General features: G+C 66.8%; 56 protein-coding genes (1 of these 56 cut by a window edge). 38 read left to right on the top strand and 18 right to left on the bottom strand.

Annotated features, from left to right (window positions below):
* Nucleotides 1-76: the final stretch of a bifunctional Delta(1)-pyrroline-2-carboxylate/Delta(1)-piperideine-2-carboxylate reductase gene (gene lhpI / locus AC6RIC_RS22185; RefSeq protein WP_454658178.1), read on the top strand. The gene continues 872 nt to the left of window position 1, outside the view; the window shows 76 of its 948 coding nt (coding positions 873-948); the start codon falls outside the window, past its left edge; its stop codon occupies nt 74-76.
* 193 nt (nt 77-269) lie between these two features.
* Here lhpI and AC6RIC_RS22180 read toward each other — a convergent pair whose 3' ends face one another.
* Nucleotides 270-1,250, bottom strand: coding sequence for a tripartite tricarboxylate transporter substrate binding protein (locus AC6RIC_RS22180; RefSeq protein WP_499733940.1), 981 nt, complete (start codon nt 1,248-1,250; stop codon nt 270-272).
* A gap of 120 nt (nt 1,251-1,370) precedes the next feature.
* Between AC6RIC_RS22180 and mepA the strand changes: the two genes are divergently transcribed.
* Nucleotides 1,371-2,309: a penicillin-insensitive murein endopeptidase gene (mepA, locus tag AC6RIC_RS22175; protein WP_454658176.1), complete on the top strand. Its 939-nt coding sequence runs from the start codon at nt 1,371-1,373 to the stop codon at nt 2,307-2,309.
* A 39-nt stretch (nt 2,310-2,348) separates the two neighbouring features.
* Here the strand turns inward: mepA and AC6RIC_RS22170 are convergent, their stop codons facing one another.
* Together AC6RIC_RS22170 and AC6RIC_RS22165 are read right to left on the bottom strand one after the other, a co-directional pair.
* Complete coding sequence (locus AC6RIC_RS22170) at nt 2,349-3,494, bottom strand: extensin-like domain-containing protein (protein ID WP_499733939.1); 1,146 nt, start codon at nt 3,492-3,494, stop codon at nt 2,349-2,351.
* Nucleotides 3,495-4,084: 590 nt separating this feature from the next.
* On the bottom strand, nt 4,085-4,384 hold the full coding sequence (locus AC6RIC_RS22165) for a hypothetical protein (RefSeq protein ID WP_499733938.1): 300 nt from the start codon (nt 4,382-4,384) through the stop codon (nt 4,085-4,087).
* 193 nt (nt 4,385-4,577) lie between these two features.
* Between AC6RIC_RS22165 and AC6RIC_RS22160 the strand changes: the two genes are divergently transcribed.
* The 3 genes from AC6RIC_RS22160 to AC6RIC_RS22150 all read left to right on the top strand — a co-directional run bounded on the left by AC6RIC_RS22160 (nt 4,578) and on the right by AC6RIC_RS22150 (nt 7,165).
* Nucleotides 4,578-5,570, top strand: a complete 993-nt coding sequence (locus AC6RIC_RS22160; protein WP_454658173.1) for a Tim44 domain-containing protein — start codon at nt 4,578-4,580, stop codon at nt 5,568-5,570.
* A 162-nt stretch (nt 5,571-5,732) separates the two neighbouring features.
* A complete protein-coding gene (dapB, locus tag AC6RIC_RS22155) occupies nt 5,733-6,539 on the top strand; it encodes a 4-hydroxy-tetrahydrodipicolinate reductase (RefSeq protein ID WP_499736646.1) in 807 nt (268 codons plus the stop codon).
* A gap of 2 nt (nt 6,540-6,541) precedes the next feature.
* Nucleotides 6,542-7,165, top strand: a complete 624-nt coding sequence (locus AC6RIC_RS22150) for an alpha-ketoglutarate-dependent dioxygenase AlkB family protein (protein ID WP_499733937.1) — start codon at nt 6,542-6,544, stop codon at nt 7,163-7,165.
* Here the strand turns inward: AC6RIC_RS22150 and AC6RIC_RS22145 are convergent.
* The 3 genes from AC6RIC_RS22145 to AC6RIC_RS22135 form a co-directional block, all read right to left on the bottom strand.
* Entirely contained in the window at nt 7,162-7,782 is a 621-nt protein-coding gene (locus AC6RIC_RS22145) for a trimeric intracellular cation channel family protein (RefSeq protein ID WP_499733936.1), read from the bottom strand. The two genes, AC6RIC_RS22150 and AC6RIC_RS22145, sit on opposite strands and share 4 nt — an antisense overlap.
* A gap of 4 nt (nt 7,783-7,786) precedes the next feature.
* Entirely contained in the window at nt 7,787-8,389 is a 603-nt protein-coding gene (gene grpE, locus AC6RIC_RS22140) for a nucleotide exchange factor GrpE (protein ID WP_499733935.1), read from the bottom strand.
* 168 nt (nt 8,390-8,557) lie between these two features.
* Complete coding sequence (locus AC6RIC_RS22135) at nt 8,558-11,323, bottom strand: [protein-PII] uridylyltransferase (RefSeq protein WP_499736645.1); 2,766 nt, start codon at nt 11,321-11,323, stop codon at nt 8,558-8,560.
* A 310-nt stretch (nt 11,324-11,633) separates the two neighbouring features.
* Between AC6RIC_RS22135 and AC6RIC_RS22130 the strand changes: the two genes are divergently transcribed.
* From AC6RIC_RS22130 to AC6RIC_RS22110, 5 genes are all read left to right on the top strand, one after another.
* Nucleotides 11,634-12,596 carry an aliphatic sulfonate ABC transporter substrate-binding protein gene (locus AC6RIC_RS22130; protein WP_499733934.1) on the top strand — a complete coding sequence of 321 codons (963 nt, stop codon included), beginning with the start codon at nt 11,634-11,636 and terminating at the stop codon, nt 12,594-12,596.
* Between the two features lie 16 nt (nt 12,597-12,612).
* Entirely contained in the window at nt 12,613-13,443 is an 831-nt protein-coding gene (locus AC6RIC_RS22125; RefSeq protein WP_499733933.1) for an ABC transporter permease, read from the top strand.
* Nucleotides 13,444-13,454: 11 nt separating this feature from the next.
* Entirely contained in the window at nt 13,455-14,237 is a 783-nt protein-coding gene (locus AC6RIC_RS22120) for an ABC transporter ATP-binding protein (protein ID WP_499733932.1), read from the top strand.
* Nucleotides 14,238-14,396: 159 nt separating this feature from the next.
* On the top strand, nt 14,397-15,107 hold the full coding sequence (locus AC6RIC_RS22115; protein WP_499733931.1) for an ATP-binding cassette domain-containing protein: 711 nt from the start codon (nt 14,397-14,399) through the stop codon (nt 15,105-15,107).
* 132 nt (nt 15,108-15,239) lie between these two features.
* The gene (locus AC6RIC_RS22110; RefSeq protein WP_499733930.1) at nt 15,240-15,755 is read left to right on the top strand and encodes an OsmC family protein; all 516 of its coding nucleotides are present in this window, start codon (nt 15,240-15,242) and stop codon (nt 15,753-15,755) included.
* A gap of 46 nt (nt 15,756-15,801) precedes the next feature.
* Here AC6RIC_RS22110 and AC6RIC_RS22105 read toward each other — a convergent pair whose 3' ends face one another.
* Nucleotides 15,802-17,871 (bottom strand): HAMP domain-containing methyl-accepting chemotaxis protein, encoded by a 2,070-nt coding sequence (locus AC6RIC_RS22105; protein WP_499733929.1) that lies wholly within the window; start codon nt 17,869-17,871, stop codon nt 15,802-15,804.
* Nucleotides 17,872-18,166: 295 nt separating this feature from the next.
* Nucleotides 18,167-19,351, bottom strand: a complete 1,185-nt coding sequence (locus AC6RIC_RS22100) for a DNA recombination protein RmuC (protein ID WP_499733928.1) — start codon at nt 19,349-19,351, stop codon at nt 18,167-18,169.
* A gap of 114 nt (nt 19,352-19,465) precedes the next feature.
* Between AC6RIC_RS22100 and def the strand changes: the two genes are divergently transcribed.
* The 3 genes from def (at nt 19,466) to truA (ending at nt 21,991) form a co-directional block, all read left to right on the top strand.
* A complete protein-coding gene (def, locus tag AC6RIC_RS22095; RefSeq protein WP_499733927.1) occupies nt 19,466-20,005 on the top strand; it encodes a peptide deformylase in 540 nt (179 codons plus the stop codon).
* A gap of 150 nt (nt 20,006-20,155) precedes the next feature.
* Nucleotides 20,156-21,085 carry a methionyl-tRNA formyltransferase gene (gene fmt / locus AC6RIC_RS22090; protein ID WP_454658161.1) on the top strand — a complete coding sequence of 310 codons (930 nt, stop codon included), beginning with the start codon at nt 20,156-20,158 and terminating at the stop codon, nt 21,083-21,085.
* Between the two features lie 162 nt (nt 21,086-21,247).
* Complete coding sequence (gene truA, locus AC6RIC_RS22085) at nt 21,248-21,991, top strand: tRNA pseudouridine(38-40) synthase TruA (protein ID WP_454658160.1); 744 nt, start codon at nt 21,248-21,250, stop codon at nt 21,989-21,991.
* A gap of 12 nt (nt 21,992-22,003) precedes the next feature.
* Here truA and AC6RIC_RS22080 read toward each other — a convergent pair whose 3' ends face one another.
* The 3 genes from AC6RIC_RS22080 to AC6RIC_RS22070 all read right to left on the bottom strand — a co-directional run bounded on the left by AC6RIC_RS22080 (nt 22,004) and on the right by AC6RIC_RS22070 (nt 24,293).
* Nucleotides 22,004-22,588: a hypothetical protein gene (locus tag AC6RIC_RS22080; protein ID WP_499733926.1), complete on the bottom strand. Its 585-nt coding sequence runs from the start codon at nt 22,586-22,588 to the stop codon at nt 22,004-22,006.
* A gap of 68 nt (nt 22,589-22,656) precedes the next feature.
* Complete coding sequence (gene dapE / locus AC6RIC_RS22075) at nt 22,657-23,868, bottom strand: succinyl-diaminopimelate desuccinylase (RefSeq protein ID WP_499733925.1); 1,212 nt, start codon at nt 23,866-23,868, stop codon at nt 22,657-22,659.
* Nucleotides 23,865-24,293 (bottom strand): DUF805 domain-containing protein, encoded by a 429-nt coding sequence (locus tag AC6RIC_RS22070; RefSeq protein WP_499733924.1) that lies wholly within the window; start codon nt 24,291-24,293, stop codon nt 23,865-23,867. Before AC6RIC_RS22070 ends, dapE begins: the two co-directional genes overlap by 4 nt.
* Nucleotides 24,294-24,529: 236 nt before the next feature.
* On the opposite strand from AC6RIC_RS22070, the gene AC6RIC_RS22065 reads away from it, so the two are divergent.
* From AC6RIC_RS22065 to AC6RIC_RS22020, 10 genes are all read left to right on the top strand, one after another.
* Nucleotides 24,530-25,144: a ribonuclease D gene (locus AC6RIC_RS22065; RefSeq protein WP_499733923.1), complete on the top strand. Its 615-nt coding sequence runs from the start codon at nt 24,530-24,532 to the stop codon at nt 25,142-25,144.
* 158 nt (nt 25,145-25,302) lie between these two features.
* Nucleotides 25,303-26,079 carry an LPS export ABC transporter periplasmic protein LptC gene (gene lptC, locus AC6RIC_RS22060; protein ID WP_454658155.1) on the top strand — a complete coding sequence of 259 codons (777 nt, stop codon included), beginning with the start codon at nt 25,303-25,305 and terminating at the stop codon, nt 26,077-26,079.
* A 1-nt stretch (nt 26,080) separates the two neighbouring features.
* A complete protein-coding gene (locus tag AC6RIC_RS22055; protein WP_499733922.1) occupies nt 26,081-26,785 on the top strand; it encodes an LptA/OstA family protein in 705 nt (234 codons plus the stop codon).
* 38 nt (nt 26,786-26,823) lie between these two features.
* Nucleotides 26,824-27,678 (top strand): LPS export ABC transporter ATP-binding protein, encoded by an 855-nt coding sequence (lptB, locus tag AC6RIC_RS22050; protein WP_499733921.1) that lies wholly within the window; start codon nt 26,824-26,826, stop codon nt 27,676-27,678.
* A 160-nt stretch (nt 27,679-27,838) separates the two neighbouring features.
* A complete protein-coding gene (rpoN, locus tag AC6RIC_RS22045) occupies nt 27,839-29,368 on the top strand; it encodes an RNA polymerase factor sigma-54 (protein ID WP_499733920.1) in 1,530 nt (509 codons plus the stop codon).
* Nucleotides 29,369-29,497: 129 nt separating this feature from the next.
* Nucleotides 29,498-30,082, top strand: a complete 585-nt coding sequence (gene hpf / locus AC6RIC_RS22040) for a ribosome hibernation-promoting factor, HPF/YfiA family (RefSeq protein ID WP_454658151.1) — start codon at nt 29,498-29,500, stop codon at nt 30,080-30,082.
* Nucleotides 30,083-30,167: 85 nt separating this feature from the next.
* Entirely contained in the window at nt 30,168-30,629 is a 462-nt protein-coding gene (gene ptsN / locus AC6RIC_RS22035) for a PTS IIA-like nitrogen regulatory protein PtsN (RefSeq protein WP_454658150.1), read from the top strand.
* A 351-nt stretch (nt 30,630-30,980) separates the two neighbouring features.
* Nucleotides 30,981-32,597, top strand: coding sequence for a fumarate hydratase (locus AC6RIC_RS22030; RefSeq protein ID WP_499733919.1), 1,617 nt, complete (start codon nt 30,981-30,983; stop codon nt 32,595-32,597).
* Nucleotides 32,594-32,917 (top strand): hypothetical protein, encoded by a 324-nt coding sequence (locus AC6RIC_RS22025; RefSeq protein WP_499733918.1) that lies wholly within the window; start codon nt 32,594-32,596, stop codon nt 32,915-32,917. Before AC6RIC_RS22030 ends, AC6RIC_RS22025 begins: the two co-directional genes overlap by 4 nt.
* 43 nt (nt 32,918-32,960) lie before the next feature.
* Nucleotides 32,961-33,614 (top strand): MBL fold metallo-hydrolase, encoded by a 654-nt coding sequence (locus AC6RIC_RS22020; RefSeq protein ID WP_499733917.1) that lies wholly within the window; start codon nt 32,961-32,963, stop codon nt 33,612-33,614.
* A 296-nt stretch (nt 33,615-33,910) separates the two neighbouring features.
* Here AC6RIC_RS22020 and AC6RIC_RS22015 read toward each other — a convergent pair whose 3' ends face one another.
* From AC6RIC_RS22015 to efp, 3 genes are all read right to left on the bottom strand, one after another.
* Nucleotides 33,911-34,390, bottom strand: a complete 480-nt coding sequence (locus AC6RIC_RS22015) for a GNAT family N-acetyltransferase (protein WP_499733916.1) — start codon at nt 34,388-34,390, stop codon at nt 33,911-33,913.
* 15 nt (nt 34,391-34,405) lie between these two features.
* Nucleotides 34,406-34,924, bottom strand: coding sequence for a DUF1993 domain-containing protein (locus tag AC6RIC_RS22010; protein ID WP_499733915.1), 519 nt, complete (start codon nt 34,922-34,924; stop codon nt 34,406-34,408).
* Between the two features lie 90 nt (nt 34,925-35,014).
* A complete protein-coding gene (efp, locus tag AC6RIC_RS22005) occupies nt 35,015-35,584 on the bottom strand; it encodes an elongation factor P (RefSeq protein ID WP_454658144.1) in 570 nt (189 codons plus the stop codon).
* 117 nt (nt 35,585-35,701) lie between these two features.
* Here efp and epmA point away from each other — a divergent pair, with 117 nt between their 5' ends.
* The 3 genes from epmA to AC6RIC_RS21990 are packed head-to-tail and all read left to right on the top strand — an operon-like array spanning nt 35,702 to nt 38,510.
* Entirely contained in the window at nt 35,702-36,766 is a 1,065-nt protein-coding gene (epmA, locus tag AC6RIC_RS22000; RefSeq protein WP_499733914.1) for an EF-P lysine aminoacylase EpmA, read from the top strand.
* Nucleotides 36,763-37,830, top strand: a complete 1,068-nt coding sequence (locus AC6RIC_RS21995) for a lysine-2,3-aminomutase-like protein (RefSeq protein ID WP_499733913.1) — start codon at nt 36,763-36,765, stop codon at nt 37,828-37,830. The genes epmA and AC6RIC_RS21995 overlap by 4 nt, the downstream gene beginning before the upstream one ends.
* A gap of 17 nt (nt 37,831-37,847) precedes the next feature.
* Complete coding sequence (locus tag AC6RIC_RS21990; protein WP_499733912.1) at nt 37,848-38,510, top strand: DsbA family oxidoreductase; 663 nt, start codon at nt 37,848-37,850, stop codon at nt 38,508-38,510.
* A 12-nt stretch (nt 38,511-38,522) separates the two neighbouring features.
* On the opposite strand, the gene AC6RIC_RS21985 is transcribed toward AC6RIC_RS21990, so the two are convergent.
* The gene (locus AC6RIC_RS21985; RefSeq protein WP_499733911.1) at nt 38,523-39,293 is read right to left on the bottom strand and encodes a TSUP family transporter; all 771 of its coding nucleotides are present in this window, start codon (nt 39,291-39,293) and stop codon (nt 38,523-38,525) included.
* Between the two features lie 179 nt (nt 39,294-39,472).
* On the opposite strand from AC6RIC_RS21985, the gene pyrF reads away from it, so the two are divergent.
* The 3 genes from pyrF to AC6RIC_RS21970 are packed head-to-tail and all read left to right on the top strand — an operon-like array spanning nt 39,473 to nt 40,818.
* Nucleotides 39,473-40,177: an orotidine-5'-phosphate decarboxylase gene (gene pyrF, locus AC6RIC_RS21980; RefSeq protein WP_454658138.1), complete on the top strand. Its 705-nt coding sequence runs from the start codon at nt 39,473-39,475 to the stop codon at nt 40,175-40,177.
* A gap of 42 nt (nt 40,178-40,219) precedes the next feature.
* Nucleotides 40,220-40,507, top strand: a complete 288-nt coding sequence (locus tag AC6RIC_RS21975) for a DUF1330 domain-containing protein (RefSeq protein WP_499733910.1) — start codon at nt 40,220-40,222, stop codon at nt 40,505-40,507.
* Between the two features lie 2 nt (nt 40,508-40,509).
* The gene (locus AC6RIC_RS21970) at nt 40,510-40,818 is read left to right on the top strand and encodes a DUF1330 domain-containing protein (protein ID WP_061965366.1); all 309 of its coding nucleotides are present in this window, start codon (nt 40,510-40,512) and stop codon (nt 40,816-40,818) included.
* Between the two features lie 155 nt (nt 40,819-40,973).
* Here the strand turns inward: AC6RIC_RS21970 and AC6RIC_RS21965 are convergent, their stop codons facing one another.
* Both AC6RIC_RS21965 and AC6RIC_RS21960 read right to left on the bottom strand, forming a co-directional pair.
* Nucleotides 40,974-42,110, bottom strand: coding sequence for a helix-turn-helix transcriptional regulator (locus AC6RIC_RS21965; RefSeq protein ID WP_499733909.1), 1,137 nt, complete (start codon nt 42,108-42,110; stop codon nt 40,974-40,976).
* 120 nt (nt 42,111-42,230) lie between these two features.
* Nucleotides 42,231-43,172, bottom strand: a complete 942-nt coding sequence (locus AC6RIC_RS21960; RefSeq protein ID WP_454658135.1) for a ribokinase — start codon at nt 43,170-43,172, stop codon at nt 42,231-42,233.
* A gap of 61 nt (nt 43,173-43,233) precedes the next feature.
* Between AC6RIC_RS21960 and AC6RIC_RS21955 the strand changes: the two genes are divergently transcribed.
* The 9 genes from AC6RIC_RS21955 to AC6RIC_RS21915 all read left to right on the top strand — a co-directional run bounded on the left by AC6RIC_RS21955 (nt 43,234) and on the right by AC6RIC_RS21915 (nt 53,289).
* Nucleotides 43,234-44,013, top strand: coding sequence for a GntR family transcriptional regulator (locus tag AC6RIC_RS21955; RefSeq protein WP_499733908.1), 780 nt, complete (start codon nt 43,234-43,236; stop codon nt 44,011-44,013).
* Nucleotides 44,014-44,200: 187 nt separating this feature from the next.
* Nucleotides 44,201-44,809, top strand: coding sequence for a helix-turn-helix transcriptional regulator (locus AC6RIC_RS21950; RefSeq protein ID WP_454658133.1), 609 nt, complete (start codon nt 44,201-44,203; stop codon nt 44,807-44,809).
* A gap of 115 nt (nt 44,810-44,924) precedes the next feature.
* Nucleotides 44,925-45,719: a bestrophin-like domain gene (locus AC6RIC_RS21945; protein ID WP_454658132.1), complete on the top strand. Its 795-nt coding sequence runs from the start codon at nt 44,925-44,927 to the stop codon at nt 45,717-45,719.
* 135 nt (nt 45,720-45,854) lie between these two features.
* On the top strand, nt 45,855-47,411 hold the full coding sequence (locus AC6RIC_RS21940) for an ABC transporter substrate-binding protein (protein ID WP_499736644.1): 1,557 nt from the start codon (nt 45,855-45,857) through the stop codon (nt 47,409-47,411).
* A 161-nt stretch (nt 47,412-47,572) separates the two neighbouring features.
* A complete protein-coding gene (locus AC6RIC_RS21935) occupies nt 47,573-48,550 on the top strand; it encodes an ABC transporter permease (RefSeq protein WP_499733907.1) in 978 nt (325 codons plus the stop codon).
* Nucleotides 48,547-49,383, top strand: a complete 837-nt coding sequence (locus tag AC6RIC_RS21930) for an ABC transporter permease (RefSeq protein ID WP_454658130.1) — start codon at nt 48,547-48,549, stop codon at nt 49,381-49,383. Before AC6RIC_RS21935 ends, AC6RIC_RS21930 begins: the two co-directional genes overlap by 4 nt.
* Nucleotides 49,380-50,987, top strand: a complete 1,608-nt coding sequence (locus tag AC6RIC_RS21925; RefSeq protein ID WP_499733906.1) for an ABC transporter ATP-binding protein — start codon at nt 49,380-49,382, stop codon at nt 50,985-50,987. Before AC6RIC_RS21930 ends, AC6RIC_RS21925 begins: the two co-directional genes overlap by 4 nt.
* A 131-nt stretch (nt 50,988-51,118) precedes the next feature.
* Nucleotides 51,119-52,408, top strand: a complete 1,290-nt coding sequence (locus AC6RIC_RS21920) for an ArgE/DapE family deacylase (protein WP_499733905.1) — start codon at nt 51,119-51,121, stop codon at nt 52,406-52,408.
* On the top strand, nt 52,405-53,289 hold the full coding sequence (locus tag AC6RIC_RS21915; RefSeq protein WP_499733904.1) for a DMT family transporter: 885 nt from the start codon (nt 52,405-52,407) through the stop codon (nt 53,287-53,289). Before AC6RIC_RS21920 ends, AC6RIC_RS21915 begins: the two co-directional genes overlap by 4 nt.
* Nucleotides 53,290-53,295: 6 nt before the next feature.
* Here the strand turns inward: AC6RIC_RS21915 and AC6RIC_RS21910 are convergent, their stop codons facing one another.
* Nucleotides 53,296-54,153: a LysR family transcriptional regulator gene (locus AC6RIC_RS21910; RefSeq protein ID WP_499733903.1), complete on the bottom strand. Its 858-nt coding sequence runs from the start codon at nt 54,151-54,153 to the stop codon at nt 53,296-53,298.
* Nucleotides 54,154-54,193: the final 40 nt, after the last annotated feature.

Below are 54,193 nucleotides of genomic sequence, written 5' to 3'. Positions count from 1 at the left end.
CACGCTGTTCAAATCGGTCGGCGTCGCGCTCGAGGATCTGGCGGCCGCGGTGGCTGTCTGGGACAATCGTTCCTGATTTTCATGCCAATCGGGCCGAAGGAGAATCCGTCGACCTGACCTCGATGCCAGGCGGCCTCATGCAGTCTGACCGACGGTTCATTCGCTAAATCCAGAGTATTTTCACGCGAACCGGTGTCCACTTCGCGCGAAAAATGCTCTAGCGGGAAACGCTGGCCGCGAACCCTCGGTTCCGCAGCGTGAGCGCCGGGTCACTCCACCTTGAGGCCGACCTCCTTGATCAGGTCGCCCCAGCGCTTCATCTCCGCCTGCAGGAAGGCACCGAGTTCTTCGGAGCTGTTGCCCACCGGCTCGGCCGCCAGCGCATCCATCTTCGCGCGCACGGCCGGATCGGCGATCACCGCCTTGGTGTCGGCCTGGATCTTGGCGATGACGGCAGGCGGCGTCTTCGCCGGCGCGAACAGCGCGAACCAGGAGGAGACGTCGAAGCCCGGTACGGTATCCGCGATCGGCGCGAATTCCGGCGCCGTCGGCGAGCGTTTTGCGGTGGTGATGCCGAAGCCGCGGATCGAGCCGGCGCGCACATGCGGCAGCGCCTGCGGGATATTGTCGAAGATCAGGTCGATGCGCCCGCCGATCAGGTCCTGCGTCGCCTGCGCCGTGCCGCGATAGGGTACATGCACCATCTTCGTGCCGGTCAGCTTCTGGAACAGTTCGCCGCAGAGATGGACCGATGTGCCGATACCGGAGGAGCCGTAGGTGAGCTTGCCGGGATTGGCCTTCGCATAGGCGATCAGCTCGGCGACGTTGTTCGCCGGCACTGACTTGTTGACCACCAGCAGATTGGGGACCATCGCGACCATGGTGATCGGCGTCAGGTCCTTGGCGGGGTCGTAGGTCAGCTTCTGGTAGAGATACTGGTTGGTCGCCATGCCCACGGAGACGATCAGGAAGGTATCGCCTGTTGGCTCGGCCTTGGCGACCGCGTCGGTGCCGATATTGCCGCCGGCGCCCGGCCGGTTCTCGACCACGATATTGGTGCCCCAGCTCTGGCCGAGCTTGTCGGCGACGAGGCGGGCCAGAACGTCGGTCGCGCCGGCCGGCGGAAACGGCACTACGAGCTTGAGGAGGCGCCCCTGCGGCCAGGGCTGCTGACCGAAGCCAGCCGTTGGCGCTGCGAGAAGGGCGCCTGCGCCGGCCAGAATGCTGCGGCGGTCGATCCGGGTCGTCATCGATCATCTCCCTGAAGGGCGCGTCTCGCGTCGCCATCTCGCGCAAAGCTGCAATTCGCCGCGCGGCTTGTCCAGCCATCGCGCTTGACCACCATGGCGCGGCGCGGCGATTCTCCGGCCATGCGCAAGTTCTCCCGAATCGCGGCCGTCCTGGCGCCGCTCGCCCTTCTGCCGGTTGCCGGTCAGGCCCAGTCGACCGCGGATCAGGAGGCGAAGACCCGCGCCGCCAATATCGCCGCCTGGCCTGATGCCGCCCGCTCGCTCTTCGGCCAGAAGACCGAGCCGGCGAGCATGCAGGCCCGTGCCATCGGCTCCTATGCGCGCGGCTGCCTTGCTGGCGCCGAGGCGCTGCCGGTCGACGGGCCGAGCTGGCAGGTCATGCGGCTGAACCGCAACCGCAACTGGGGCCACCCCGCTCTGGTCGACTATCTCGAGAAGCTCGCCCGCGACGTGCCGCGCATCACGGGCTGGGCGGGTCTTCTCGTCGGCGACATGTCGCAGCCGCGCGGCGGGCCGATGCTGACCGGCCATGCCTCGCACCAGATCGGGCTCGATGCCGATGTCTGGCTGATGCCGATGCCGCGTGGGCGGCTCGACCGCGAGCAGCGCGAGAACATGTCGGCGGTCAACATGGCCCGCTCCGACTGGCGCGACGTCGACCCCCGCAACTGGACCCCGGCCCATACAAGGCTGATCCGCACCGTCGCGGCCGAGCCCGGGGTCGAGCGCATCTTCGTCAACCCGGCGCTCAAGGTCGCGCTCTGCCGCGAGGCCGGCGCCGATAAGGGCTGGCTGGAGAAGGTGCGGCCGATCTGGGGCCACAACTACCATTTCCATATCCGGCTGGCCTGCCCAGCCGGCATGGCGAGCTGCCAGGGGCAGGAGCCCCCGAATTTCGGCGATGGCTGCGGGGCGGAACTCAGCGGCTGGATCGAGCGCCAGCACAACGCGATCTTCAATCCGCCGAAGCCCAAGCCGGGTCCGAAACCCAAGCCGAAGCCGCCGATGTCGCTCGACGCCCTGCCGCCGGAATGCCGTCAGGTGCTGGTCTCGCGCTGAAAGCAAGGCCGTTTGCCGCCCGAGAGCGGCGAGCCTTGTTCAGCGCCGTGGCGGCACTCGCCCGGAGCTGTAGGCGAAGGGGTCGCGCTGCGGCGTGATCATCGGCTGGGCCTGATCCTCGCCTTCGATGTCGACGACACCGGTTCCACCTTCGTCGCCAAGAACGGCCTCCTCCGTCGGCGGCACGGCGCCCGGCAGGGTCAGCGGCCCGCGATTCTCGCTGGGGAGCGGTTGCGGCTGGAAATGCCCCTGCCGCTGGCGCGCGTCGTACTGCTCGAGGAAGCGCTGTTGCGAATCGAGGCTCCGGGGCTGACCCTGGGCATAGCTCGCGACGGGATAGCCGCCCTGAACCGCGCCGGGAGGCCGCAGCCCATCACCCGGCTGGCGGAGCAAGCCGCCGCCCGCGACCACGGTGCCGGCCGGCGGCGCCGCGCCGCGCGGCTGTGTCTGGGCCATCGAATAGGGCCGGGTCGGGTCCGGCGGCGGCAGGTTGTAGTTCGGCGTGTACTTGATCACCGGCTTGCAGATGCGCCGGCCCTTCGAATGCCGGGCCAGGTCGATATGGAAATGGTCGTAGTGGAAGGGGTCGGCACCCGGGCCGAGCACCGTCGAGAAATGCTCGCAGGCACCGACGAAGACCTCGCGCAGGAAGTTCTGCTCCTCGGACGAGCCGCGCCAGCCGTCCTTGACGGTGACGACGCGGTTGTCGTTGAGCCGGAAGGAGAAGACGTCGACGGCGTTGCCGAAGGCGTGCTCCGACGTGCGCGACGTGCCCGTGCCGTTGTTCATCGCCCGGCAGGAGTAGGAGCCGGCCCGCAGTTCGATGACCTGGGCGCCGAGCACGTTCATCGCGGCCGGCTGCACCACCTCGGCCAGCCATTTGTCGGTGGTCGCGACGATAGGGCAGGAGAGGGTGGCCGAACTGGTCAGCCCGATGCCGCCGCCCGAGAAGGCGGAGACCTTGAGCGGCTGCTGCATGCCGCAGGTCCCCGGCCCGTCGATCGCTTTGCCGCGCAGGCTGACATAGGACGAGATCTGCACCTCGCGCGAGGCCATGCAGGCGGCCTCCGCCTGGTCGCGCCAGGCGGCGCGCTGGGGCTTCTGGAACTTGCCGCAGCCCGCAAGGCCGGTTGCGCCGACGATGCCGAGTGCGATGAGGGCGAGATGAGCGCGTCGCATGACCATTCAAATGCGAAGCGCCTGGTGAACGGTTTCTCAACCGACTGCGTCCAGGCCGCCACAGGCGGATTAACTTTGGCGCCGTGGTGAATCGCGCCTTAATGCGCCGTTTCCGGCCTTGACCGAGGCGGATGCAGCCGTTGCGAACGTTGTCGCAGATGTCGGCAAGATCAGTTGGCGGGGGCCCTTGGTCGAACCGTGGCGAAGCTGTGGCACGGCGTCGCACAGGGCTCGCGACCAAATTTCGCAGCCAGAAATATCCCCAAATCTAATCAAGGATTTAACCGATGATTAAGGGTGATCTAGCCTCCGTCCTCGGGTTGCCACGATGCCGCCCTCTTGCGGCCTTCGTCAGTTCTGGTAGCTTCCGCGACAGGTCAATGACACAGGAGGGTGTGATGAGTGTCACGCTACGTCTCGACCGATTGATCATGGGTGCGGCCTTCGTTTTCATGATGGCGATCGTTCTGGGAGCGTTCTGACAGCGGGTCAGTCTCGAAGTCGCTAGGACCACAAGAGCAATGACAACAACGCCGCCGGGAAGAAGTCCCGGCGGCGTTTTCGTTTCCGAAAGGTCGTTTCCCGATCGCGGAGTTTCAGCTTTCCGGGCAGGCTGTTTCCGTCACTTCCCAGGACATCATGTTGACCACCCGCCCGCAGGTCGCGACGCGTCGCCCCTGCGTGGTCCTGATGCAGGACTTGGAACCTTCGGCGATCTTGCGGCCATCGTTCCAGCAGAAGCAGAGCGGCTCCGGCGCCTGGGCGAGGCGCGGCTTGTCCAGCGCGACCGCGGGCTCGCCGGCCGCTGCGGCCTCGCTCAGCAGGAACAACACGGCGAGCGCCAGCATCCAGCTCAACAGGCGGTGTCGGTGAGGCCTCGGTCCGGATCCGGTCATGGCGCTCTTCCCACGCCTCGCAGGACGAGGCGGTCCGCCAGACTACCATATCGACCCGATCGCAACGAATAATTATGCACCGATTTGAAATAGTCAGGAGTTTCAGTCTGTTAGCCGGATGGGGCCTTGCGTGGGCACTGGCCTGTCTCCATATTGCACGACAGTGGGCCCATGGAGGGCTCCGGGAGGAACAATGTCTCTGATTTCGCTCGCCCGTCGTGGACGTGCCGTCGCCTTGGTCGCCGGGGCCCTGTTGCTCGTGCCGCTCGTTGCCGAAGCCCGTCCGGGTGGTGGCCGCAGCTCGGGCAGCCGTGGGTCGTTCACCAATAGCGCGCCGCCGTCGACGAATACGACGCCCGGTGGCGCCCAGACTTTCCAGCGCTCCGCTCCGTCCTCGCCGGCTTCGCCGTCGATGGCTGGACCGGCGGCCGCCGGCGCCGCGGCGCAGGCCGCCCGCCCGTCCTTCGCGCGCAACATGATGATGGGCATCGGCGCTGGCCTGCTCGGCGCGGGCCTGTTCGGCATGCTCTCGGGCTCGGGCTTCTTCAGCGGCCTGGCCTCGCTCGCCGGCATGCTCGGCTTCCTGCTGCAGATCGGCCTGATCGTCGGCATCGTCATGCTCGCCATCCGCTTCTTCCGCCGCCGTTCCGAGCCGCAGCTCGCCGGTGCCGGTGCGCCCTATGCCCGTCAGGGTCATGACGCTCCGCAGTCGCAGCCTGCCATGGCTCGCATGGGCGGTTTCGGTGGCGGCGCCGCCGCTGCTGCCGTGCAGCCGCAGCCGCTCGAACTCACGGGCGAGGATTTCAACGCCTTCGAGCGCCTGCTCGGTGAGGTCAACACGGCCTATTCCAACGAGGACGAGGCCGGCCTGCGCCAGCGGACGACGCCCGAGATGTTCGGCTATTTCGACGAGGATCTCAGCGACAATGCCGGCCGCGGCGTGGTCGACCGCGTCTCCGACGTCAAGCTGCTGCAGGGCGACCTGTCTCAGGCTTGGAAGGAAGGGAATACCGATTACGCGACGGTCGCGATGCGCTTCAGCCTGATCAACGCGGTCTACGACCGCAAGTCCGGCAAGGTCGTCGACGGCAGTGCGACGCAGACCCAGGAGGTCAGCGAGTACTGGACCTTCCTGCGTGAGCGTGGCGGCGCCTGGAAGCTCTCGGGCATCCAGCAGGCGGCCTGAGCGCCGATCGCGTGAGGAATACGAGACGGCCGGGGCAACTCGGCCGTTTTGCTATGCGCGGCTTTCGGGTGTTCGGCTGGCGGAGCCCGGTCTATTGGGTTACTGGCGAAGACATCTGCTTTCGCTGCAGAGCCAGCCCGGAGCCCGCCTTCCATGAGTGATATGCGTCTCGTCGTCGTCGGTGCCGCCGGGCGGATGGGCCGGATGCTGATCCGCGCCATCGATCAGGCGCAGGGCTGCACGCTGGTGGCCGCGATCGAGCGCCCGGGCTCCGCCGCGCTCGGCAACGACGCTGGCATCCTCGCCGGCCTGCCGGCCTCCGGCGTCAAGGTGACCAGCGATGCCGCGGCTGCCTTCGCGGCTGCCGATGGCGTCCTCGATTTCACGGCGCCGGACGCGACGGTCGCTTTCGCCAGGTTCGCTGCCGATGCCGGCATTCTGCATGTCGTCGGCACGACCGGGCTTGAGCCCAAGCATCTGGCCGAGCTGGCTGAGGCGGCAAAGCGCACGCCGATCATCCGCTCCGGCAATATGAGCCTCGGCGTCAACCTGCTTGCGGCGTTGGTGCGCAAGGTTGCAGCGACGCTGGGCACCGACTGGGACATCGAGATCGTCGAGATGCATCACCGCATGAAGGTCGATGCGCCCTCCGGCACCGCGGTGCTGCTCGGCGAGGCGGCGGCCGAGGGCAGGGCGGTCGATCTGGCAAAGCAGCGCGTCGCCGGCCGCGACGGCATCACCGGGGCGCGCGAGCCCGGCACGATCGGCTTCGCTGCCCTGCGCGGCGGCACGGTCGTGGGCGACCACAAGGTGATTTTCGCAGGGAGTGGCGAACGGCTCGAGCTCGCCCATGTCGCCGAGGATCGCAGCCTCTTCGCGCAAGGCGCGGTCAAGGCCACGCTCTGGGGCCGAGGCCGCAAGGCTGGTCTCTATTCCATGGCCGACGTGCTCGGCCTCGACGCGCTCTGACCATGACCCGCGTCACCGTCGCGCCGGGCGTCGTCCACTGGCCGGGCCGGCTGGCGCCGGAGGAGCAGGCGGCGCTGGTGGCGGAGCTCAGGGCAGTCGCGCGCAAGGCGCCGTTCTTCCAGCCGCGCATGCCGAAGAGCGGCACGCCCTTCTCGGTCCGCATGACCAATTGTGGCTCGCTCGGCTGGGTCTCGGACATCAACGGTTATCGCTACCAGCCTGAGCATCCCGAGACCGGCGAGCCCTGGCCGATCATGCCGGCGCCGCTTCTCGACCTCTGGCGGGAATTGGCCGGCTATCCGCACCCGCCCGAGGCCTGCCTGGTCAATTTCTATGCTGCCGGCGCCAAGATGGGCCTGCATCAGGATCGTGACGAGCAGGATTTCGATGCTCCCGTCCTGTCGGTCTCGCTCGGCGATGCCGCACTCTTCCGCATTGGCGGCACGACGCGCGGCGGCAAGACGACCTCGCTCAAGCTCGCGTCCGGCGATGTGCTGCTCTTCGGCGGCGAGGCGCGGCTCGCCTATCATGGCATCGACCGCATCCTGACGGGCTCGTCGACGCTGCTGCCGGAGGGCGGGCGGATCAATCTGACCTTGCGGCGGGTGACGAAGCCGAAGGCTTAGTCGGGCGTCTTGTGAGGCAGGCTCGGGAATGACCAGCCGAACAGCAACGAGCCCGCCCGCAGTCCGAAGCAGACCGCGAAACCTCCCAACATCACCAGCGCGGCGGAGAGATCCAGCCCGGTCAGCGCCGCTGTCGTGGCGGCGCCGGCCGTTGCGGCGGTGACGTAAAAGTCACGGCCCCACAGCAGCATCGGCCGGTCACCGGCTAGAATGTCGCGCAGGATGCCGCCGAAGGTCGCGGTCATCGCGCCGAGCGCGACGGCCGAGAGCACGGGCGCCGCGGCGTCGAGCCCTTTCAACGTGCCGATCACGGCGAAGAGCGAGAAGCCGGCTGCGTCGGCCCAGATCAGCAGCTTGCGCCCGCCCCAGCCTTCCAGAACGCCGGGCTTGAGATAGGCGAGCAGCCAGGCGCCAAGCGCGACGATCAGACAGGCGATGACGTCGCTCGGGTCCCACACCCAGAAGATGCCGTGCCCGAGCAGGACATCGCGCAGAGTGCCGCCGCCGACGCCGGTGACGGTCGCCAGCAGGACGAAGCCGAACGGGTCCATGCCCTTGCGGGCGGCGACGAGGGCGCCGGTCAGCGCGAAGATGGCGACGCCGGCGACCTCGAACACGGGGTCAGTGCTGGGTCGGTTCGCCGGCGGGCGCGTCCGGGGCCTTGGGGGCTCCGGCGGAGACGCCGACCAGCGCCGGGCGCAGGACGCGCTCGCCGATCTTGTAGCCGGTCTGCACGACCTTCGAGACCAGCCCCTTGGCGATTGCTGCGTCGGGGGCCTCGAACATCGCCTGGTGCAGGTTGGGGTCGAATTTCTCGCCCTGCGGATCGATCTGGCGCACGCCGTGACGCTCCAGCGTCTTGAGCAGTTCGCGCTCGGTCAGCTCGACGCCTTCGTGCAACGCCTTCACCGCGGCATCGGCGGTCTTCATGGCGTCGGCGGGCAGGCTTTCCAGCGCCCGGCGCAGATTGTCGGAGGAGCCGAGCATGTCGCGGGCGAAGCTGGTCACGGCATAGGCCTTGGCATCGGCGATCTCGCGCTCGGTGCGGCGGCGCAGGTTCTCCATCTCGGCGAGCGTCCGGAGCAGCTTGTCCTTGAGGTCGTCGCGTTCGGCCTGGAGCTTGGCGAGCTGCGCCGCGAGGCCTGCCTCGGCGGTTGCCGCCTGCTCGGGCGCGTCCGCGCCGGCTTCGAGGTTGGGGTCTTCCGTCGCAGGGTTCTGCGTCATTTTATCGTCACGTCCCTTTCTCAGCATTTTCAAGCGAAGCGGCTACCGGTTCGCGTGAAGAAAATGCGGCAACTAAAGAGCTGGCTGCGCCGCCCCTTGCAGGGCCTGGCCGGTCATCCCGGTGTGCAGCCGCGTTCGTGCCGGATATCGGCCTTATGGTCGTTTAAATCAAGCGCGGGCCGGCACTTTCGCCTTGGCTGCGGCCGGCTTCTCCGCTTCGAACTTGAACACGTCGATGAGGGCTTTGCGGATCGTCAGTTGCCGGCCGGTCGAGACGATTTTCGCATGGGTCAGGTCGGTGACGTAGAACACGTCGACCGCCTTCTCGCCGAAGGTCGCGATGTGGGCCGAGGCGATGTTGAGGTTGAGCTTTCCGATCGCGGTGGTGAGATCGTAGAGCAGGCCGGGCCGGTCGAGGCCCGAAACCTCCAGCACCGTGTGGCGCGCCGAGAGCACGTTGTCGATGACGACCTCGGGCTCGACCTGGAAGGTCTGGCCGCGCGGCGGTGGGGCGCGGCGCTGGGCGACGAGGTCGGCGATCTTGATCTCGCCCTTCAGCGCCCGCTCGATCGCGGCGGCGATGCGCTCGGCCCGGCGCAATTCGTCGTCGTCGCGGTCGAAGGCGCGCGAGACCGAGATCGTGTCGAGCACGAGCCCGTCGCTGGTGGTGAAGATCTGCGCATCGACGATATTGCCGCCGGCCGCTGCGCAGGCACCGGTGACGATGGCGAGCAGGCGCGGATGGTCGGGCGCGAGCACGGTGAGTTCGGTCACGCCGCGGAACTGGTCGGTCTCGACGATGGTCGCCGTGGTGCGCCCGGCAGCTTCCGCCTTGTGCAGGAAGCGCGCGTGCTTCTCCTGCTGCTCCGGGTCGACCTTGATCCAGTAGGCCGGGTAGTGGCGGGCGACATAGGCGTCGCGCTCCCCGGCGCTCCAATCGGAGAGGCGCCGGCGCAATTCGTCCTGCTTCATCGCCACGCGCGCCTTGCGCTCGACCGCCGAATGCCCGCCGGTGAGCACGAGCTCGGTCTCGTAGTAGAGCGTGCGCAGCAGCTGCCCCTTCCAGCCGTTCCAGACGCCGGGTCCGACGGCCTTGATGTCGGCGACGGTGAGGATCAGCAGCAGCTTCAGCCGCTCCAGCGTCTGGACGGTCGCGGCGAAGCTCTCGATCGTCTTGGGGTCGCCGAGGTCGCGGCTTTGCGCCACCGTCGACATGTCGAGATGATGCTCGACCAGCCAGGCGGCGGTCTCCGTCTGTGCGCTGGTCAGGCCGAAGCGTGGCCCGAGCTTGCGGGCGATCCGGGCACCGGCGATCGAATGGTCTTCGGGGCGGCCCTTGGCGATGTCGTGCAGGAAGAGCGCGACATAGAGCGCCCGCCGGTTGGCGATTGTCGGCATGATCTCGTTGGCGAGCGGATGCTCGGCCTCCAGCCCGCCGGCATCGATCTCGGCCAGAACGCCCATGGCGCGGATCAGGTGCTCGTCGACCGTGTAGTGGTGGTACATGTTGAACTGCATCATCGCGACGACGCGGCCGAAATCCGGGACGAAGCGGCCGAGCAGCCCGGATTCGTTCATGCGCCTGAGCACCACCTCCGGCGAACGCCGGCCGGTCAGGATCTCCAGGAAGATGCGGTTGGCTTCCGGCTCGTTGCGCAGGCCCGGCGTGACCAGCCGGAGCGATTGCGTCACCAGCCGGCTGGCGTCCGGGTGGATGGCGAGGTCCTCGCGGCTGGCGATGGCGTAGAGCCGGAGCAGGTTGACCGGATCGCGCTCGAAGGCGCTGTCGTCGACCACATCGAGGCGCTGGCTCGTCAGCTTGAAGTCGGTGTGTCCGAGCGAGCGCTCGCGCTTGCGCTTGGCGAAGGTGCCGAGCAGCTTCGACAGGCTGGCACGCGGCTTCTGCTGGCGGGCTTCCAGCGCGGCGCAGACGATAGCGGTGAGGTCGCCGACATCCTTGGCGATCAGGAAGTACGCTTTCATGAAGCGCTCGACCGGCGCCTGTCCGCTGCGGCCGGCATAGCCGACCTCCGCCGCGACCTGCCTTTGCAGGTCGAAGGACAGGCGCTCCTCGGCCCGGCCGGTGATGAAATGCAGCCAGCAACGCGTGCGCCAGAGGAATTCCTCGGAGCGCTGGAACATCTGGAGTTCCTGCTTGTCGAACAGCCCGGCTTCGACGAGGTCGCGCACGTCATGGACGCGGTAGGCGTATTTGGCGATCCAGAACAGCGTGTTGAGGTCGCGCAAGCCACCCTTGCCGTCCTTGACGTTGGGCTCCACCAGATAGCGCGAGGCGCCGGCCCGCTGCACCCTGAGCTCGCGCTCGGCGAGCTTGGCCTCGGTGAACGCCTGGGCCGTGCCCTCGACCACCTCGGCATCGAAGCGGCGGACCATCTCGTCGAAGAGCGAGCGGTCGCCCACCAGGAAGCGGGCTTCCAGCAGCGCGGTGCGGATCGTCATGTCGGCGCGGGCCTCGCGCACGCAATCGTCGATCGAGCGGACGGAATGGCCGGTCTTCAGCTTCAGGTCCCAGAGCGGATAGAGCATGGATTCGACCACGCTCTCGCCCCAGGCCGTCTGCTTGTGCGGGAACAGGAAGAGCAGGTCGACATCCGAGCCCGGCGCTAGCGTGCCGCGCCCGTAGCCGCCGACGGCGACCACCGCGATGCGCTCCGATTGCGATGGATTGTCGGCTGGATAGAAATAGGTGACCGCGGCGCTGTGCAGCCCGCGCACCACGGCATCCATCACCGCCGAAAGCCGATGCGCGCAGGCAAGCCCGCCGCGCGGCCCGGCAAGGATCGTTCTGGCCGAGGCATGGCCTTCATCGAGCAACTGCCTCAAGCCCGCGATCAGAGCCTGCCGCATCCGCGTCTTGTCGCGCCGGTTGATCGTCTCGAGCAGCCGCGCGATCCCGGCCTCGGGGCTGTGCAGCATCTCGGCGAGCGGCAGGGCAGGCTTGGCGGGAGGCGCGGTCACGAAAGCTCCGTTCCAGCAGGCGTCGTCTCTCGTAACATGAGGAGCGGGCAGGTGAGAGGGGAAATTTAAACGTAAACGAATGTGAATTATAGTAAAAAACACTACCTAATGTGTTGTTTGACAAACAGAACGATTGGACCTAAAAGTCGGATGCGCGCCGATTTGAGCCACCAGCTTGCGGGCGCGAAACAAGTGCAGCTAAAGCGTGGGGCAAGGGACGCCACCCGTCCCGATCCCTCGCATCATCGCCAGAGGGATAAGCCCCATGACCAGCATCACCCGCCGCCTCGCGCTCGCTTTCGTTGCCGCCGCAGGCCTTGCCGTGCCAGCTTTCGCGCAGGCCCCCAAGGAAATCCGGGTCGACTACGCGACCTACAATCCCGTCAGCCTCGTGCTGAAGGAGCGCGGCATCCTCGAGAAGGCGCTCGAGGCCGACGGCATCAAGGTGCGCTGGGTCCTGTCCGCCGGATCGAACAAGGCGCTCGAGTTCATCAATGCTGGCTCGATCGATTTCGGTTCGACGGCAGGCGCTGCTGCGCTGATCGGCAAGATCAATGGCAACCCGATCAAGTCGATCTATGTGTATTCCCGGCCGGAATGGACGGCGCTGGTCACCGGCGCCAAGAGCGAGATTACCAAGGTCGCCGATCTCAAAGGCAAGCGCGTCGCCGTCACCCGCGGCACCGATCCGCATATCTTCCTCGTCCGCGCGCTGGCCGATGCCAGGTTGACCGAGAAGGACGTCAAGCTCGTCCTGCTCCAGCATGCCGATGGCCGCCTCGCGCTGGAGCGAGGCGATGTCGATGCCTGGGCCGGGCTCGACCCGCTGATGGCGGCTGCCGAGGTCGAGAGCGGCGCCAAGCTGTTCTACCGCAAGGCCGAGGACAACACCTGGGGCATCCTCAATGTCCGCGAGGCCTTCGCCAACGAGAACCCGGCCCTCGTGAAGAAGGTGCTGGCCGCCTACGAGGAGGCACGCGCCTATGCGCGCGCCAACCCGGCCGAGCTCAAGAAGGTTCTGGTCGAGTACACCAAGCTCTCCGAGCCGGTGATCGAGCGCCAGCTCACCCGCACCGAGCTGACCCATTCGGCGATCGGCCAAGCGCAGGTCGACACCATCACCGCCGCCGGGCTCGCGCTCAAGGAAGCGGGCGTGCTGCCGGCCTCGACCAATGTGAAGGCCGCTGTCGACAGCTTGGTCGACCGGCGCTTCGCCGCCACCAACTGACGGGCAGCGCGCGGCGATGAGCGTCCTCGAGATCGCAACCGCCGTGGACGAGCCGGAGCGGCGCCCCGCCGCTTCACGCCGTTCCTATCGGCTCGCGATCGCCGGCTTCGTCCTGCCGGTCGTGCTGGCCATCCTCTGGGAAGGGCTCGTCGCGGCCGGCATCGCCAATGGCCGCCTGATGCCGCCCCCCAGCGTCGTCGGCCGCACGCTTTGGGGGCTTGCAGCCTCGGGCGAGCTTCTGACCCATGCCGGCGCGACGCTCTGGCGGGTCGCCGCAGGCTTCGGCCTCGGCGCGCTTGCCGGGACCGTGCTCGGCGCGGTGACGGGCGCTCTGCCCGTCGCCCGCAGCCTGCTCGATCCGACCTTGCAGGCACTGCGTGCGATCCCCTCGATCGCCTGGGTACCGCTCTTCATCCTCTGGCTCGGCATCTTCGAGGCCTCGAAGGTGGCGCTGATCGCGGTCGGCGTCTTCTTTCCGGTCTATCTCGGCGTCGCCGCCGCGATCCAGGGCATCGACCGCAAGATCGTCGAGGTCGGCCGCGTCTTCCGCCTCTCGCGCCTCGCCATGACCAGACGCGTCCTGCTGCCGGCGATCCTGCCGGCCTGGGTCACCGCTCTGCGCTCCGGCCTCGGCCTCGGCTTCATGTTCGTGGTCGCGGCCGAGATCATGGGCGCGAGCGAGGGGCTGGGCTACCTGCTCGTGGACGGCCAGCAGCTTGGCCGCCCCGATACCATCATCGCGGCCATCATCAGCTTCGCCGTGCTCGGCAAGCTGGCGGACGGCCTGCTCGTCACCATCACGCGGCCCTTCCTCACCTGGCAGGATACGGCGCGCGACAAGCTTTGAGGGGCGTCCCGGTGCTGAGTTTCGACCGGCTCTCCAAGACCTACGCCGACGGCACGCGCGCCCTCTCGGCTATTACGCTCGATGTCGGGCGCGGCGAGATCGTCGCCCTGCTCGGCGGTTCCGGCTGCGGCAAGACCACCTTGCTGCGCCTCGTCGCCGGGCTCGACCGGCCGAGCGAGGGGGCGATCCGTCTCGACGGCGAGGCGATCGCCGAGCCGCGCGCCGATGTCGGCGTCATCTTCCAGGAGCCGCGGCTCTTCCCCTGGCTAGCCGTCGCCGAGAATGCCGGCTTCGGCCTCTCGCATCTCTCCGCCTTCGAGCGTGACGGGCTGGTGACCAATGCGCTGGTTCGTGTTGGCCTCGCCGGCCACGAGAAGCGCTGGCCGCGCGAGCTCTCTGGCGGCCAGCAACAGCGCGTCGCCATCGCCCGCGCCCTCGTCACACGGCCTAAGCTTCTGCTGATGGACGAGCCTTTCTCGGCGCTCGATGCCACGACGCGGGCGAGCTTGCACGGCCATCTGCTGGCGCTCTGGCAGGAGAGCCGCCCGACCGTGGTGATGGTCACGCATGATGTCGAGGAAGCGGTGGCGTTGGCCGATCGCATCGTGGTGATGCAGCCCAAGCCCGGCCGCATCTTCGATGAACTCGACAACCCGCTCGCCCGTCCGCGCGACCGGCTCTCCCCGGCTTTCGAGGCGACGAAGCGCGAGGTCTTGCGGGCGCTCGACCGCTCGCTGCGCGACGAGGCCCCGCATCAGGAGAAGGCGGCCGAGACCGCCGGCATGTGGTGGTGAGTTCCGTTTGACAAAACGAACGTTCGGACCTTAGAAGAGGATACGCGCCGATTTGAGCCTCAGCTTGCGGGCGCGAAACAAATGCAGCTAAAGCGCGGGACGACGGGACGGCTGATGCCGTCGGCGCTCCTTCCGCCTTGTCTATGGATGGAGCCAGCGATGCCGGCCGCTCTTCACGATATCTCCCGCTCTTCCGAATATGCCCTGCCGCGCCCTGGGGCCGGCGAGATCGTCGCCCTGCTCGGTCCGTCCGAGGTGCGGAAGGCGGCGCTGCGTGCCTTCGCCGCCTTGCAGGCCGATGAGGGAGCGGTGCCGACGGCCGAGATCGGCCTGCTCTGCGCCCGGCCGCGCTTCTTTGCCTGGCTCGATCTCACGGAGAATCTCGCTTTCGCCCTGCCGAAGGCGACGCCGTTCGAGCGCGAGGGCCTGATCGCCAATGTGCTGGTCCGCCTCGGTCTTGCCGCGCAGGCAAAGCAGCGGCCGGCTGAGCTCTCGCCGGAGGGGCTGCTGCGGCTGGCCATCGCCCGCCTCCTGCTGGTCAGGCCGCGGCTGCTGCTGGTCGACGAGCCCTTCGCAGCTGTTGATGCCGAGGCGCGCGCGCGGCTGACCACCTTCCTGCCGGAGCTCTGTACGCAAGCGCGTCCTGCCGTCGTCATCGCCACCGGCTCCGTGGACGAAGCTCTGCGCCTGGCCGATCGCGTCCTCGTCCTGCCACGGCAGCTGGGGCCGGTCGCCTTCAGCCTCGACAATCTGCTGGCGCGTCCGCGCGAGGAGGGCTCCGTCGGCTTCGTCACGCTGCGTCGGGAGTTGCGCCGGGCGCTCGAAAAGGAAGACCGGCATGCGGTGCCCCAGGTGGAGGCAGCGGCCTGAGGCGGCCGGATTGGCGTACTCGGTCCGATACTCCGGCTCTTCGATTTTGCATCGGCTTTGCCCGAAAACCGCGTCCCACTTTTCGGGCCGATGCTCTAAAAGCTGGCGGGCCGCTTCAAGAGGATAACGATCATGGACATCACCGCGCTGCGCGCCTTGCAGGCCCCGCTCAAGGATGAATACCGCACCAATCCCGAGGCGGCGGTCATCACGTTGAAGGCTCATGGTGAACTCGATGACCAGCACATCGCCTGCAAGGTCGAGACCGGCCGCGCGATCGCGCTCGCCGGCCTGCACCCCGCCACCGGCGGCTCCGGCGCCGAGCTCTGCTCCGGCGACATGCTGCTGGAGGCGCTGGTCGCCTGCGCCGGCGTGACGCTGAAGGCGGTCGCGACCGCGTTGGAGATCGAGTTGAAGAAGGGCGCGGTCCGTGCCGAGGGCGATCTCGATTTCCGCGGCACGCTCGGCGTCGCCAAGGACGCGGCGGTCGGTTTCAAGGCGATCCGCCTGTTCTTCGACGTCGAGACCGATGCGCCGCAGGAAAAGCTCGACACGCTGCTCAAGCTCACCGAGCGCTATTGCGTGGTCTTCCAGACGCTGAATGTGAAGCCGGAGCTGTCGGCGACCCTGCAAAACAACGCCTCCTGACACGGGTCAGGAGGCGCATTGAAACAGTATTGGATGGGAGGAGGGGCTAGAACTCTTCCCAGCCGGTGCTGCCGTTGCGAGCATTGACCGCGCGCTTGACGGGGGCAGGCTCGGCCTTCGCTGCGGCGGGGCGCCGCGATTGGTGGAAGGCTGCTTCGGCGAGCTGGCGCAAACGATCCGGTTCGGATGCCGCCGAGCTGATCGAGGCGGGTGCGCGCGACACGGCAGCGCCGCCCTGATTGGTCCGGAAGGTCGCGACCAACGCGTTGAGCTGCTCGATCCGGCCGGACAGTGAATTCGCCGAAGCCGCGCTCTGTTCGGACAGGGCCGCGTTCTGCTGCGTCATCTCGTCGAGATGGGCCACCGCCTGGCTCATCTCGTCGATGCCGTTCGCCTGCTCGCCCGATGCCGCAGAGATGTCGGCGATCGTCGCCGCGACCTTCTGCGAGGCCGCGAGAATCTGCGTCAGGGCTTCGCCGGCCCTGCGCACCAGCTTCACGCCCTCGCCGACCTCGGCATTGGACGAGGAGATCAGCTCGGAGATGTCCTTCGCCGCTTCGCTGGAACGCTGCGCCAGTGTCCGGACCTCGGAGGCGACGACGGCGAAGCCCTTGCCGGCGTCACCGGCACGCGCCGCCTCGACTGCAGCATTGAGCGCGAGCAGGTTGGTCTGGAAGGCGATGTCGTCGATCACCCGGATGATGTCGGAGATCTTCTGCGAGGCGCTCTCGATCCGGGCCATGGCGTCGACAGCCTGGCCGGCAATCGTGCCGCCCGACCGCGCCGCGCTCGCCGCCTCGTCGGCAGCGGTTGCCGCCGAACGGGAAGCCTGGGCCGAGGCCTTGACCGAGGCTGCGAGCTCTTCGGTCGTGGCCGCCGTCTGCTCCAGCGACGAAGCCTGTTCCTCGGTGCGCTTCGACAGATCGTCGGCACCTATGCTGATCTCGCGTGCGGCGAGACCGACATCGGCCGAGGTTGTCTGGATCGTCGCGACCGTCGCCGAGAGGCGGTCCACCGTCTCGTTGATCGCGCCCTTCAGGTCGGCGAAGCGGCCGCGGTAGCCGGTTCCGATCTGGCGCGTTAGGTCGCCGCCGGCGATCGCCTGGAGGATGTCGGCGAACTCGGTCGTGGCGCTGTCGACGACGCGGTTGATCTCGTTGATGCCGGCGACCAGTCGCTGCATCTGTTCGTCGCCGTCGTCGATCTGGAGCCGTGCCGAGAAATCACCGGCCGCGGCCGCTGCAACGACCTCGCTGACATCGGAGACGACCGCTTCCATCGACTGCGCCCGGGCGAGACGCGCGGCCGCAGCGATGCGCTCCTGCTCTTCCAGTGCACGGACGCGGGCGGCATTCTCCTGGAAGATCTGCAGGGCTCCAGCCATGTCGCCGATCTCGTCGCGGCGGCCGATGCTGGGCACCGTGACATCCTGCTCGCCGCCGGCCAGGCGCTTCATCGCGTCGGTCATGCCGGCAAGGGGGCGCACGATGCCGCCGATGACGAAGGCCAGCGCCAGGGCAGCGACCAGCAAGGCGCCACCGGCCATGACCAGCAACAGGATGGTGGCGGAGCCGGCGATGGATTGTGCTTCCATGCCCCGGTCTCGTGCCTGGGAGAGCTGCATCGAGGTCAGCTCCCCGAGCTTGGCGGAGATCGGGTCGATCGCCTTGTAGAGCTCGTCAGTGGCGAACATGCGCAGCGCGCTCTCGTCACGCTCCTTCAGAATGCCGATCAGCTTGGCAACGGCGGCATCGCCGGTCTTCATCAGCACCGTCGCCTGTTCGGCAATCTGCTTTTCGTCGGCGGCCGTGATGGTGGGCAGGTAGGCCTTCCAGCCCTTGTCGATATTCCCCACCGCGTCCTGGACGCTCTTCAGCGCGTTCGTCCAGGTGATCTGGTTGCTCTGCGCCTTCCAGATCGTGTCGACGACGTTGACCGCGTACATGTCGCTGACGATCCGCAACTGCTCCATCGGGATGACGTTGTTCTGGACAACTTCGTCGACCCGCTGTGTGACGGATCGAAGGGCTAGGAATCCGCAAGCGCCGACGACGAGGACGCAGAGAGTCAGCGCGACGAGCGCGCTCGCCAGCTTGGTCTTAATGCTCAAGGCCATGATGAACTTTCCGGGGAGAGGCCGCGATGATGAGGAGAGTGGTGGGGGGTATTCGGGATGCCTATTTTCTAGGCAATCGTCGGGCTCGTCCGGTTCGAAACATGACAGGCGACTGTATTCGGGTTGCGATTTCCCCTCAAATTTTCAGAGAACTCTTAAAGTTGCTCTAACGATAAGCGGGAGGTTGGCGCGCATTAATTTGCACTCTCAACTAGTGGTTGTAATTCTAGTTATAGTTGCATGTTCTTCTTGATGCGCCCCATGGGCGGCGCTCTCGGAAGGGGGCAGGCGGCCGCTATTCGGCTGCGCGCTTCAGCTCCAGCCCCTTGGCGAAGGGCAGCTTCGGCTCGCTCTTCTCGTCGTCGAAATCGAGCGCGCCGATCTTCTCGGCGCGGCTGGTGACCTTGCCGGCCGAGGTCTTGATCTGGCCGACATCGTCCTGTGCCTGCCGGAAATGATTGTCGAGTTTGTCGACGCGCTCGCCGAGCCGGCGCACGTCGTCGAGCAGCTTGCCAACCTCGCTCTGGATCACCTGCGCTTCCTCGCGCATCCGGGCATCGCGCACCAGCGACTGCATCAGCTGGATCGCCAGAGCCAGCAGGGAGGGCGAGACGATCATGATGCGGGCCCGGTGCGCCCGCTGCACGACATCGTCGAAATACTCGTGCAGGTCGGCGTAGATCGATTCCGACGGCACGAAGAGCAGGGCCACGTCCTGCGTTTCGCCGGGCAGGAAATAGCGCTCGGCGATATCCTTCACATGCACGCCGACATCGCTGCGCACGCGCTGGCCGGCGGCCTTCCTGGCGTCGTCGCCACGGGCCTCGCGCAGCAGCGTGAAGCTCTCCAGCGGGAATTTGGCGTCGATGACGAGGCCGCGTCCGTCGCCGGGCAGGGTGACCAAGCAGTCCGGCCGCTTCCCGTTCGAGAGCTGCGGCTGGAAGGCGAAGAAGGCGGCGGGCAGGCCGTCGCGGATGATCGCTTCCATCCGGCCCTGGCCATAGGCGCCGCGCGCCTGCTTGTTGGCGAGCACGTCTCTGAGCGTCACGACCTCGGATGTCAGGTCCGTCAGGTTCTTCTGGGCGTTGTCGATCACCGCCAGCCGCTCCTGCAGCTTGCCGAGGCTCTCGGTGGTCTGCTGGACGTTCCGTTCCAGCCCTTGCCCGACCTTGTGGCTCAGCCCGTCCATCCGGTCGGCGACGAGCCGTGCGAGATCGCCCTGCCGGGTCGAGAGGATCTCGGCCATGGACTGCATCCGGCCGGCGAGCTCCGCCTGCTGGCGGTTCATCTCCGCGACCTTGTCGTCCATCTCGCGGGCGCGCTCGGTGGCCATCGCGGCTTCGATCGCGCGGGCCTTGCCGCCGCGCCAGCCGGCAATCACCGCCATCAGCAGCAGGACGAGACTCAGCGCCCCGAAGCCGAGCGCAGCTTCGGCCCAGGTCACCGGGCGTTCCAGCAGGGTGAAGGCGATCTCGTTCATGCACGGGAGCCTAGCCGATTCGGCTGGTAATGGCGAACGAAAGTGGAACAGTTTGACCGTCCTCTCACAAATGCTTATGTCCCCGGTTCAACAGCTCTTTTTCCTTGGAATCCCATGTCCGTTCGCCCGCTCGTCATCCTGCCCGACGCCCAGCTTCGCCTCGTCTCGAAGCCGGTCGAGGCTGTCACGCCCGAGATCAGGACGCTGGTCGCGGACATGTTCGAGACGATGTACGACGCGCCCGGCATCGGTCTCGCCGCGATCCAGATCGGCGTGCCGCTGCGCGTGGTGACGATCGACCTGTCGAAGCCGGAGGCGAAGGAGGGCGAGGAGCCCGAGCCGAAGAAGCCGCAGGTCTTCATCAATCCGGAGATCGCCTGGTCTTCGGAGGAGTTCAGCGTTTACGAGGAAGGCTGCCTCTCGATCCCCGAATATTACGAGGAGGTCGAGCGCCCGGCCGAGGTCAAGGTCCGCTACATGGATCTCGATGGCAAGACGCAGGAGATCGCGGCCGACGGCCTGCTGGCGACCTGCCTGCAGCACGAGATCGATCATCTCAACGGCGTGCTCTTCATCGACCATCTCTCGCGGCTGAAGCGCGAGCGCGTCACCAAGAAATTCGCCAAGTCAGCCAAGCGCGAGCGGGCTGCGTAAGCTTCGAGAACTGGCATTGGTCATCCCGGACGCAGCGAAGCGGAGGTCCGGGATCCATGCCTGAACATTGGCCTGAAGCGCTCAGGCGTGGATCCCGGGTCTCCCTGCGGTCGCCCGGGATGAGATTCGTTTTTAGGTAAGGTCGAGCGTATGAGTTTGCGCGTCATCTTCATGGGCACGCCGGATTTCGCCGTGCCGGTGCTGACCGAGATCGTCGGCCAGGGGCATGAGGTCGTCTCCTGCTACACCCGTGCCCCGGCGCAGGCGGGGCGGGGCCTCGAACTGAAGCCTTCGCCGGTGCATCGCGCCGCCGAACGCTTCGGCATCCCGGTCTTCACCCCCAAGACGCTGAAGACGCCGGAGCAGGCCGAGATCATCGCCTCGCATCAGGCCGATGTCGCGGTCGTCGTCGCCTACGGCATGATCCTGCCCCAGGCGATCCTCGATCTGCCCGAACTCGGCTGCCTCAACCTTCATGCCTCGCTGCTGCCGCGCTGGCGCGGCGCTGCCCCGATCCAGCGCGCGATCATGGCGGGCGATGCCGAGAGCGGCGTCTGCGTGATGAAGATGGAAGCCGGTCTCGACACCGGCCCCGTCGCCATGGTCGAGAAGCTGGCGATCGGCCCTGACATGACGGCCGGCGAATTGCACGACAGATTGAGTCCTCTCGGCGCCGACCTGATGGTGCGCGCGCTCGCGGCGCTCGGGCGCGGCGGCCTGCAGTTCACGCCGCAGCCGGAGGAAGGCGTGACCTATGCCAGCAAGATCGCCAATGCGGAGGCGAAGCTGAACTGGTCGCTGCCGGCCCAGCAGGTCCATGACCTCGTGCGCGGCCTCTCGCCCTTCCCGGGCGCCTTCGCCGAGATTGATCTCGGCAAGGGGCTGGAGCGGCTCAAGATCCTGCGCACCGCCCGTGCCGGCGGCGCGGCCGAGCCCGGTACGCTGCTCGACGATGAGGGCACGGTCGCCTGCGCCGTCGGCGCGGTGAAGCTGCTGCAGGTCCAGCGCGCCGGCAAGGCGCCGATGAGCGGGGCCGAGTTCCTGCGTGGCGCCCGGCTCGGAGCCGGTGCCAAGCTCTGAACCGATGATTTCATCCTCCACGCCGTCATCCCGGGCGCAGCGAAGCGAAGACCCGGGATCCATGCCGGAACCTTCATCGACGATGCTCCGGCATGGATCCCGGATCGGCGCGGCTTCGCCGCTTGTCCGGGATGACGGCGCAGGGATGAGGAAGGTCGCCTGATGCCGCGCTACAAGCTCGTCATCGAGTACGATGGGACGCCGTTCTCGGGTTGGCAGCGCCAGCTCAACGGCCCGTCCGTGCAGCAGAGCGTCGAGGAGGCGGTCGAGGCCTTCTGTGGCCATCCGGTCAGGCTGCATTGCGCCGGCCGGACCGATGCCGGGGTCCACGCCACCCATCAGGTCGCCCATGTCGATATCGACAAGGAATGGCGCACCGATGTCGTCCGCGATGCGACCAATGCCCGGCTGAAGCGAATTCCGGTCGCTGTCCTGAGCGCCGAATTGGTGCCTGATGATTTCGATGCCCGCATCTCGGCGCGGCGCCGCTATTACGTCTATCGCATCCTCGATCGCCGGGCCCAGCCGGCGCTGGAGCGCGATCGGGTCTGGCATGTGCCGGTCAAGCTCGACCACGAGGCGATGGACCGCGCGGCCAAGGCGTTGCTCGGCCATCATGACTTCACCACCTTCCGCGCCGCCGAATGCCAGGCCAACAGCCCGATCCGCACGCTCGATCGCTGCGACGTCCGTCGCGAGGGCTCCGAGATCGTCGTCTATGTCCACGCCCGTTCTTTCCTGCATCATCAGGTCCGCTCGATCGTCGGCTGCCTGAAGATGGTCGGGATGGGGCGTTGGCCGGAGAACAAGGTCGGCAAGGTGCTGGCTGCGCGCGACCGCTCGCAATGCGCTGCACTGGCGCCGTCCTGCGGGCTCTACCTGGCTGGCGTCGATTACGTCGAGTGAGGCGCAGGCTTCTCAGAACAGCCCGAACAGCCGGGTGACGCCGTAGTCGAGCAGGATGCTGGCAATGACCAGCATCATGGCGATGCCCCGGCTCTCCGGTCCGAAGACGGCGCGCGCCACGCAATAGCGCAGGCGCAGCACGATCACGGCGAAGAACAGCGATTGCACGATCGCCAGCGCCGGCGGCGCCCAGCCGATTGCGAAGATCGCCGCGGGAACCGCCATCAGGCTGGCCGAGAGGATGCCGGCCCAGTTCCAGGCGATGACGAAGCTGGTGAAGCGCGGGCTCCGCGCGAGTTCCGGGCGCAATGCGATCAGCAGGGCCGGCACCGCCAGGATCGTCAGCGCGAGAGCTGCGGTCACCGACAGGGCCAGCGCCGGCGCGGTGAAGAGGCCGGCGCTGTTCGGCAATCCGGCGGTCAGCCGCACGGCTGCGAGGATGGCGATCGTCGCGGGCAGCATCAGCGCGAAGGCGAGGAAGGAGCGCCAGAACCCGTCCCGCGTCAGGTCGAGCTCCGACAGGGCCTCGGCGCCACGGGTCATCAGGTGCCAGGAGCCGCGCAGCGAACGGGCGACGTCATCGGCTGCCAGCCTCATCACGGTCTCCATCATCTGCGGTGTTAGACTTTCGTCTAACGGAGATAATGGACTCTTGTTCCGGGGCGTCAAGCCCGCTGTTGCGCTGCAAAATAGCTGGCGAGCAAACGCTGCGTGATCCGCTGGAGCGACAGGAGGTCGGCGACGGCGACGCATTCGCCGACCTGGTGCATCGTCTTGCCGACGACTCCGTATTCGACGACGGGGCAGTAGTTCTTGATGAAGCGCGCGTCGGAGGTGCCGCCCGTGGTCGAGAGCGCCGGGCGCTTGCCGGTCTCGGCCTCGACGGCCTCAGTGACGAGCGCGACGAAGGGGCCGGGCTCTGTCAGGAAGGCGACGGCATTGGTCGGCTGGACCTCGAGCGTGTAGCGCACCTGGTTGCCGGCCGCCTCGCGCAGGCGGCGTTCCAGCTCGGCGGCGAGCGTCTCCGGCGTCCAGCTATCGTTGAAGCGGATGTTGAAGGCCGCCTTCGCCTGCGCCGGGATGACGTTGGTCGCGGGGTTGCCGACATCGAGCGTCGTGACTTCGAGATTGCTCGGGTCGAAATGCTGCGTGCCGCCATCCAGCGGCGTGGCGTCGAGGGCGGCGAGCAGGCGGACCATGCCCCGGATCGGGTTGTCGGCGAGATGGGGGTAGCCGACATGGCCCTGCGTGCCCTGGACGGTGAGTTTGCCGGTCAGCGAGCCCCGCCGGCCGATCTTGACCATGTCACTCATCGCAGCCGGATTGGTCGGCTCGCCGAGAATGCAATGGTCGAAGCGCTCGCCGCGTTCATGCGCCCAGGCCAGCAGCTTGACCGTGCCGTTGACCGAGGGACCTTCCTCGTCGCCGGTGACCAGGAAGGCGATCGAGCCGGGCGCATCGGGATTGTCGCGTCGGTAGCGGATCGCGGCCGCAACCATGGCGGCGAGCCCGCCCTTCATGTCGCAGGCGCCGCGGCCGTAGAGCGTGCCGTTCTCGATCGTGCCGCCGAAGGGCTCCCGGGTCCAGGAGGCCGCGTCGCCGACGGGAACGACATCGGTATGCCCGGCGATCACGAAGACCGGCGCGGTGCTGCCGATGCGGGCATAGAGATTCTCGACATCCGGCGTGCCCGGCTCCCTGAAGACGGGGCGGTGCACCGCGTAGCCTTCCGCCGACAGCACGGCATCGAGCAGCGCGAGCGCTCCGCCTTCCTCGGGCGTCACCGAAGGACAGCGGACCAAGGCCTGCGTCAGCGCGACGGGATCGGTCGGATCGAAGGATAGGGTAGGGGCGGGGGAGGTCGGTGCGGTGCTCATTCCGCCGCTTTAGCACCAGCCGGGTCAGCCGCAACCCCGTCCCGCGCCTTTGCCGATGGCAGGAGCCCGAGATCGATGAAGGCGACGACCCAGGCCATGGTCGCGATCGCCTCCAGCGATGGGCGCCAGCCGATCGAGACGAGGGGTCTCAGATGTTCCGGCAGCACGATGGCGCAGATCAGCAGGATGCCGAACAGCGGCGTGCTGCCGCGGTCTGTGGCGCGCTTCGCGGCCAGGGCAGCCCAGGGGAACAGGGCGAGGGCCTTGATGACGGGGATGATCATCGCCTCGTGGCGATGATCCGCCAGAAGCAGAACGGTGCGCTCGGTGGCGAGCAGCGTCAACGCGACTGCGATGCTGCCGAGCCAGAAGGTCCGCAGTCCGATGCGGCCGTGAAAGTCAGTGAACAGGCGGACCAGGGACATGCTGCGGGCTCCGATGGGCAGTTGTCGCATGGTCAGCTTCGCGGTTGAAGCGCATGGTGAATAAAGGGTTAATGAGGCGCCTAAGAGTTTATCTCGGCACAGAAAGGGCTTGAACGGGGAGAGGCAGGCCGTTAGCTGCGAAACCTGCGTCGCCATCGGCGCGCGGCCTGTCGTTTCCCGTTTCCGTGAAGTGCAGTTGAAGGGCGCGTTCGCGCCGCCCGAGTGAGGTTTTGAGCATGACCATCCGTTTCCATCGCGGCGACCTGCCGGACGGCTACGACGCCGGATCCAGCGTCGCGATCGACACCGAGACGCTCGGCCTCAACCCGCATCGCGACCGACTCTGCGTCGTCCAGTTGTCGCGCGGTGACGGCACCGCCGATGTCGTGCAGATCCCGAAGGGCGGCGAACGGCCGAAGAACCTGATCCGCCTGCTCGAGGATCCGGCCGTGCTGAAGCTCTTCCACTTCGCCCGTTTCGATGTCGCCGTGCTCAAGCATGCCTTCGGCGTGGTCACGGTACCGGTCTACTGCACCAAGATCGCCTCGAAGCTGACCCGCACCTATACCGACCGGCACGGGCTCAAGGATCTCGTGCGCGAGTTGCTCGGCGTCGAATTGTCGAAGCAGCAGCAATCCTCGGACTGGGGTGCGGACACGCTGAGCGAGGCTCAGCTCGCCTACGCAGCCTCCGATGTCCTGCATCTGCATGCGCTGCACGAGAAGCTGGAGACGATGCTGGCGCGCGAAGGCCGCCGGCAGCTCGCCCAGGCCTGTTTCCAGTTCCTGCCCTATCGCGCCGAGCTCGATCTCGCTGGCTGGGGCGAGACCGATATCTTCGCCCACACTTGACAATTTCTAAGGCTTCTTGCGTCAGTCTGCGCGCGGGTTGAGCGCGCGGACATGCGTTCGAACCCGCATGGACGAGCTGCGCGGGGGCGCGATGTGGCCTGTCCTGTGACACGAAAATGCCGTGAGCGGCTGCCATTGCGCGGGACATGACTTTGGCAATGACCTTCAACGACCCGGCGGCCGGGCTGTCCGCGCAGGCGGCGCGCCGTCGCGCGGCCTTCGGCGCGGCGCGGCGCCATACGCGGCTGGTGCATCTGCTGCGCTGGGTTATTCCCGTCGCCGCCGTGACGCTGGTGCTGGCGCTGGTCGTGATTCCCTTCCTGTCGCCGCTCGGCGGCAAGCTGGCGAATGTCTCGGTCAGCTCCGTCGGCATCACCGGCGGCAAGGTCAGGATGGAGACGCCGAAGCTCTCGGGCTACCGCAAGGACAACCGGCCCTACCAGGTCACGGCCGTGAACGCGTTCCAGGAGATCCGGAACCCGACGCAGATCGAGCTGCAGGCGCTGACGGCGCGCATCCAGATGGAGCGCGAAGGCTGGGTGACGGTGAACGCGAAGACGGGCCTCTTCGACACGCAGAAGGAGAAGCTGCGCCTCGTCGACGACGTCAAGATCCGCACCGAGAACGGCCACGACATGCAGATGAAGACGGCCGATGTCGACTTCAAATCCGGCACCGTGGTCTCGAAGGAACCTGTCAAGGTCAGCCTCGGCGAGACTACCGTCGATGCCGACACACTTGACGTGAAGAACAATGGCGAGTTGATCGCTTTCGAGGGGCGGGTGCGGGTCTTCATCCGGAACGCGCCAGCAGGTACGCTCGCCGGCCCCGAACGCGAGGGCAGCACGCCGATGCCGGAACTGCTGAACGCGAATCGGGTTCCCCCTGCGGATGGGGTACCGGCAGGCGACGCCGGGAATGGGAAGAGACAGTGACATGACCAAGGTTGGCCAGATGCTCCGTTTCGCGCATGCCCGCGACGCCGCGCTGCTCCTTGCGGCCGGATTCGCGCTGCTCGGTGCTCCCCAGGAAGCTTTTGCTCAGGCGGCCCCGGCCAAGCAGCGGGGCGCGTCCTCGGCGCTGGGCGGGCTCGGCGGCGACAGCAAGGAACCGATCAAGATCGATGCCGACAAGCTCGACGTGGTCGACAAGGAGAACAAGGCGGTCTTCTCGGGCAATGTCGTGGCCGTGCAGGGCGAGACGACGGTTCGCTGCACCGTGATGACCGTGCTTTACGAGGGCCGCGGCGGCCCGGGCGGAACCGCCGGTCGTCCGGCGACGCCGGCCCCGGCAGCCGCGACGCCGGCACCCGCAGCGGCGGGGACGGGCAATGACAGCTCGATCAAGCGCATCCTGTGCAAGGGCCCGGTGACCGTGGTCTCGAAGACGCAGGCTGCGACCTCCGACAATGCCGAGTTCGACCGCTCCCGGAACCTCGTCATCATGACCGGCAACGTCGCGTTGAACGACGGGCCCAATGTGACCCGTGGCCAGAAGCTGACCTATGACACCGTCACCGGCGTCGCCAATGTCGAAGGCGGGCGCGTGCAGGGCCTGTTCGTGCCGAACGACGCCAACAAGACCGATGCCGGCAAGCCCGGCGCCAAGCCGGCTCAGCCGGCGCCCAAGCCTACCAACTGATCGTGCCGCAAGTGACCGTTTCCGAAGCGCCTCGCCCCATGGCCCCGCCGGCGCGCCCGGCTCCGCGCCCGCAACAGCCGGGTGTCTTCGGTCGCTTGCGTGGTCTGTTCGGTAGTCGTGAGCAGGAGGCGGCCCGGCCGGGTGCCGCGAGCGTCGCAGCGATCGGCGGGGCTGGAATCCTTGCGGTTTCCGGTCTGCGCAAGAGCTATGGCGGCCGTGCCGTCGTGTCCGATGCCAGCCTTCATCTGCGTCAGGGCGAGGCGGTCGGCCTGCTCGGTCCCAACGGTGCCGGCAAGACCACGATCTTCTACATGATCACCGGCCTCGTGGCGGCCGATGCCGGCATCATCTCGCTCGAGGGCAACGACATCACCGCTCTGCCGATGTACCAGCGCGCGCGGCTCGGCATCGGCTATCTCCCACAGGAGGCCTCGATCTTCCGCGGCCTGTCGGTCGAGGACAATATCCGCTCAGTGCTGGAGGTGGTCGAGCCCGACCGCAAGGCGCGCGAGCGCCAGCTCGACCAGCTGCTGGAAGAGTTCACCATCGCTCGCCTGCGCAAGGCGCCTTCGATCGCGCTCTCGGGCGGCGAGCGCCGCCGCTGCGAGATCGCCCGCGCGCTGGCCGGCAAGCCCTCCTTCATCCTGCTCGACGAGCCCTTCGCCGGCATCGACCCGATCGCGGTCGGTGACATCCAGGCGCTGGTGCGCCAGCTCACCGATCGTGGCATCGGCGTGCTGATCACCGACCACAATGTCCGCGAGACGCTGGGCCTCGTCGATCGCGCCTACATCATCCATTCCGGGCGCGTGCTGACCGAAGGCTCTCCGGCCGAGATCATCGCGAACCCGGATGTCAGGCGCGTCTATCTGGGTGAGGATTTCCGTCTCTGAGGCGGTGGAGCCTGCGCATCGCTGCTGTTTTGTTGCGGCGCATCAGAATTCGGGCCGCAGGCATGGGCGAGCCTTTGACGCGGCGGTGAGCCGGCGCTAGTGTCCCTTCCGCAAGCAAGAAGCGTGCCGATGGCGCGCGAGCGGGAAGGGCCTTTCGCGTATGGCGATGATGCCGCGCATGGAGCTGCGCCAGGGACAGTCCCTGGTGATGACGCCGCAGTTGCTGCAGGCGATCAAGCTCCTGCAGCTTTCGCATCTCGAACTCCAGAATTTTGTCGAGGGCGAGCTGGAACGCAATCCTTTGCTGGAGCGCGATGAAGCCCAAGGGCAGCCGGCGCGCTCCGAGGATGCCGACAACCCTCACGCCGCCGATGCCGAGAGCTTCGCTAAGGCCGAGAGCCTGCACACGCAGGAGGGCATGGAAGGCAGGCTCGGCACCGGCCTCGACAACGTCTTCCAGAACGAACAGCCGACAACCGCCCGCAGCGAGGCGGGTGGCGCCGACAGCCTGCCGATCGTGGGCGGCGCCTATGGTGCGACGGGCGGGTCTTTCGACGGCGATCCCGAGGGCTTCGAGAGCAGCCTGACGGCGGATGCTTCGCTGCACGACCACCTGGTCGCGCAACTCGACCTCGCCGTCGTGACGCCGGCTGAGCGCATCATCGGCCGCCACATCATCGATGCGGTCGACGATAGCGGCTATCTCGGGGAGCCGCTTCCGGAGATAGCCGAACGCCTTGGCGTCGCCATCGACAGGGTCGAGGCCGTGTTGCGTGTCGTCCAGGGGTTCGATCCCTCCGGGGTCGCGGCTCGCGACGTCGCCGAATGCCTGGCCATCCAGTTGCGCGACCGCGATCGCTTCGACCCGGCCATGCAGATGCTCGTCGCGAACCTGCCGCTCGTCGCCAAGCGCGATTTCGCCGCCTTGAAGCGCCTCTGCCGCGTCGATGACGAGGATATCGCCGACATGGTCGGGGAGATCCGCCGCCTCGACCCAAAGCCCGGCCGTGCCTTCGGCGGCTCGGCCGCCGAGACCGTGGTGCCGGATGTCTTCATTCGCGCCGCTCCGGACGGCTCCTGGCTGATCGACCTCAACCCCGACACCCTGCCGCGCCTGCTGGTCAACCAGACCTATCACGCGCGCGTCTCGAGGGCGGCTCGCAGCGACGAGGACAGGGCCTTCATCGCCGAATGCCTGCAGACCGCGAACTGGCTGACCCGCTCGCTGGAGCAGCGCGCCCGGACTATCCTGAAGGTTGCGAGCGAGATCGTGCGCCAGCAGGACGGCTTCTTCGCCCATGGCGTCGAGCATCTGCGCCCGCTCAACCTCAAGACCGTGGCAGACGCCATCGCCATGCACGAATCAACCGTATCGCGCGTCACCTCGAACAAATACCTGACCTGCTCGCGCGGGGTCTTCGAAATGAAATACTTTTTCTCGGCCGCGATTGCCGCGACCGGCTATGGCGAGGCGCATTCGGCGGAAGCCGTGCGCTTCCGGATCAAGCAGATGATCGACGACGAGAGCCCCTCGGCGGTTCTCTCTGATGATGCCATTGTGACCCGGTTGAAGGACGGTGGCATCGATATCGCCCGGCGTACTGTGGCGAAATACCGCGAATCCCTGAGAATCCCGTCCTCGATGGAGCGGCGGCGCGAGAAGGTCGCGATGGCGGCGGCAGAACGTTAAGCGAATTTGTTCCAAAGGCCCTGCGCATGCGCGTCATGATTACGCCGGCTCATTGACAACCCCGACTCCCGGTTCTTAGCTCCTAGAGATGGCCGAACAGGGCCATGGCTAACCAAGGGGAAGCACTCCATGAGCTTGCGAATCTCCGGCAAGAATCTCGATGTCGGCGAGGCGCTCCGCGGCCAGGCCGAGGAGCGGGTCGCTGCGGCGGTCAGCAAATATTACGAGGGTGGCTATCAGGGCCATGTCACGGTCGACAAGGACGGCACTGCCTTCCGCACCGATGGCGTCCTGCACCTCTCCTCCGGGATCACGCTGGAAGCCTCCGCCACCGCGCACGATCCCTATGCCAGCCTCGACAAGATGGCTGAGCGCATCGAGAAGCGGCTGCGACGCTACAAGCGCAGGCTGAAGGACCGTTCGAGTGCCAATGGCCGCGATGTCGGGATCGAAATCCCCAGCTATGTGATCGCGGCCCCCGATGACGATATCGAGGATTTCGACGGGTCTACTGCCGCCGATAACCCGGTGATCGTCGCGGAATCGACCAAATCCCTGCATGTCAGGACGGTTAGCGACGCTGTTGCCGAGCTCGACCTGACGGGTGCGCCGGTTGTCGTCTTCCGCCACGCTGGCAATGGTCGCATGAACATCGTATACCGCCGCCGCGACGGCAATATCGGCTGGATCGATCCGCCGGCATCGCTGTCCTAAGGCCGGCGGGCGATCCGCTCCGGCCGTCGAACCTGACCCGTGCCGACGGCTTTTCGGCCGGCACGGGACATGCATGGACGGGCGAATGACGCTGACCGATCTTCTGAGCCCCGCCGCGGTGATCTCGCCGCTGCGGGCCAACGGCAAGAAGCAGGCTCTGCAGGAGCTTGCCCAGCATGCCGCCACGCTGACGGGCCTTCCGGACCGCGAGTTGTTCGAAGCCTTGCTCCAGCGCGAGCGCCTCGGCTCGACCGGCATCGGCGATGGCATCGCCATCCCGCACGGCCGGATGCCGGGTATCGACCGCCTCGTCGGTCTCTTCGCCCGCACCGAGAAGCCGATCGATTTCGACGCACTCGACGGCCAGCCGGTCGACATCATCTTCGTGCTGATCGCGCCCGAGGGCGCTGGCGCCGACCACCTCAAGGCGCTCGCCCGCGTCGCGCGCGTGCTGCGCAACCAGTCCGTTTTGGAACAGGTCCGCAAGATCCGCGACCCCGCGGCGATCTACGCGATCCTCGCCGAATCGGCCGCGCAAGCGGCTTGAACCGTCAATATTCGATCCTGGCGGCATCGAATCACACCCTTTGTCATTCCGGGGCTTCGCACAGCGAAGAACCCGGAACCCACGACCGGGTGAGCCGCCTTAAATAACCAGACAACGGATGTTTCACCCCGTCGTGGGTTCCGGGTTCGCGCCTGCGGCGCGCCCCGGAATGACAAGAGGGTGCGATCAGAAGCAATCCGCCAATTGGCCTTGTCGTACAACTCCGCTCTCAGCCTAGACGGATTAAAGACTGCTTGGACGTTCCCGGCCGACGGGCTATGACCCCGGCTGGATCGGCGCCGCGTCTTCCATGTCCCGAACGCGGCGCACCTTGTTTCGGAGCCGCTGGTCATGGCCTATACGCATGTCGATCTCTTCCCGCTCGGCGAGGATACGACGCCCTATCGCAAGCTCGGCAGCGAGGGCGTCAGCGTCGAGAAGATCGGCGACCGCGAGGTCCTGAGCGTCTCGCGCGAGGCGATCCGCCAGCTTTCCGAACAGGCTTTCATCGATATCAACCACCTGCTGCGCCCCGGCCATCTCGCCCAGCTCGGCAAGATCCTCGACGATCCCGAGGCGACCTCGAACGACAAGTTCGTCGCCTATGATCTCTTGAAGAACGCCAACATCGCCGCAGGCGGCGTGCTGCCGATGTGCCAGGACACCGGTACCGCGATCATCATGGGCAAGAAGGGCCGCAAGGTCTGGACCGATGGCGAGGACGAGGCTGCGCTCGGCGAGGGCGTGGCGGACGCCTATTTCAAGCGCAACCTGCGCTATTCGCAGCTCGCGCCGCTCTCGATGTTCGAGGAGAAGAACACGGCGACCAACCTGCCGGCACAGATCGACATCTACGCCGAGGGCGAGGACGCTTATAAGTTCCTCTTCGTCTGCAAGGGCGGCGGCTCGGCCAATAAGACCTTCCTCTACCAGGCGACGCCCTCGCTCCTGACCAAGGACCGCATGATGGCGTTCCTGAAGGAGAAGATCCTGACGCTGGGCACCGCCGCCTGCCCGCCCTATCACCTCGCCATCGTCATCGGCGGCACCTCGGCCGAGCAGAACCTCAAGACGGTGAAGCTCGCCTCGACCAAATATCTCGACGCGCTGCCGACCAAGGGTTCGCCTTCGGGCCACGCCTTCCGCGACCTCGAGATGGAGGAAGAGGTCCACAAGATGACGCAGGCGCTCGGCGTCGGCGCGCAGTTCGGCGGCAAGTATTTCTGCCACGATGTCCGCGTCATCCGCCTGCCGCGCCACGGCGCCTCGCTGCCGATCGGGCTCGGCGTCTCCTGCTCGGCGGATCGCCAGGCCAAGGGCAAGATCACCAGGGACGGCATCTTCCTGGAGGCGCTGGAGACCGATCCCTCCAAGTACCTGCCGGATGTCGACGAAGCGGCGCTCGGCGGTTCCGTGGTCAAGATCGATCTCAACCAGCCGATGAGCGAGATCCTCGCGACGCTCTCGAAGCACCCCGTCAAGACGCGCCTGTCGCTGACCGGCACGATCGTCGTCGCCCGCGACCTTGCCCATGCCAAGATCCGCGAGCGGCTGGAGCGCGGCGAGGGCATGCCCGACTATTTCAAGAACCACCCGGTCTATTATGCCGGCCCGGCCAAGACGCCGGAGGGTTTTGCCTCGGGCTCCTTCGGGCCGACGACGGCCGGCCGCATGGATTCCTTCGTCGATCAGTTCCAGTCCTTCGGCGGCTCGATGGTGATGCTCGCCAAGGGCAATCGCTCGGCGGCCGTGCGCGAGGCCTGCAAGGCCCATGGCGGCTTCTATCTCGGCTCGATCGGCGGCCCGGCCGCGCGTCTGGCGCAGGACTGCATCCGCAAGGTCGAGGTCCTCGAATATGCCGAACTCGGCATGGAGGCGGTCTGGCGGATCGAGGTCGAGGATTTCCCCGCCTTCATCGTCATCGACGACAAGGGCAACGACTTCTTCAAGGAGCTGAACCTCGGATGAGGCTCGCGCTGACTGCCGCGGCGTTCCTGCTGGCCGCTCCCGCGCTGGCGCAGCAGCCGCGCCCGGCGACCTGCCCGCGCGATCTCCTGCAGAACGAGGCCGGCTTCCGCCAGCAGCAGGCGCGACTCGCAGCCGTCTCAAGCGCCGATCAGGCGACGCAGTGCCGGACTTTTCGCGAGCATATCGCCTATCTCCAGAAGGCACGCTCGGTCTTCGCGACGTGTCAGGGCGAGCCGGAGCGTGCGCGCAATGTCGCGGAGATGGATTCCGAGCTGGTGAATTACCGCGCACTGATCGCCAGTCGCTGCGGCGGACGGTAGGTTCGCGCATTCCGCACGCTCACATGGATCCGAAAGCACCCGCATGACCGACCAGCAGCCGCCGCTTCAGATCGCCGTCGTGCCGGTGACGCCGTTCCAGCAGAATTGCTCGATCGTCTGGGAGCTCAAGTCCAACGAGGCGGCGATCGTCGATCCCGGCGGTGACGTGCCGCGCCTGCGGGTGGCCATCAAGGAGCTCGGCGTCACGCCGGTCGCGATCTGGCTGACCCACGGCCATCTCGACCATGCCGGCGGCGCCACCGAATTGGCCGAGGCGCTGTCGATCCCGATCATCGGGCCGCACGAGGGCGACAAGCCTCTGCTCGACGCCCTGCCGGAGCAGGGGCTGCGCTTCGATGTCCATGGCATGAGGGCGGTCGTGCCGACGCGCTGGCTGAAGGATGGCGACACGGTCACGCTCGGCGACCTCACCTTCGCGGTCGCGCATGTGCCGGGCCATTCGCCGGGCCATGTCACCTTCTTCCAGAAGGACCTGCGCTTCCTGCTGGCGGGCGACACCGTCTTCGCCGGCTCTGTCGGTCGCACCGACTTTCCCTATGGCGACCACGAGGCGCTGATCTCGGGGATCAAGACCAAGCTCCTGCCGCTCGGCGACGACGTCCAGTTCCTGCCCGGCCATGGCCCGGCGAGCACGCTGGGCGAGGAGCGGCAGAACAACCCGTTCCTGCAGGGTTGAGAGAAAGCCGAACGTCATGCTCGCCCTCGTGGCGAGCATCCACGTCTTGAATATCGGCCTCGGCAGCCAAAGAAGGGGATGGTCGGGATCAGCCCTTCGGGGCGGAAGGCTGAAACGAAAAGACCCGCAGCGGATGTCCGCTACGGGCCTCGGAATGAACCAACGGCCATGTCCTGAACGGGTGCGCGTACATCCGGCGTCAAACGTTCGGCTCATGGCCGTCTTCAACGACAATGGAGAGCTGTGGAACGCTCTCGACACCGTCGTGAGCCTGAAATGGGAACCGGTCTTCCCGATTACAAGGGCTCGCCCGAAAAAGATCGGCGCCACTCGTAAAGCGCGTCCGGCTCGCCCTCTTCGTTGCGATCGCCGTCGTTGAGATCGACGAGGCGGAAGCCGTGGCGCTCGTAGAAGGCGCGGGCCGCCGTGTTCCGCTGGAAGGTGAACAGGTGGAGCCGCTCCGGGCTGCGTTCCCTGGCCTTGGCGAGCAGCAGCGAGCCGATGCCGCGCCTGAGCTGGCCCGGCAGCAGGTAGAGCTGGTCGAGATCCTCGCCGTCGAGGCAGAGGAAGCCGAGGATGCGCCCGGCCTCCCGCGCGACCCAGGTCTCGCCGGTGGCGAGCCTGACATGCGCGATCCAGCCTCGTACCTCGTCGTCGCTATGGACGCGGCGCAGATAGGGCAGGGCCTCCGCGCGCGACGCCAGATAGAGCGCACTGATCTCCCCGGCATCCCGGGGAGAAGCACGCTCGATCGTGATGGCCGGCGTCGCGCTCATATCGGAAGGCGAGCCTCAGGCGTCGAAGACGCCGAGCAGGAAGTCCTGCTTGCCGATCTGGAAGCCGTTCTGGCGCAGGATGTCATAGGCCGTCGTGGCGTGGAAATAGAAGTTCGGGATGGCGAAGCGGGTGAGATAGCCCTCGCCCGTCATCGTTGCGGTCGCCGAGGGGCCGCGCGGGAAGGTGACCTCGCGGGCAAGCCCGGCATCGAGCGTGGCGCCATCGGCCGCGGCGATGAAGGCGAGCGTCTTGGCGATGCGCTCCTTCAGCTCCGGGAAGCTCTTCTCCTCATCGGGGAAGCGCGGGTTCTCGCCGCCCGAGAGGCGCGCGACGGCGTTCTTGGCGAAGTCGCAGCAGAGCTGGATCTGGCGGGTGAAGGCCAGCATGTCCGGCGCGAGACGAGCCGTCAGCAGCACTTCCGGCTGGATCTTGCGGGTTTCGGCCTGGGCGACGGCCTTGTCGAGAATGGCGTCGAGCGCCTTGAGCGTCTGCACGAAGCCGGAAAGGGCGGCGGCCTTGACTGTGAGCGTCATGATGTCCTCGGAAACGACAACGGGCCCGGAAAGGGCCCGCTGCGTAAAGCTATAGAGGATAACTTTCTCCTGCGCTCTGCACGCGAGAGGTTAGTCCTTCGCGCGCTCGACATAGGAGCCGTCGGCCGTCATCACGACGACGCGGGTGCCGACGCCGACATGCGGCGGCACGGCGCTGCGCACGCCGTTCGAGAGGATCGCCGGCTTGTAGGAGGAGGAGGCCGTCTGGCCCTTGGTCACCGGTTCGGTCTCGATGACCTCGAGCGTCACGCGTTGCGGCAGTTCGATCGCGACGGCCTTGTCCTCGAACACCGAGAGCGAGACCTTCATGTTCTCCTGGAGATAGGGAGCGGCGTCGCCGATCACGTCCTTGTCGACCGGGATCTGGTCGTAGGTCTCCGGGTTCATGAAGACGTATTGCTCGCCGTCCTGGTAGAGATAGGTGAAGTCGCGGTCTTCGACATAGGCGCGCTCGACCTGCTCGGTCGTCTTGTAGCGCTGCGTCATCTTGGTGCCGTCGGAGATGCGGCGCATGTCGATCTGCGTCGTCGGGGTGCCCTTGCCGGGGAAGAAGCTCTCGGCCGAGATGACGGTGCAGAGATGTCCGTCGAGCTCGAGGACGTTGCCCTTGCGGACGGAAGAGGCGATGACCTTGACCACGTGAATGTCCTTGCTGGTGCGCGGCGTTTTCGCGCGCTATGCGAATTCCTGTCGCCGCGCAACTACCGCATTCGCGCGCGAAACGGAAGCTTCCCGACAGTTCCGACGCGAGATTCGATGAGTTCGTCCCCGACGCCGTTCTGGCGACCCGATGTCCATGCCGACCGGCGCCCGGCCTTGCAGGCGCGCGGGCGGATCAAGACGGCGCTGCGGCGCTGGTTCGAGGCCCGCGACTTCACCGAGGTCGAGGCGGCGATCCTGCAGCTATCGCCCGGCAACGAAACGCATCTGCACGGGTTCAGTACGACGCTGATCGACAACGCTACCGCGCCCCATCCCTACTATCTGCACACTTCGCCGGAATTCGCGGCCAAGAAGCTGCTCGCGGCCGGCGAGACCCGCATCTTCGATTTCGCTCGCGTCTTCCGCAATCGCGAGCGCACGGCCCTGCACCATCCTGAATTCACGATGTTGGAATGGTACCGCGCCGGCGAGGGCTATGAGGCGCTGATGCAGGACTGCGCAGCGCTGATGGCCGAGGCGGCGCGTGTCACCGGCGCGAAGATGCTACGCTGGCGCGATGTCGAGGCCGACCCCTTCGCCGAGCCCGAACGCCTGACCTTGCAGGAAGCCTTCAAGCGCCATGCCGGGATCGATCTGCTGCGCACGGTGACAGCCGATCAGGAACTCGATCGTGGCGGGCTCGCCGCCGATGCGATTGAGGCCGGCATCCGGGTCGCCGAAGACGATACATGGTCCGACATCTTCAGCCGCATCCTGTCCGAGCGGATCGAGCCGCATCTCGGCCGCGGCCGCGCCACGATCCTCTGCGAATACCCGATCAGCGAGGCCGCGCTCGCAAGGCCGAAGCCCGGCGATCCCCGCGTGGCCGAGCGCTTCGAGCTTTATGCCTGCGGCGTCGAGCTAGCCAATGCCTTCGGCGAGCTCACCGATCCGGCCGAGCAGCGCCGCCGTTTCGAGGCCGATATGGACGAGAAGGAGCGCATCTATGGCGAGCGCTATCCTGTCGACGAGGATTTCCTGGAGGCGCTGGCGCTGATGCCGGCCGCTTCCGGCATCGCGCTCGGCTTCGACCGGCTCGTCATGCTCTGCGTTGGCGCGCGCCGGATCGAGGACGTGCTCTGGACGCCGGTCGCGGAACCGGGCAGGGGAAGGGCATGACCGTTCACCAGCCCCCCGGAGGCCAGCCTTTGCGCAGCATCGACGCGCTCGTCGAGGCCGGCCTCGCCGCACCCGCGCGCCACGAGGCCTTGCAGAAGGTGGCGGAACGCTATGCCGTCTCGGTGACGCCGGCCATCGCCGGGCTGATCGATCCGACTGATCCGGCGGACCCGATCGCGCGCCAGTTCATTCCGGATGCGGCCGAGCTCACGACGCTGCCGCAGGAGCTGGCCGACCCGATCGGCGACGATGCCCATTCCCCGGTCGAGGGCGTGGTGCATCGCTATCCCGACCGCGCGCTGCTCAAGCTCGTCCATGCCTGCCCGGTCTATTGCCGCTTCTGCTTCCGGCGCGAGATGGTCGGTCCCGGCGGCGATGCGCTGACCGGTGCGAAACTCGACGCCGCGCTCGCCTATCTCGCCTCCCGTCCCGAGATCTGGGAGGTGATCATGACCGGCGGCGATCCCTTCATCCTCTCCGCCCGCCGCGTGCGTGAGGTGGCCAAGCGCCTGGCCAGCATCCCGCATATCAAGGTCGCGCGCTGGCATACCCGCGTGCCCGTCGTCGATCCCGGCCGGATCACGCCGGATTATGCGCGGGCGCTGCGCATCCCCGGCAAGGCGAGCTATATCGCCATCCACGCCAATCATCCGCGCGAATTCACTGATGACGCCCGCGCCGCGATCGCGACGCTGGCCGATGCCGGCCATGTCCTGATCAGCCAGTCCGTACTGCTCAAGGGCGTCAATGCCGATGTCGAGACGCTGGGTGCGTTGATGCGCGCCTTCGTCGAGAACCGCATCAAGCCCTATTACCTGCATCATCCCGATCTCGCGCCGGGTACCTCGCATTTCCGTTTGACGCTGGAAGAGGGGCAGGCGCTGGTCAAAAGCCTGCGCGGAAACCTTTCCGGCCTGTGCCAGCCGACCTATATCCTCGACATCCCCGGCGGTGCCGGCAAGATTCCGGTCGGCCCCGCCTTCCTCTCCGGCTGCGAGACGCCGGGCGTGGAGGCGGTCGCCGAAGACCGTCATGGTGGGCAGCATCGCTACCCGCCCGCCTGAGACTTGAGGATATCGATATGCAGGACAAGATGCCGCTCGCGATCGTCTCGGACATCGCCTGCCCCTGGTGCTTCATCGGCAAGGCCCGGTTGGAGACGGCGCTGGAGCGCTACGGCCTGAACGAGCGCTTCGCCATCACCTGGCTGCCCTATGAGCTGAACCCGGAAATGCCCGAGGAGGGCATGGACCGCACGCAATATCTCGAAAGCAAGTTCGGCCCGGGCAAGCGCAAAGAAATCGAGATCCGGCTGTCGGAAGCGGCGCTGGAGAGCGGCGTCACCTTCAACTGGGGGAAGGTGACGCGGAGCGTCAACACCCGCATGGCGCATATGCTGGTCGCTGCCGCCTCCACCGTGCAGCGCGGCGGCGACATGACGGCCGCCCTGTTCCGGGCCTATTGGCAGGACGGCCGCGATATCGGCGACCTCGAAACGCTGGTCCAGATCGCGGTCGAGCAGGGTTTCGACGAGCAGGCGGCCCGCGATGAACTCGCCAATGACGAACTGCGCGAGACCGTGATCGGACTGGAGGATCACGCTCGCAAGGTCGGCGTTACCGGCGTGCCCTTCTTCATCGTCGACGGCAAGCTCGCGGTCTCCGGTGCGCAGCCGCCGGACGTCTGGGCCCAGGTCTTCCAGCAGGTCTTCGCCGCGCAGGCTCCGCAGGAGCCGGAGTTCTGAGCCGAAAGGGCTTCAGAATACGCCTTTGAGCATGTGAGCAACGGCGGGCGCCCCGAGCGAAACGCCCGACAGGAACAGCAGCAGGAACACGATCTGCCGCATGGTGGCCTGCGTGAGCGGCGGCGGGTAGCGTCGCGCCAGATGCGTGCCCAGCATCACCGCCGGAATGGCGAAAAGCCCGGATAGCGTCGATGGAGCGGGGATCTGGTCGGTGGCGATGACGAGTCCCGTGCGGAACAGGGCGTTCAGCGCGAAGATCGTCACCAGTGTTTCCCTGACGACCACGAGCGGCATGGGCTGGCGGTAGAAATGGTAGACCAGCGGCGGGCCACCAGTGGAGAACATTCCGCTCATCAATCCCGCGATGCTGCCGAAGAACAGGTAGCTCGGCGCGCCTGACGGCTGCTTGAGCGGTTCCGGCTTCCGCGCCAGTTGCAGGCTGGAGACGATGATCACGAAACCCAACGCCAGTCGCAGGAGGTCGGCGCGGCTGGCGGCGAGCCATTCCAGCAGATGGAAGCCGATGAAGACGAAGGGCCAGCTCGCGATCAGCACCAATCCGAACTTGCGCCAGTCGACATCGCGCCAGCCCTTGAGCAGCATCTGCGTCGCATTGACCAGCGTGAGCGCGCTGATGAGCATCGCCGCATCCGGCAGTGAGAGCAGGCCGGTCAGGCCGACGCCGCCCATCGCGATCAGCCCGAAGGCGAAGCCGGTCAGCGTCTGCACATAGGCGGCCATGCCGGTCAGCAGCAGGAACCCGATCAGGGCAGCCAGGGACATCGATGGCGTCTCCGAGGAAGCGGAGCGCGACGCCTAGAGGATCGGCCCGAAAGCGGGAATAGATTTGTTGGCAATGCATCGATGCGTAGGAGGATGTTCTACGTATCGGCGCCGGGGCTCCCGCCCTTGCATCCCGCTTCGAATCGTGCGCCTTCCCTCGAAACTCAGGGAATTGACCGATGCAGAAGATCAACGATGTCCGCGACCGCCTGATCGTCGCTCTCGATGTGCCGACCGTGTGGGATGCCTATCGCCTCGTCTCGACGCTCGGAGACGGCGTCACCTTCTACAAGATCGGTTATCGTCTCGCCTTTGCCGGCGGGCTCGATCTCGCGCGCCAGCTCGTCGCCGAGGGCAAGAAGGTCTTCCTCGACCTCAAGCTGCACGACATCGGCAATACCGTGACCGAGGGCGTGGATTCGCTGACCAAGCTCGGCGTCACCTTCCTTACGGTCCATGCCTATCCGCAGACCATGCGCGGCGCGGTCGAGGGGCGCGGCGATGCCGCCCTCAAGCTGCTCGCGGTCACCGCGCTCACCTCCTATGACGATGGCGATCTGCGTGATGCCGGCTACGGGCTGGCGGTGCGCGATCTCGTGCGCCTGCGCGCCGAGCAGGCCCGCACCGCCGGGATCGACGGCATCGTCTGCTCGGCCGCCGAAGCGGAGATCGTGCGCGAGGTCATCGGCAAGGACATGATCATCGTCACGCCCGGCATTCGCCCCTCCGGGAGCGCGGCGGGCGACCAGAAGCGCACGCTGACTCCGGCCGAGGCGATCCGCATCGGCGCCGACCATCTCGTTGTCGGGCGTCCCATTATCCGCGCGGCAGATCCGCGTGCGGCGGCGGGTGCGGTCATGGACGAGATCGTCGCGGCTTCGTAAGCTCCGCCTGTCTCAGACTCGTTTCAGCCAACGGATAGCACCATGCCCAAGGGATATGTCATCGGCCGCGCCAAGGTCTCCGACGCGACTAAATGGGCGAGCTATGCCGCCAAGGCCTCCGAGGTCATCAAGCAGTATGGCGGTACGCCGGTCGTGCGCGGCGGCCAGATGACGGTCGGCGAGGGCGAAGGCCGCGCCCGCAACGTCGTGCTCGAGTTCAAGGATTTCGAGACGGCGCGAGCCTATCTCTTCTCCCCGGAATATGCCGAGGCTCGCAAGCTGCGCGAAGGTGCCGGCGAGATCGATCTCGTCGCTGTCGAAGGGCTCTGACCGTGGCCAAGGGCTACTGGATCGCGCGGGTCGACGTCGAGAACGCCGAGGCCTACGCCAAGTATCGTTCGCTCAACGCCGTGGCCTTCGCCAAATATGGGGCGAAGTTCCTGGTGCGTGGCGGCGAATACAAGCTCGCCCGCGGCGAGGGCCGCAAGCACAACGTCGTCATCGAGTTCAAGGACGAGGAGACGGCCCGCGCCTGCTATGCCTCGCCTGAATATCAGGAGGCGGTGAAGCATCTCAGCAGCGCCGGCCAGTCCGATCTGGTCATCATCGGCGGCTATGACGGCCCGCAGCCGGGCGAATAGGCCTTTAAAGGCTGGGGGCGTCTCCGTCATTTGGATGACGAAAGGCGCGCGAGAGTTCCCTTAGTCTCTCCTTCGTAGCCTGACGGAGGGGATATCGGGCGGCGAGCCGGGCGAGGCTCGCGAATGCGTCCCGATCCAGCCCCGATGTCGATGTCTCAGCGTGGGCGCAAGGGGAGCGCCGCGCTGCGCAGCAGTGAAACGAGCTGACTTTGCTGGCGCGTGTTCGTCTTCTGGAAGATGCGCGCCAGATGCGTGCGTGCGGTCGAGATCCGGACGCCCTGGGCTTCGGCCGCTTCCGCCAGGGATGATCCACTCGCGAGCGCGGAGGCGAATTTCGCCTCCGCATCGGTGAGATCGAAGAGCTGGCGCGCGCATGCAACGAGATTGGTCGCCGTTTCCAGCCGCCGCAGCGCGATCAGCACCTTGCCGGCCGCATGAGCCTGCGGGGAAGAGGGCGCTGGCATGGCGCAAGCTGAAAGCGAATGAGAGCCGTCCTCGCCATGCAGGATCATGCTGGCCCGCGCCGGGGCGAGCGGGTCTTGCGCGCTGCGCAGGGCGCCTTCGACCAGCAGCCTGAGCTGGCGCTGGTCGGCCGGCTGGCGCGCGAAGAGCCGACCCTGCCGCAGGCCCACCGCGCTGTCGGGATCGGACAGGATCTCGTCGGCACCTTCATTGGCATAGGCGATCCTCATGTCCTGATCGAGGATCGCGATGCCCATCGCGACGCGGTCGAGCGCTCCGCGGGCCTCATCCCGCTGGACGGTCACCCGGCCGATATGGCGCCGCAATTCGACGACGCGCCTGAGCACCGGATAGAGCTTTTCGAGCAGGGCGACCTCCTCGGCGTCGAAGCTCTCCTGCTGCCGGCCGCGCTGGACGTCGAAGAACCAGAAGGCCTCGCCGTTCTTGGCGAGGCGGCAGGCCATGCCGCCATACATGTCCTGCGGCCGCATCCATTCCTGCCAGACGCGCGTGCTGCGCAAGGCTTCCTCGCCGAACACCTCGTTGTCGCGATAGATCGCGCCGAGCGGGATATCGCGCAGGGCGCCGCCCATCTCGATGAAATCGGAGGCGAGGTCACCGAAGCAGCGCTCCTGCAGCGCGGCATCGGGATTGGTCGCATGGGACGCCCAGTCTTCCGGGCTCGGCCCGAAGCTGGCGAAGCAGGCTTTCGAACCGTTGAACAATTGCCGCATCGCCTCGGCCGCGGCCTGCATCTGCTCTTCGTCCATCGCGCCGGCCAGCAACTGGTCGATCACGGACATGACGGTATCGACGTCGAGGCGCGGCATGAGAAATCCCGGCTGGCCACGGAAGGCGCATGCGTGATGCGCCACTCCGAGGCTAGCAGCATGGGCTGCTCTGGAAAAGTCCAAAAACAATCCAAAGATTTTTATCGATTCCGGCTGACCTCATGCGCCGATCATCGCTTTGATGGCGGCAAGGCTCGGGAGTGCGTCGAAGACGCCGTTCCGGGTCGTGGTCAGGGCTCCGGCGATCGCGGCATCGCGCAGAGATTCAGGCAAGGAACGTCCCGTCGCCAGCCGGACGCCGAGCGTCGCAGCAAAGGCATCGCCGGCGCCGAGCGAATCCACGGTCTCGACGGCGAAGCCGTTCTGTTCGGTGACCTGACCCTGCGCTGTAACGGCGATCGCTCCGGCTGCGCCCCGCGTCATGACGATGAGCTCCGGCCCGCATGTCATCAGCCTCGACGCCAACTCCGCTGCAAAGCGCTGCGGCTCCGTCGCTCCGTCTGGCCCCAGGCCCAGCGAGAGCGCCAAGCTGCCGGCCTCGGTCTCGTTGACGATCAGGATCGAGGTCAGCGCCAGCATAGCCTCTGGGATATTCCGGAAGGGCGAGGGGTTGAGCAGGGTCGGGACACCGGCCTGCCGGGCCAGGGCGAAAGCCGCCTCGATAGGCTGATCGCCGATCTCGAACTGGGCCGTCACCAGCGCGGCACCGGCGATGGCTCGCGCCCGTTGCAGGACATGTTCAGCCGACAGGGCGAGATTGGCGCCGGGGGCGACGGCGACGCAGGTCTCGCCCGCAGCGTCGGTGAAGCCGATGCCGCTGCCGGTGTGGCCCGTGAGCCGGACCAGCATGGAAGCCGGCAGGCCGGCTCGTTCGAGCGCCGGCAGGGCGAAGGCGGCGGCAAGATCGTCGCCGACAGCGAGCAGCCCCTCCACGTCGGCGCCGAGGCGGCGCGCCATGATCGCCTGGTTCAGTCCCTTGCCGCCGGGCTCGATCGTCACGGTCTCGGCGGCCAGCGATTCTCCCGGTCGCGGGAAGCGGGCAACCTTCGCCGAGCAGGCGACGACGAAGCTTCCGAGCACGAAGATGGGCTTGCCGGTCACGGCAGTCTCCGAGGATTTGATTTTGCCGTTCACGAACTGCTACGCGGGTTGTGACACGCTCATGCAAGCCACGACAGTGCCTAAGCCTATCGCCAAGCCGCCCTTCCAGAACCTGCTGGAACTGCGCACCGACACCGCCAAGCCGCTCTATCAGCAGCTCGAGGACCAACTGTCTCAACTGATCGGCGACGGCACCTTGCCGGCGGGCACGACCCTGCCGGCGGAGCGCCAGCTTGCCGAGCGCCTGAGCATCAGCCGCGCCACCGTGCAGCGGTCCTACAACGCCTTGCGCGAGCGGAAGTTGTTGAGTGCGCAGGGGCGCCTCGGCTCGATCGTGCAGGGCGCGGGGCCGCGCCTGCATTCAGGCATGGATCGGCTCAAGAGCTTCACCCAGGAGATGCAGGAACTCGGCCGGGTGCCCTCGTCGCGGATCGTCGAGCGGTCCGTGGTGAATGATCGTTCGATCGCCTCGATCTTCGGCCTCTCCTCGCATGCGCGCTTCCTCAAGCTGGTTCGCATCCGTTCGGGCGACGATATCCCGATGTCGCGCGAGGTCGCCTGGTACAATCTGGAGCGCGCGCCCGAGCTGGCCGAGGGTGACCTCTCGGGCTCGGTCTATGCCCGGCTCGCCGCACTCGGCCTGCCGCTGACGCGCTGCGACCAGACCATCGAGGCGGCGGCCCCGACCGAGGAGGAATGGGCCATCTTCGGCTTCGACCGCCCGGTGCCTTGCCTGCTGATCAAGCGGCGCAGCTATGGTGCCGACGGCGACATGCTCGAATATGTCGAGGGCCTGTTCCGCGGCGATACCTATACCTACAAGCTGACGCTGACCGTCTGACATCCTGCGGTAGAGACGGCCGCTTCGGGCTTCCCATTTAGATATCCAATAACAGCCCAAAGCCGGCGGGCTTTGAACCTCCCCGCGATCTGCTGCGACCAAGAGGAACGGAGCCGCATCCGGCAAGTCCAGGGTTTCCCGGACGAGGTCGCGCGGCGATCCGGGGATTGCAGGGATGGATATTGCGATGTCGCTTCATGTCTCGATTGTCGGCAGGACGAGCTACACCCCGTTTCCGCCGCGCCATGACATGGCCGCCGATGCCTTCGGGAAGGCATCCAGGCCGGTTTTCGTCATCGATGCCGAACTGAACCAGCGCTTCGGCAATCGCGGCGCGGAGGAGCTTGCCCGCGACGGGCTCGGCGGCCTCGACCGCTTCACCGCCTATGACAAGGGTTTCATGGCGCGCTTGCAGGTCTGGCTGAAGCGCTGCCGCTCCGGCAGTGCGGCCGGCGAGACGCGGCTGCCTCTGGTGCTGCGCAACGGCCGGCAGATCGCGGTCGATGCCGTCCATCTGACGAGCATCGAATTGTTCGTCCTGACGGTCGATGATCCCGAGAGCGCTATCGATCGCAATGTCGCCCGGGTCAGCGAAGCCTGCGGCCTGACGCCGACCGAGGAGCGCATGCTGGCTCTCATGGTCGAAGGGCTCGACACGATCATCGCCGCCAAGCGGCTGGGTATCGCGCCGACCACGGCCCGCACCCATCTCCAGCGCCTCTTCGCCAAGACCGGGACGGCCCGGCAGAGCGAGCTCGTCCGCTTCGTCGCGACCTATGTCGAGGAACTCCGCTGAAATGTGAGTGTCGGTGGCTGCACATCGCCGCCGCACATGTTGACAGGGCCTGCGATCGCACGCCCATCTGGGCCGATCTGCGCAAGCACCGCATCCGCCCGGAACGATCGCGACCATGGCCGAGACGCTGGCAGCCTTCATCTTCTGTGCGCTGTTGAGCGGCAGTGCGATCTTCGGCGTCAAGCTGCGCGGCTGGCTGTCCGAGGAGCATCTCTCCGAGCGGACCCTTGAAGCCATCCGGCTGGTGACGAGCCTGCTCGTCACATTCGCCGCCCTGGTGCTCAGCTTGCAGCTCTCCAGCGTCAAAGGCGCATTCGATCAGGCCTATCGCGACCGCAATGCCGATGCGGCCGGGCTGGCTCAGCTCGATGAATGCCTGCGCGGCTACGGGCCCGAGGCTGACCCGATCCGGCTCGACCTGCGCAGTTATACCGCAGGCGTGATCGCCAGCACCTGGCCGCTGGAGCCGAAGCCCGAAGGCGTCTCCTACCCCGATACCACAGGCATGGCCCGCGAAGGCGCCGATCCCTCGCTCGGTGCCCTGATCTCGCGCATCGGCCGGGGGATCAACGGCCTGACTCCGACCGATGCCCTCCATGTCAATGTCGCGACTGAGTGCCGGGCGAGCTATCAACGGGTGCAGCAGCGGCGCTGGGCCGTCATCGAGGACGTTCGCGGCCCTATCTCGCCGCTGTTCACGAGCATCCTGACCTTCTGGCTGATGCTGGTCTTCCTGAGCTTCGGCCTGCAGATCCCGCGCAAGCGCCTCGCCGCGATCGTGCTCGCGATCGGCATCGTCTCGATCTCGACCGTGATGTTCGTGATCACCGATCTCGAGACGCATTACGGCGGCCTGTTCGGCATTTCCAGCGCCTCGATGCGGGACGCGCTGGCGAGCATGATGCACTGACGCGGCCGGGCAGTTGGCGCGGCGCTTGCCAAGAGACGCGTGATCGGGTGCGATGGCATCCGACGGTCCGAACAGGCCCGATTCAAACGATACGATCTCGATACGAGACGGGGGAACGAGCAGATGGTGCGTGGGATGACGGGATTGCGGTTGAGTCTGGCGCTGGCTGCGTCGGTTCTGGTGTTGGGCGCCGCGCAGGCCCAGGAGCCGAAGAAGGGCGGGACGGTCCATGTCGTCGTCCAGCCCGAGCCGCCGATGCTGATGCAGGGCCTCAACCAGAACGGCCCGACCAACATGGTCGCCGGCAATATCTACGAGTCGCTGCTGCGCTATAACGAGAAACTCGAGCCGCAGCCCTCGCTCGCCAAGAGCTGGGAGATCTCGCCGGACGCGAAGACCTACACCTTCAAGCTCCAGGAAGGCGTGAAATGGCATGACGGCAAGCCGTTCACGGCCGATGATGTCGTCTTCACCCTCGACAAGTTCCTGCGCGACGTCCATCCGCGCTGGCGCCCGATCGTCAACGCCCAGGTCGAGAAGATCGAGAAGGTCGACGACCTCACCGTGAAGATCACGCTGAAGCAGCCCTTCGGCCCGATGGTCATGACGCAGGAGGTCGCCTCCGCGCCGATGATCCCGAAGCACATCTATGACGGCACGGATTACCGCGCGAACCCCGCCAACAACACGCCGATCGGCACCGGCCCCTTCAAGCTCAAGGAGTGGAAGAAGGGCTCCTATATCCACCTCGTCAAGAACGAGGACTACTGGCTGAAGGGCAAGCCGAACCTCGACGAGATCTACTGGCAGATCATTCCCGATGCAGCCGCCCGCGCCGTTGCCTACGAGACGGGCAAGGTCGACGTGCTGACCGGCGGCTCGGTCGATGTCTACGACGTCGCGCGCCTGTCGAAGCTGCCCAATACCTGCATGACGACCAAGGGCTGGGAGATGTTCGCCCCCCATGCCTGGCTCACGCCCAACGTGCGCAACGGTATCCTCGGCAACAAGCAGTTCCGCCAGGGGCTGATGTACGCGATCGACCGCGAATTCGGGAAGGACGTGGTCTGGGGCGGCCTCGGCAAGCTGCCGACCGGGCCGATTTCGTCCAAGACCAAGTTCTATTCGGGCGACGTGCCGAAATACAGCTATGACCCCGCAAAGGCGAAGGAGCTGATCAAGGCTTCCGGCTACAAGGGCGAGACGATCAGGCTCCTGAACCTGCCCTATGGCGAGACCTGGAGCCGCTGGTCCGAGGCGATCAAGCAGAACCTCGAGGATGTCGGCGTCAAAGTGCAGATCGAGAACACCGACGTGCCCGGCTGGACGCAGAAGGCGTCGAACTGGGATTTCGACCTGAACTTCAACTTCCTCTACCAGCTCGGCGACCCCGCCATGGGCGTGGCGCGCTCCTACATCTCCTCCAACATCGCCAAGGGCAATCCCTTCGCCAATGTCGGCGGCTACTCCAACCCCGAGGTCGACAAGCTCTTCGCCGATGCGGCGATCGCGCCGACCGACAAGGAGCGCCAGGAGCTCTACACCAAGGTGCAGAAGGTCCTGGCTGACGAACTGCCGGTGCTCTGGCTGCTGGAGATGGACTTCCCGACCATCTACCGCTGCAACGTCAAGAACCTCGTCACCACCGGCGTCGGTGTGAACGACGGCTTCCGCGACGCCTGGAAGGAGTAAAGGCCCGAAGGGACGCGTCATCCCGGACACCGCGAAGCGGCGATCCGGGATCGTATCGGGGTTGGCTCCTGGGTCGCCCCATCCGACGACGGTCCCGCGTCTGCGCTGCGGCACTTCGCGCCGCAGTGCGTGCGGGATGACAGGCTTCACGAAAGTCCTGAATGAACCTCGCGCAATTCCTCGCCGGTCGGCTCGTGAAGGGCGTCATCGTCCTCTTCGCCATCGCCGTGCTGAACTTCCTGCTGATCCGTGCCGCGCCCGGCGATCCCGCCCAGGTGCTTGCCGGCGAGGCGGGTGCCGCCGATGCGCAGTTGCTCGAACAACTGCGCGCGCGCTTCGGTCTCGATCAGCCCTTCCTGACCCAGCTCTGGATCTATTTGAAGGGCTATCTCACCTTCGATCTCGGCTTCAGCTACCGCCAGCAACAGCCGGTGCTGAACCTGATCATGGAGCGCCTGCCGGCGACACTGCTGCTGACGGGCGCTGCCTTCGTCGTCTCGCTCGTCGTCGGCACGGCGATGGGTGCGCTCGCCGCCCGCCGGGCCGGAAAATGGTCCGACAGCCTGATCACCACGCTGGCGCTGGCCTTCTACGCCACGCCGCTGTTCTGGATCGCGCTGATGAGCCAGATCGTCTTCGCGCTGAAGCTCGGGTTCGTGCCCAATGTCGGCTACGAGACCATCGGAGCGAACTATACCGGCCTCGCCCGCGCGCTCGATATCGGCCAGCATCTCATCCTGCCTTCGCTCACGCTCGGCCTGTTCTTCACCGCGCTCTATGCCCGGATGATGCGCGCTTCGATGCTGGAGGTGGCGGGTGCCGATTTCGTCAAGACGGCGCGCGCCAAGGGCGTGTCGCAGCCTCGCGTCTGGCGTCGCCATGTCGCGCGCAATGCCATCCTGCCGGTGGTGACGCTGGCTGGCTTGCAGGCAGGCCAGCTCGTCGGCGGCGCTGTCCTCACGGAGACCGTCTTCGCCTGGCCGGGCATCGGTCGGCTGATGTTCGATGCGCTGGTCCAGCGCGATTATTCCGTCCTGCTTGGCGTCTTCTTCGTCTCCTCGGCGATGGTCGTCTGCTTCAACATCGCGACCGATCTGGTCTACCGGATCGTCGATCCGCGCATCGAGGCAAACGCATGAACTTCCTCAAGCGCTTCGCCCGCAATCGCGGCGCCGTCATCGGCATCCTCATCCTGCTCGCCGTCATCGCCTTCGCGATCCTGGCGCCGACGCTCTATCCGCAATCGCCCTGGCGTCCGGTGGCCCGGCCTTTCCTGGCGCCCTTCGTCAACGAACGCTTCCCGCTTGGCACCGACACGCTCGGCCGCAATCTTGCCTCGGGCCTCGTCCATGGCGCCCGCGTCTCGCTGATGATCGGCGTGGTCTCGACGCTGGTCGCGCTGGTGATCGGCGTGCCGCTCGGCGCGGTCGCCGGCTATGCCGGTGGCTTCGTCGATGACGCGCTGATGCGCTTCACCGAGTTCTTCCAGACCATTCCCTCCTTCGCGCTCGCGATCGTGCTGGTTGCGATCCTGCAGCCGCAGCTCGGCTCGATCGTCCTCGCGATCGGCGTGGTCAGTTGGCCACCGGTTGCGCGATTGGTGCGAGGGGAGGTGCTCTCGTTGCGAAGTCGCGAATATGTCCAGGCGGCCGTCACCATCGGCCAGTCGACGCCGCGGATCATCTTCAGCCAGGTCCTGCCCAACACCATCGCTCCGATCATCGTCATGGGCTCGCTGATGATCGGCTCGGCGATCCTGCTGGAATCCTCGCTCTCCTTCCTGGGTCTCGGCGATCCCAACCTGATGAGCTGGGGCTATATGGTCGGAGCCGGCCGCACGCGCCTGCTCGACGCCTGGTGGATCAGCTTCTTCCCCGGTTTCGCGATCTTCCTGACAGTGCTCGCGCTCAACCTCGCCGGAGAGGGGCTGAACGATGCCTTGAACCCGCGTCTCGCACGGGGGCGCGAATGACCGCGCCCGCGCTCTCCATCGAAGGCCTGACGCTGGCCCTGCCGGCGATGGCCGACCGGCCGAACGCCGTCGAGAACGTCTCGCTCGCCATCCAGACGGGCGAGACGCTCTGCGTCGTTGGCGAATCCGGTTCCGGCAAGTCGATGATCGCCCATGCCGTGATGGGCCTGCTGCCCAAGGCGGTGAAGCCGGTTGCCGGCCAGGTCAAACTCGCGGGCCGCGACCTTCTCGCGCTCGACGAACAGGCGATGCAGGACGTCCGCGGCCGCGAGGTCGGCATGATCTTCCAGGAGCCGATGACCTCGCTCAACCCGGTCATGCGCATCTCCGACCAGATCGTCGAGACCTTCGAGGCCCATGGCCTGCACGACAGGGCGACGCGCCGGGCCCGCGCCATCGATCTCCTGACCGAGGTCGGCCTGCCCGATCCGCCACGCCTCGCCAAGGCCTATCCGCATGAGCTGTCCGGCGGCCAGCGCCAGCGCGTGATGATCGCGATGGCGCTCGCCTTGGAGCCGAAGCTCCTGATCGCCGACGAGCCGACGACCGCGCTCGACGTGACCACCCAGGCGCAGATCCTCAAGCTCATCGACAACCTGCGCCATCGCCACGGCACGGCCGTGCTCTTCATCACCCATGACATGGGCGTGGTCGCCGAGATCGCCGACCGCATCGCCGTGCTGGAGAAGGGCGTGCTGGTCGAGGAGGGCACGGCCGATCAGGTGCTCGGCTCGCCCAGCCATCCCTATACCCAGAAGCTGCTCGCCGCCGTGCCCTCGCTGACGCCGGCCGTGCTGCCGCCGTTGCCGGATACCGCGCCGGTGATCAGCGTCGAGGGGCTCGGCAAGACCTATCGCAAGCGCTCGCTCTTCGGCGTCGCGCGCGAGGTCAAGGCGGCCGACGACATCTCCTTCGCGCTCGTCCGTGGCGAGACGCTCGGCCTCGTCGGAGAATCTGGCTCGGGTAAGTCGACGGTAGGGCGCTGCTGCCTGCGCCTGATCGAGCCGGATCGCGGCCGGATCGCGCTCGGCGATCTCGTCCTCTCCGAACTGAAGCCGGCCGAACTGCGCCGCCAGCGCAAGCGCATCCAGATGGTCTTCCAGGATCCCTTCGCCTCGCTCAACCCGCGCCAGACCGTCGGCCGCATCATCTCGGATGGCCCGGTCGCCCATGGCACCCCGCGCAAGGAAGCGCTGGCGCGGGCGAAGGAGCTGCTGGAGCTTGTCGGCCTTTCCGCCAATGCCATCGACCGCTACCCGCATGAATTCTCGGGCGGCCAGCGCCAGCGCGTCGGCATCGCGAGGGCGCTCGCGCTCGAACCGGATGTGCTCGTCGCGGACGAGGCGGTCTCGGCGCTCGATGTTTCCGTGCAGGCGCAGATTCTGAAGCTGATCAAGGACATCCAGAGTCGGCTCGGCCTCGCCATCCTCTTCGTCACGCATGACCTGCGCGTCGCCGCGCAGATTTGCGACCGCATCGCCGTGATGCAGCGCGGCCGCATCGTCGAGACCGGGCCGACGGCGGCGATCTTCGCCGACCCGCAGCACGCGTATACGCGGCAGCTGCTGGCGGCGGTGCCGGGCGGCGGGCGCTTCGGGCAGTAATAGGGCAGCGCTCCGCGTCATGGTCGGGCTTGTCCCGACCATCCACGTCTTTCCCTTCATCCATGTCGTAAGGCGTGGATGCTCGGCACAAGGCCGAGCATGACGGATTTGGCCTAAAGGAGACCCGCCCCATGCCTCTCGATCCCGCCTTGCGTGACAAGATCCTCGCCGCCGTCGAGGCGGGCTTCGACGAGCAGGTCGCCTATACACAGGAGCTGGTCCGCTTCGCCTCGACCCGTGGGCAGGAGCATACGGTCCAGGATTTTATCTTCCGGGCTATGAAGCAGCGCGGCTTCACCATGGACCGCTTCGCCATGGACAGGGAGCTGATCGCGGCCCATCCCGGCGGCGCGCCCTTCTCCGACACGCATTCCGAAGCCCCGATCGTCGTCGGCATCCATCGCCCCCGCGAGGAGAAGGGCCGCTCGCTGATCCTGCAGGCCCATGTCGACGTCGTTCCGGCCGGCCCCGCCGATCAATGGAAGCGCGCGCCGTTCGACCCTGTCATCGAGGGCGACTGGATGTATGGCCGCGGCAGCGCCGACATGAAGGCCGGTGCCGCCGCCAATCTCTTCTGCCTCGATGCGCTGCGTCGCATCGGCATGCAGCCGGCGGCGACGGTCTATGTCGAATCCGTCGTCGAGGAGGAATCGACCGGCAACGGCGCGCTGATGACGCATCTGCGCGGCTATCGCGCCGAGGCCGCGCTGATCCCGGAGCCGGAATACGAGATGCTGGCCCGCGCCAATGCCGGCGTGCTCTGGTTCCAGTTCGAGGTGCGCGGCATCCCCGCCCATGTCCGCGAGATGGGCACCGGCGCCAACGCGATCGATGCCGCCTATCGCGTCGTGGCGGCTTTGCGCAAGCTTGAGGAGCAGTTCAATCTCGAGAAGGCCGGCCGCGAGCATTTCGAGGACGATCCGCACCCGATCAACCTGAACATCGGCAAGATCGAGGGCGGCGACTGGGCCTCCTCGGTGCCCTGCTGGTGCCGGGTCGACTGCCGCGTCGGGCTCTATCCCGGCATCACCGCCAAGGAGACGGCGCAGCGTATCGAGGATTGCATCCGCGAGGCCGCGCGTAGCGATTCCTTCCTGGCGAACAATCCGCCGAAGGTGACCTTCAACGGCTTCTGGGCCGAGGGCTATGTGCTGGAACCCGGCAGCGAGGCCGAGGCCGTGCTCGCCCGCGCCCATGAAGCCGCGCTCGGCAAGCCGCTGAAGAGCTTCATGACGGCCGCCTATCTCGATACCCGCGTCCACGCGCTCTACGACAAGATCCCGGCGCTCTGCTACGGCCCGATGGGCGAGAACATCCACGCCTTCGACGAGCGCGTCAGCCTGGCTTCGGTGAAGCGCATCACCGGGGCCATGGCGCTCTTCGTCGCTGAATGGTGCGGGCTCGAAAGCATCGAGGGGTGAGCGAGGGCAAGCCGGGCAGGGCGCTGCTGCTCGTTCCCCTGCTCGGGCTGCTCTGGGGCTTCAACTGGCCGGCGGTGCGGATCTCGCTGACCGAGATCGCGCCCTGGACCCTGCGCGCTGCCGGCATGAGCTTCGCCGGACTGGTGCTTGTCGGGATCGCGTTGGCACGCGGCGTCCCGCTTGCGGTGCCGCGCGCGCAATGGCTGCGGCTGATCGTCGCCGGCTTCCTCTCGATCGCCGCCTTCAACGTGCTGCTCGCCTTCGCGCAGCTCGCTGCGCCGACCTCGCGCGCGGCGATCCTGACCTTCACCATGCCGATCTGGGCGACGCTGCTCGCCCGCTTCGTGTTGGGCGAGGTTTTCGACGGCCGGCGCCTCGCCGGGCTCGCGCTCGGCATCTCCGGTCTCGTCTGCCTCGGCCTGCCGTTGATCCTCGCCGGGCAGCTTTCCTTCGGCCTGACGCTGGCGCTGCTTGCGGCGGTGAGCTGGGCATTCGGTACGATCGTGACCAAGCGCTGGCCGGTCTCGGCCCCGGCGCTGACCATAGCCGCCTGGCAATTGCTGATCGGCGGCCTCGTCGCAGGCATCGGCATGCTGGTCTTCGAGGGGCTGCCAGTGCCGAAGCTCCTGTCGCCGCGCGTGCTGACGGCGCTGAGCTTCCACATCATCGGCGCGCAGGCGCTCGCCTATTTCCTCTGGTTCACGGTCGTGGCGCGCCTGCCGGCGGGAATAGCCAGTCTCGGCACGCTGATGGTGCCTGCGATCGGCGTGCTCGGCTCGGTGCTGCTGCTCGGCGAGCGGCCGACGCCGACCGATTGGCTGGGCCTCTGCCTCGTGATCGCCGCTTCCGGCGCGATCCTGATCCCGGCCCGTCGCGCCTGACGCGGCTCAGTTCGGCGCGGGGATGCTGTAGCGCTGGGCCAGCACCGCGCTCATCGCGGCGACGAGTTCGGCGATGAGCCCGCCTTTCTCCCAGGAATAGATCGAGACGACCATCGCCGGCTCTGCGCCGAAGGCCGTATAGGGCCTGACCTGGCGGCCGATCGTGGTGCCGACGGGCAGGAGCGAGAGCCCGAGCCCGGCCTCGACCGCCACGATGACGTTATAGAGATTGCTGCTCGACAGGGCGATGTACCAGCGATGCCGCTCGCGCTCGATCCGCTCGAACATGGCGTCGCGATAAAGCCCGCCGGGTGGGAAGGTGACAAGCGGCAGCGGCTCGGGCCAGCTCTCCGGCGCCTCGGCGCTCTCGAACCAGGCCATCGCCTCGGGATAGCTGGCGCGGTGGTCGGCGCTTGCGGAGGGCTCCTTGACGATGACGATGTCGAATTCGCCGGCCCGGTAGCGTCGCGTCAACTCGCGGCTCAAGCCCGCGACCACGTCGAGGCGGACTTCGCGATGCTGCCGCGTGAAGCCGGCGAAGACCTGGGCCATGTTGCCGGTCACGATATCGTCGGGCACGCCGATGCGGATAGAGGCTGTACCGGCGGAATCGCCGAGCATTGTCTCCGCCTCCTGCTGCAGCGTCAGGATGCGCCGGGCATAGCCGAGCAGGCGCTCGCCCGAGGCTGTGGCGCGGACCGGGCGGGCGACGCGATCGATCAAGCCGCGCCCGACCGCTTCCTCCAGCCGCGCGAGCTGCTGGCTGATGGTCGATTGCGTCATGTTGAGACGCTCGGCCGCCTGGGTGAAGCTGCCGGTATCGGCGATGGCGACGAAGGAGCGGAGCAGGCGGGGATCGAGCATCGGCGGCCGGTGCCGTTGGTCTGGAGCAGGGATGCTGATC

This window comes from Allobosea sp. TBD101 (genome assembly GCF_059817965.1).
Note: the sequence above shows the minus strand (reverse complement) of the source record. Positions and strands in the feature narration are given on the sequence as shown.

Excerpts from the sequence above, each read along its gene's own strand:
- AC6RIC_RS22180 (WP_499733940.1), bottom strand. The coding sequence starts at position 1,250 with ATGACGACCCGGATCGACCGCCGCAGCATTCTGGCCGGCGCAGGCGCC.
- mepA (WP_454658176.1), top strand. The coding sequence starts at position 1,371 with ATGCGCAAGTTCTCCCGAATCGCGGCCGTCCTGGCGCCGCTCGCCCTT.
- AC6RIC_RS22170 (WP_499733939.1), bottom strand. The coding sequence starts at position 3,494 with ATGGTCATGCGACGCGCTCATCTCGCCCTCATCGCACTCGGCATCGTC.
- AC6RIC_RS22165 (WP_499733938.1), bottom strand. The coding sequence starts at position 4,384 with ATGACCGGATCCGGACCGAGGCCTCACCGACACCGCCTGTTGAGCTGG.
- AC6RIC_RS22160 (WP_454658173.1), top strand. The coding sequence starts at position 4,578 with ATGTCTCTGATTTCGCTCGCCCGTCGTGGACGTGCCGTCGCCTTGGTC.
- dapB (WP_499736646.1), top strand. The coding sequence starts at position 5,733 with ATGCGTCTCGTCGTCGTCGGTGCCGCCGGGCGGATGGGCCGGATGCTG.
- AC6RIC_RS22150 (WP_499733937.1), top strand. The coding sequence starts at position 6,542 with ATGACCCGCGTCACCGTCGCGCCGGGCGTCGTCCACTGGCCGGGCCGG.
- grpE (WP_499733935.1), bottom strand. The coding sequence starts at position 8,389 with ATGACGCAGAACCCTGCGACGGAAGACCCCAACCTCGAAGCCGGCGCG.
- AC6RIC_RS22130 (WP_499733934.1), top strand. The coding sequence starts at position 11,634 with ATGACCAGCATCACCCGCCGCCTCGCGCTCGCTTTCGTTGCCGCCGCA.
- AC6RIC_RS22125 (WP_499733933.1), top strand. The coding sequence starts at position 12,613 with ATGAGCGTCCTCGAGATCGCAACCGCCGTGGACGAGCCGGAGCGGCGC.
- AC6RIC_RS22115 (WP_499733931.1), top strand. The coding sequence starts at position 14,397 with ATGCCGGCCGCTCTTCACGATATCTCCCGCTCTTCCGAATATGCCCTG.
- AC6RIC_RS22110 (WP_499733930.1), top strand. The coding sequence starts at position 15,240 with ATGGACATCACCGCGCTGCGCGCCTTGCAGGCCCCGCTCAAGGATGAA.
- AC6RIC_RS22105 (WP_499733929.1), bottom strand. The coding sequence starts at position 17,871 with ATGGCCTTGAGCATTAAGACCAAGCTGGCGAGCGCGCTCGTCGCGCTG.
- AC6RIC_RS22100 (WP_499733928.1), bottom strand. The coding sequence starts at position 19,351 with ATGAACGAGATCGCCTTCACCCTGCTGGAACGCCCGGTGACCTGGGCC.
- def (WP_499733927.1), top strand. The coding sequence starts at position 19,466 with ATGTCCGTTCGCCCGCTCGTCATCCTGCCCGACGCCCAGCTTCGCCTC.
- fmt (WP_454658161.1), top strand. The coding sequence starts at position 20,156 with ATGAGTTTGCGCGTCATCTTCATGGGCACGCCGGATTTCGCCGTGCCG.
- truA (WP_454658160.1), top strand. The coding sequence starts at position 21,248 with ATGCCGCGCTACAAGCTCGTCATCGAGTACGATGGGACGCCGTTCTCG.
- AC6RIC_RS22080 (WP_499733926.1), bottom strand. The coding sequence starts at position 22,588 with ATGAGGCTGGCAGCCGATGACGTCGCCCGTTCGCTGCGCGGCTCCTGG.
- dapE (WP_499733925.1), bottom strand. The coding sequence starts at position 23,868 with ATGAGCACCGCACCGACCTCCCCCGCCCCTACCCTATCCTTCGATCCG.
- AC6RIC_RS22070 (WP_499733924.1), bottom strand. The coding sequence starts at position 24,293 with ATGTCCCTGGTCCGCCTGTTCACTGACTTTCACGGCCGCATCGGACTG.
- AC6RIC_RS22065 (WP_499733923.1), top strand. The coding sequence starts at position 24,530 with ATGACCATCCGTTTCCATCGCGGCGACCTGCCGGACGGCTACGACGCC.
- lptC (WP_454658155.1), top strand. The coding sequence starts at position 25,303 with ATGACCTTCAACGACCCGGCGGCCGGGCTGTCCGCGCAGGCGGCGCGC.
- AC6RIC_RS22055 (WP_499733922.1), top strand. The coding sequence starts at position 26,081 with ATGACCAAGGTTGGCCAGATGCTCCGTTTCGCGCATGCCCGCGACGCC.
- lptB (WP_499733921.1), top strand. The coding sequence starts at position 26,824 with ATGGCCCCGCCGGCGCGCCCGGCTCCGCGCCCGCAACAGCCGGGTGTC.
- rpoN (WP_499733920.1), top strand. The coding sequence starts at position 27,839 with ATGGCGATGATGCCGCGCATGGAGCTGCGCCAGGGACAGTCCCTGGTG.
- hpf (WP_454658151.1), top strand. The coding sequence starts at position 29,498 with ATGAGCTTGCGAATCTCCGGCAAGAATCTCGATGTCGGCGAGGCGCTC.
- ptsN (WP_454658150.1), top strand. The coding sequence starts at position 30,168 with ATGACGCTGACCGATCTTCTGAGCCCCGCCGCGGTGATCTCGCCGCTG.
- AC6RIC_RS22030 (WP_499733919.1), top strand. The coding sequence starts at position 30,981 with ATGGCCTATACGCATGTCGATCTCTTCCCGCTCGGCGAGGATACGACG.
- AC6RIC_RS22025 (WP_499733918.1), top strand. The coding sequence starts at position 32,594 with ATGAGGCTCGCGCTGACTGCCGCGGCGTTCCTGCTGGCCGCTCCCGCG.
- AC6RIC_RS22020 (WP_499733917.1), top strand. The coding sequence starts at position 32,961 with ATGACCGACCAGCAGCCGCCGCTTCAGATCGCCGTCGTGCCGGTGACG.
- AC6RIC_RS22015 (WP_499733916.1), bottom strand. The coding sequence starts at position 34,390 with ATGAGCGCGACGCCGGCCATCACGATCGAGCGTGCTTCTCCCCGGGAT.
- AC6RIC_RS22010 (WP_499733915.1), bottom strand. The coding sequence starts at position 34,924 with ATGACGCTCACAGTCAAGGCCGCCGCCCTTTCCGGCTTCGTGCAGACG.
- epmA (WP_499733914.1), top strand. The coding sequence starts at position 35,702 with ATGAGTTCGTCCCCGACGCCGTTCTGGCGACCCGATGTCCATGCCGAC.
- AC6RIC_RS21995 (WP_499733913.1), top strand. The coding sequence starts at position 36,763 with ATGACCGTTCACCAGCCCCCCGGAGGCCAGCCTTTGCGCAGCATCGAC.
- AC6RIC_RS21990 (WP_499733912.1), top strand. The coding sequence starts at position 37,848 with ATGCAGGACAAGATGCCGCTCGCGATCGTCTCGGACATCGCCTGCCCC.
- AC6RIC_RS21985 (WP_499733911.1), bottom strand. The coding sequence starts at position 39,293 with ATGTCCCTGGCTGCCCTGATCGGGTTCCTGCTGCTGACCGGCATGGCC.
- pyrF (WP_454658138.1), top strand. The coding sequence starts at position 39,473 with ATGCAGAAGATCAACGATGTCCGCGACCGCCTGATCGTCGCTCTCGAT.
- AC6RIC_RS21975 (WP_499733910.1), top strand. The coding sequence starts at position 40,220 with ATGCCCAAGGGATATGTCATCGGCCGCGCCAAGGTCTCCGACGCGACT.
- AC6RIC_RS21965 (WP_499733909.1), bottom strand. The coding sequence starts at position 42,110 with ATGCCGCGCCTCGACGTCGATACCGTCATGTCCGTGATCGACCAGTTG.
- AC6RIC_RS21955 (WP_499733908.1), top strand. The coding sequence starts at position 43,234 with ATGCAAGCCACGACAGTGCCTAAGCCTATCGCCAAGCCGCCCTTCCAG.
- AC6RIC_RS21950 (WP_454658133.1), top strand. The coding sequence starts at position 44,201 with ATGTCGCTTCATGTCTCGATTGTCGGCAGGACGAGCTACACCCCGTTT.
- AC6RIC_RS21945 (WP_454658132.1), top strand. The coding sequence starts at position 44,925 with ATGGCCGAGACGCTGGCAGCCTTCATCTTCTGTGCGCTGTTGAGCGGC.
- AC6RIC_RS21940 (WP_499736644.1), top strand. The coding sequence starts at position 45,855 with ATGACGGGATTGCGGTTGAGTCTGGCGCTGGCTGCGTCGGTTCTGGTG.
- AC6RIC_RS21935 (WP_499733907.1), top strand. The coding sequence starts at position 47,573 with ATGAACCTCGCGCAATTCCTCGCCGGTCGGCTCGTGAAGGGCGTCATC.
- AC6RIC_RS21930 (WP_454658130.1), top strand. The coding sequence starts at position 48,547 with ATGAACTTCCTCAAGCGCTTCGCCCGCAATCGCGGCGCCGTCATCGGC.
- AC6RIC_RS21925 (WP_499733906.1), top strand. The coding sequence starts at position 49,380 with ATGACCGCGCCCGCGCTCTCCATCGAAGGCCTGACGCTGGCCCTGCCG.
- AC6RIC_RS21920 (WP_499733905.1), top strand. The coding sequence starts at position 51,119 with ATGCCTCTCGATCCCGCCTTGCGTGACAAGATCCTCGCCGCCGTCGAG.
- AC6RIC_RS21910 (WP_499733903.1), bottom strand. The coding sequence starts at position 54,153 with ATGCTCGATCCCCGCCTGCTCCGCTCCTTCGTCGCCATCGCCGATACC.